The sequence below is a fragment of the Pseudomonas sp. FG6 genome, assembly GCF_057809015.1.
The window spans coordinates 1-46,136 of sequence record NZ_JBMDJD010000039.1 but is presented as its reverse complement, the minus strand read 5'-3'; the positions used below and the strand labels follow the sequence as shown (position 1 = coordinate 46,136).

50 protein-coding genes are annotated in these 46,136 nt (G+C 62.0%); 33 read left to right on the top strand and 17 right to left on the bottom strand.

Annotated features, from left to right (window positions below; genetic code table 11):
- Positions 1-157: 157 nt before the first annotated feature.
- From ACODSJ_RS21330 to ACODSJ_RS21300, 7 genes are all read right to left on the bottom strand, one after another.
- Positions 158-511: a DUF6124 family protein gene (locus tag ACODSJ_RS21330; RefSeq protein ID WP_489103622.1), complete on the bottom strand. Its 354-nt coding sequence runs from the start codon at positions 509-511 to the stop codon at positions 158-160.
- Between the two features lie 516 nt (positions 512-1,027).
- Positions 1,028-2,569, bottom strand: coding sequence for an ABC transporter substrate-binding protein (locus ACODSJ_RS21325; protein ID WP_489103621.1), 1,542 nt, complete (start codon positions 2,567-2,569; stop codon positions 1,028-1,030).
- A 35-nt stretch (positions 2,570-2,604) separates the two neighbouring features.
- Positions 2,605-3,579 (bottom strand): ABC transporter ATP-binding protein, encoded by a 975-nt coding sequence (locus tag ACODSJ_RS21320; RefSeq protein WP_489103620.1) that lies wholly within the window; start codon positions 3,577-3,579, stop codon positions 2,605-2,607.
- Positions 3,576-4,562 carry an ABC transporter ATP-binding protein gene (locus tag ACODSJ_RS21315; RefSeq protein ID WP_489103619.1) on the bottom strand — a complete coding sequence of 329 codons (987 nt, stop codon included), beginning with the start codon at positions 4,560-4,562 and terminating at the stop codon, positions 3,576-3,578. The genes ACODSJ_RS21320 and ACODSJ_RS21315 overlap by 4 nt, the downstream gene beginning before the upstream one ends.
- Positions 4,559-5,413, bottom strand: coding sequence for an ABC transporter permease (locus ACODSJ_RS21310; RefSeq protein WP_489103618.1), 855 nt, complete (start codon positions 5,411-5,413; stop codon positions 4,559-4,561). Before ACODSJ_RS21310 ends, ACODSJ_RS21315 begins: the two co-directional genes overlap by 4 nt.
- Positions 5,410-6,357 (bottom strand): ABC transporter permease, encoded by a 948-nt coding sequence (locus ACODSJ_RS21305; protein ID WP_489103617.1) that lies wholly within the window; start codon positions 6,355-6,357, stop codon positions 5,410-5,412. The genes ACODSJ_RS21310 and ACODSJ_RS21305 overlap by 4 nt, the downstream gene beginning before the upstream one ends.
- 3 nt (positions 6,358-6,360) lie before the next feature.
- Positions 6,361-7,251, bottom strand: a complete 891-nt coding sequence (locus tag ACODSJ_RS21300) for a proline iminopeptidase-family hydrolase (protein WP_489103616.1) — start codon at positions 7,249-7,251, stop codon at positions 6,361-6,363.
- Positions 7,252-7,436: 185 nt separating this feature from the next.
- Here ACODSJ_RS21300 and ACODSJ_RS21295 point away from each other — a divergent pair, with 185 nt between their 5' ends.
- From ACODSJ_RS21295 to recX, 27 genes are all read left to right on the top strand, one after another.
- Entirely contained in the window at positions 7,437-8,198 is a 762-nt protein-coding gene (locus tag ACODSJ_RS21295) for a LuxR family transcriptional regulator (protein ID WP_489103615.1), read from the top strand.
- A 95-nt stretch (positions 8,199-8,293) separates the two neighbouring features.
- Positions 8,294-9,193, top strand: coding sequence for a proline iminopeptidase-family hydrolase (locus ACODSJ_RS21290; RefSeq protein ID WP_489103614.1), 900 nt, complete (start codon positions 8,294-8,296; stop codon positions 9,191-9,193).
- Positions 9,194-9,372: 179 nt separating this feature from the next.
- Entirely contained in the window at positions 9,373-10,107 is a 735-nt protein-coding gene (locus ACODSJ_RS21285; protein ID WP_489103625.1) for a LexA family transcriptional regulator, read from the top strand.
- A gap of 1,033 nt (positions 10,108-11,140) precedes the next feature.
- Positions 11,141-11,299 carry a Com family DNA-binding transcriptional regulator gene (locus ACODSJ_RS21280; protein WP_489103613.1) on the top strand — a complete coding sequence of 53 codons (159 nt, stop codon included), beginning with the start codon at positions 11,141-11,143 and terminating at the stop codon, positions 11,297-11,299.
- A 38-nt stretch (positions 11,300-11,337) separates the two neighbouring features.
- The gene (locus tag ACODSJ_RS21275; RefSeq protein WP_489103612.1) at positions 11,338-11,919 is read left to right on the top strand and encodes a DUF642 domain-containing protein; all 582 of its coding nucleotides are present in this window, start codon (positions 11,338-11,340) and stop codon (positions 11,917-11,919) included.
- 69 nt (positions 11,920-11,988) lie between these two features.
- Positions 11,989-12,339 (top strand): phage holin family protein, encoded by a 351-nt coding sequence (locus ACODSJ_RS21270; protein ID WP_489103611.1) that lies wholly within the window; start codon positions 11,989-11,991, stop codon positions 12,337-12,339.
- Positions 12,340-12,500: 161 nt separating this feature from the next.
- Positions 12,501-13,085, top strand: coding sequence for a phage tail terminator protein (locus ACODSJ_RS21265; RefSeq protein WP_489103610.1), 585 nt, complete (start codon positions 12,501-12,503; stop codon positions 13,083-13,085).
- Positions 13,082-13,264, top strand: coding sequence for a DUF2635 domain-containing protein (locus tag ACODSJ_RS21260; protein ID WP_489103609.1), 183 nt, complete (start codon positions 13,082-13,084; stop codon positions 13,262-13,264). The genes ACODSJ_RS21265 and ACODSJ_RS21260 overlap by 4 nt, the downstream gene beginning before the upstream one ends.
- Positions 13,264-14,760, top strand: a complete 1,497-nt coding sequence (locus tag ACODSJ_RS21255) for a phage tail sheath subtilisin-like domain-containing protein (protein ID WP_489103608.1) — start codon at positions 13,264-13,266, stop codon at positions 14,758-14,760. The genes ACODSJ_RS21260 and ACODSJ_RS21255 overlap by 1 nt, the downstream gene beginning before the upstream one ends.
- Positions 14,761-14,947: 187 nt before the next feature.
- The gene (locus ACODSJ_RS21250) at positions 14,948-15,295 is read left to right on the top strand and encodes a phage tail tube protein (RefSeq protein WP_489103607.1); all 348 of its coding nucleotides are present in this window, start codon (positions 14,948-14,950) and stop codon (positions 15,293-15,295) included.
- Positions 15,292-15,588, top strand: coding sequence for a phage tail assembly protein (locus tag ACODSJ_RS21245; protein WP_489103606.1), 297 nt, complete (start codon positions 15,292-15,294; stop codon positions 15,586-15,588). Before ACODSJ_RS21250 ends, ACODSJ_RS21245 begins: the two co-directional genes overlap by 4 nt.
- A 130-nt stretch (positions 15,589-15,718) precedes the next feature.
- Positions 15,719-17,140 carry a phage tail protein gene (locus tag ACODSJ_RS21240; RefSeq protein WP_489103605.1) on the top strand — a complete coding sequence of 474 codons (1,422 nt, stop codon included), beginning with the start codon at positions 15,719-15,721 and terminating at the stop codon, positions 17,138-17,140.
- Complete coding sequence (locus ACODSJ_RS21235) at positions 17,127-18,365, top strand: DNA circularization protein (RefSeq protein ID WP_489103604.1); 1,239 nt, start codon at positions 17,127-17,129, stop codon at positions 18,363-18,365. The genes ACODSJ_RS21240 and ACODSJ_RS21235 overlap by 14 nt, the downstream gene beginning before the upstream one ends.
- A 3-nt stretch (positions 18,366-18,368) precedes the next feature.
- Positions 18,369-19,409: a phage baseplate assembly protein gene (locus tag ACODSJ_RS21230; protein WP_489103603.1), complete on the top strand. Its 1,041-nt coding sequence runs from the start codon at positions 18,369-18,371 to the stop codon at positions 19,407-19,409.
- Between the two features lie 191 nt (positions 19,410-19,600).
- A complete protein-coding gene (locus tag ACODSJ_RS21225) occupies positions 19,601-20,110 on the top strand; it encodes a phage baseplate assembly protein V (RefSeq protein WP_489103602.1) in 510 nt (169 codons plus the stop codon).
- Complete coding sequence (locus tag ACODSJ_RS21220) at positions 20,110-20,508, top strand: phage GP46 family protein (protein WP_489103624.1); 399 nt, start codon at positions 20,110-20,112, stop codon at positions 20,506-20,508. The genes ACODSJ_RS21225 and ACODSJ_RS21220 overlap by 1 nt, the downstream gene beginning before the upstream one ends.
- Positions 20,498-21,538, top strand: a complete 1,041-nt coding sequence (locus tag ACODSJ_RS21215) for a baseplate J/gp47 family protein (RefSeq protein WP_489103601.1) — start codon at positions 20,498-20,500, stop codon at positions 21,536-21,538. Before ACODSJ_RS21220 ends, ACODSJ_RS21215 begins: the two co-directional genes overlap by 11 nt.
- Positions 21,526-22,125, top strand: coding sequence for a YmfQ family protein (locus tag ACODSJ_RS21210; protein ID WP_489103600.1), 600 nt, complete (start codon positions 21,526-21,528; stop codon positions 22,123-22,125). The genes ACODSJ_RS21215 and ACODSJ_RS21210 overlap by 13 nt, the downstream gene beginning before the upstream one ends.
- A gap of 10 nt (positions 22,126-22,135) precedes the next feature.
- Positions 22,136-23,299, top strand: a complete 1,164-nt coding sequence (locus ACODSJ_RS21205; protein ID WP_489103599.1) for a phage tail protein — start codon at positions 22,136-22,138, stop codon at positions 23,297-23,299.
- On the top strand, positions 23,296-23,799 hold the full coding sequence (locus ACODSJ_RS21200) for a phage tail protein (RefSeq protein WP_489103598.1): 504 nt from the start codon (positions 23,296-23,298) through the stop codon (positions 23,797-23,799). The genes ACODSJ_RS21205 and ACODSJ_RS21200 overlap by 4 nt, the downstream gene beginning before the upstream one ends.
- 54 nt (positions 23,800-23,853) lie before the next feature.
- A complete protein-coding gene (locus ACODSJ_RS21195) occupies positions 23,854-24,954 on the top strand; it encodes a phage tail protein (RefSeq protein ID WP_489103597.1) in 1,101 nt (366 codons plus the stop codon).
- Positions 24,955-24,961: 7 nt separating this feature from the next.
- Positions 24,962-25,522 (top strand): tail fiber assembly protein, encoded by a 561-nt coding sequence (locus ACODSJ_RS21190; RefSeq protein WP_489103596.1) that lies wholly within the window; start codon positions 24,962-24,964, stop codon positions 25,520-25,522.
- A 215-nt stretch (positions 25,523-25,737) separates the two neighbouring features.
- Positions 25,738-26,301: a glycoside hydrolase family 19 protein gene (locus ACODSJ_RS21185; RefSeq protein ID WP_489103595.1), complete on the top strand. Its 564-nt coding sequence runs from the start codon at positions 25,738-25,740 to the stop codon at positions 26,299-26,301.
- Positions 26,283-26,819: a lysis system i-spanin subunit Rz gene (locus ACODSJ_RS21180; protein WP_489103594.1), complete on the top strand. Its 537-nt coding sequence runs from the start codon at positions 26,283-26,285 to the stop codon at positions 26,817-26,819. The genes ACODSJ_RS21185 and ACODSJ_RS21180 overlap by 19 nt, the downstream gene beginning before the upstream one ends.
- An 83-nt stretch (positions 26,820-26,902) precedes the next feature.
- Positions 26,903-27,403, top strand: a complete 501-nt coding sequence (locus tag ACODSJ_RS21175; protein WP_489103593.1) for a CinA family protein — start codon at positions 26,903-26,905, stop codon at positions 27,401-27,403.
- 83 nt (positions 27,404-27,486) lie between these two features.
- Entirely contained in the window at positions 27,487-28,542 is a 1,056-nt protein-coding gene (gene recA / locus ACODSJ_RS21170) for a recombinase RecA (RefSeq protein ID WP_489103592.1), read from the top strand.
- Positions 28,543-28,550: 8 nt separating this feature from the next.
- Positions 28,551-29,018 carry a recombination regulator RecX gene (gene recX, locus ACODSJ_RS21165; RefSeq protein ID WP_489103591.1) on the top strand — a complete coding sequence of 156 codons (468 nt, stop codon included), beginning with the start codon at positions 28,551-28,553 and terminating at the stop codon, positions 29,016-29,018.
- 44 nt (positions 29,019-29,062) lie between these two features.
- Here recX and ACODSJ_RS21160 read toward each other — a convergent pair whose 3' ends face one another.
- Positions 29,063-30,181 carry an LOG family protein gene (locus tag ACODSJ_RS21160; protein ID WP_489103590.1) on the bottom strand — a complete coding sequence of 373 codons (1,119 nt, stop codon included), beginning with the start codon at positions 30,179-30,181 and terminating at the stop codon, positions 29,063-29,065.
- 445 nt (positions 30,182-30,626) lie between these two features.
- Between ACODSJ_RS21160 and ACODSJ_RS21155 the strand changes: the two genes are divergently transcribed.
- Positions 30,627-30,821 carry a hypothetical protein gene (locus ACODSJ_RS21155; protein ID WP_489103589.1) on the top strand — a complete coding sequence of 65 codons (195 nt, stop codon included), beginning with the start codon at positions 30,627-30,629 and terminating at the stop codon, positions 30,819-30,821.
- Here the strand turns inward: ACODSJ_RS21155 and ACODSJ_RS21150 are convergent, their stop codons facing one another.
- Complete coding sequence (locus ACODSJ_RS21150; protein WP_489103588.1) at positions 30,822-31,244, bottom strand: quorum-sensing-regulated virulence factor family protein; 423 nt, start codon at positions 31,242-31,244, stop codon at positions 30,822-30,824. It abuts the gene before it with no gap.
- Positions 31,245-31,428: 184 nt separating this feature from the next.
- Between ACODSJ_RS21150 and ACODSJ_RS21145 the strand changes: the two genes are divergently transcribed.
- From ACODSJ_RS21145 to ACODSJ_RS21135, 3 genes are all read left to right on the top strand, one after another.
- Positions 31,429-32,175 carry a tRNA-uridine aminocarboxypropyltransferase gene (locus ACODSJ_RS21145; RefSeq protein WP_489103587.1) on the top strand — a complete coding sequence of 249 codons (747 nt, stop codon included), beginning with the start codon at positions 31,429-31,431 and terminating at the stop codon, positions 32,173-32,175.
- A 212-nt stretch (positions 32,176-32,387) separates the two neighbouring features.
- Positions 32,388-33,041 (top strand): response regulator transcription factor ErdR, encoded by a 654-nt coding sequence (gene erdR / locus ACODSJ_RS21140; protein ID WP_489103586.1) that lies wholly within the window; start codon positions 32,388-32,390, stop codon positions 33,039-33,041.
- Positions 33,042-33,112: 71 nt separating this feature from the next.
- Complete coding sequence (locus ACODSJ_RS21135) at positions 33,113-33,475, top strand: diacylglycerol kinase (protein ID WP_489103585.1); 363 nt, start codon at positions 33,113-33,115, stop codon at positions 33,473-33,475.
- A gap of 4 nt (positions 33,476-33,479) precedes the next feature.
- Here ACODSJ_RS21135 and ACODSJ_RS21130 read toward each other — a convergent pair whose 3' ends face one another.
- Positions 33,480-34,406, bottom strand: coding sequence for a LysR family transcriptional regulator (locus ACODSJ_RS21130; protein WP_489103584.1), 927 nt, complete (start codon positions 34,404-34,406; stop codon positions 33,480-33,482).
- Positions 34,407-34,528: 122 nt separating this feature from the next.
- Here ACODSJ_RS21130 and fpr point away from each other — a divergent pair, with 122 nt between their 5' ends.
- On the top strand, positions 34,529-35,308 hold the full coding sequence (gene fpr, locus ACODSJ_RS21125) for a ferredoxin-NADP reductase (RefSeq protein ID WP_489103583.1): 780 nt from the start codon (positions 34,529-34,531) through the stop codon (positions 35,306-35,308).
- 240 nt (positions 35,309-35,548) lie between these two features.
- On the opposite strand, the gene tsaA is transcribed toward fpr, so the two are convergent.
- The 5 genes from tsaA to rimO form a co-directional block, all read right to left on the bottom strand.
- Complete coding sequence (gene tsaA / locus ACODSJ_RS21120) at positions 35,549-36,244, bottom strand: tRNA (N6-threonylcarbamoyladenosine(37)-N6)-methyltransferase TrmO (protein ID WP_489103582.1); 696 nt, start codon at positions 36,242-36,244, stop codon at positions 35,549-35,551.
- A gap of 174 nt (positions 36,245-36,418) precedes the next feature.
- The gene (locus tag ACODSJ_RS21115; RefSeq protein WP_489103581.1) at positions 36,419-36,880 is read right to left on the bottom strand and encodes a YehS family protein; all 462 of its coding nucleotides are present in this window, start codon (positions 36,878-36,880) and stop codon (positions 36,419-36,421) included.
- A 57-nt stretch (positions 36,881-36,937) separates the two neighbouring features.
- Entirely contained in the window at positions 36,938-37,648 is a 711-nt protein-coding gene (locus tag ACODSJ_RS21110) for an rRNA pseudouridine synthase (protein ID WP_489103580.1), read from the bottom strand.
- A 65-nt stretch (positions 37,649-37,713) separates the two neighbouring features.
- On the bottom strand, positions 37,714-38,187 hold the full coding sequence (locus tag ACODSJ_RS21105; protein WP_489103579.1) for a GNAT family N-acetyltransferase: 474 nt from the start codon (positions 38,185-38,187) through the stop codon (positions 37,714-37,716).
- Between the two features lie 245 nt (positions 38,188-38,432).
- Complete coding sequence (gene rimO, locus ACODSJ_RS21100) at positions 38,433-39,773, bottom strand: 30S ribosomal protein S12 methylthiotransferase RimO (RefSeq protein ID WP_489103578.1); 1,341 nt, start codon at positions 39,771-39,773, stop codon at positions 38,433-38,435.
- Positions 39,774-40,102: 329 nt separating this feature from the next.
- Between rimO and ACODSJ_RS21095 the strand changes: the two genes are divergently transcribed.
- A complete protein-coding gene (locus ACODSJ_RS21095; RefSeq protein WP_489103623.1) occupies positions 40,103-41,944 on the top strand; it encodes a potassium transporter Kup in 1,842 nt (613 codons plus the stop codon).
- Positions 41,945-42,011: 67 nt separating this feature from the next.
- On the opposite strand, the gene ACODSJ_RS21090 is transcribed toward ACODSJ_RS21095, so the two are convergent.
- Both ACODSJ_RS21090 and mprF read right to left on the bottom strand, forming a co-directional pair.
- Positions 42,012-43,301, bottom strand: a complete 1,290-nt coding sequence (locus ACODSJ_RS21090) for a virulence factor family protein (RefSeq protein ID WP_489103577.1) — start codon at positions 43,299-43,301, stop codon at positions 42,012-42,014.
- Positions 43,301-45,937 carry a bifunctional lysylphosphatidylglycerol flippase/synthetase MprF gene (gene mprF / locus ACODSJ_RS21085; RefSeq protein WP_489103576.1) on the bottom strand — a complete coding sequence of 879 codons (2,637 nt, stop codon included), beginning with the start codon at positions 45,935-45,937 and terminating at the stop codon, positions 43,301-43,303. The genes ACODSJ_RS21090 and mprF overlap by 1 nt, the downstream gene beginning before the upstream one ends.
- Positions 45,938-46,136 lie beyond the last annotated feature (199 nt).

Sequence of the window (46,136 nt, the reverse complement as noted above, 5' to 3'; positions counted from 1 at the left end):
AGCTTGCTCCCGCTCGGCCGGTCCGACGCCTCGGGCGCAGCAGTCGCAAAACCAGACAATGCGGTTTTTCCTGAAGTCATGCAGGGGCCTGCTTTGCAGGCCAGCGGGAGCAAGCTCCCTCGCCACGGGGTTTGCGGTGTCCGGGGTGGGCTTTGGTTTATCTTGGTTCAACCACGTCCAATGCCCGGTTTGTCAGCAACTGACCCAGTTCGATCATTTGCTGGACGCCCAGCGCGATGTGCCGTCGCGAGCCTTCCAGGTCGAATGCCAGGTCGCTGACCATGGCGTTGGCCGAGGCCAGGGTTTCGCTGAGGTTGGCGAGCAGGCATTCGGCGTCGATGTTGGGGGCGATGAGGTAGAGGGTGTCGAGGGGCTTGGCGGTTTCTTTGTCGGCTTTCGGCTTGAGGTAATAGTCCAGGGCACGGGTGGCCGCGTCGTCGAGTTTCTTGGCGTTGGCCGATTGACTGCGGGAGACGTGATCGTCTGGGGGATTGGGTGTGTTCGTCGGCATTCTATGGATCCTTGAGGTTGAGCCACCACTTACTCGCGACTAAACGAGGGGGTGGCAGCTGTACGCAGGTTAGTCGACCGGGGATCCAAGGAACCGGCGCGCCCGAGGGCGCCCTGCGCACAGCCGCCGTCAAGTACAGGAATGGGAATGCCTGACTGATGGAGCTGTGAGCACCTTGGAATACCGAGCGACTAAACCCGATCACTGACGGGCAGTGACAGGATCAAAAGTACTGGTGAGGTCCAAGACGCACAAGCCGGCGGATTCTGGCGTAGGTGTAGGCATAGGCGCAAGGCGATGTAGCCTTGGGGGGCAAATTTGTGGGATGCGGCAAGGGCTTTTTCCCACGGGGTTGTAGGAGAAATTTCCCAGGGTCTGGAAAAGGGCGATGTGAGTCGATTTTGGACGAATCTGTGGGAGCGAGCCTGCTCGCGATGGCGGTGGCACAGTCACCTGAGTGACAACTGACAATCCACCATCGCAAGCAAGCTCGCCCCCACACGTTCAGCGTGGACTTCAGTTCTTCGCGGTTTTTTCACCCGCTTCCAGTTTCACCGTTTCTTCCAGGGTGAAGCGCCCCAGCGGGTTTTGCAGGAAGTTCTGGATATTGCTGCGCGAAACGTTGATGTAGGGGCTGTAGTACAGATCCACCCAGTTGACGTCTTGCTTGGCCTGTTTCTGCAGTTCTTCGTAAATCTGCTTGCGTTTGGTCGGGTCGATTTCGATCCGGGCCGCGGCCACCATGTCCTTGACCTTGTCGTTACGGTAGCGGGTCATGTAGTTCAGGTTGGTGTCGTGACCGAGCACGAAGGTGGTCTTCTGGTCCGGGTCCAGCACGTCGTTGGTCCAGTACATCACCGACAGGTCGTAGTCGCCATCGACCAGCATCTGCCAGCTCTGGGTCGGGTCGACTTTCTGCAGGTTGGCGGTGATGCCGACATCGGCCAGTTGCTTTTGCACCAGCACGGCGATCTGTTCGTCGGCCTCGTTGCCGGCGTTGACCACGTAGTTGACCTTCAATCCCTCTGCGCCAGCCTTCTTCAGCAGTTCGCGGGCCTTGGCCGGGTCGAAGGGGCGTTGCAGGTTGTTGGCGTTGTGGTAGAGCGCGCCCTTGGGAATGTAGGAGTAGGCGACTTCGCCATGGCCGAAGGTCACGGTATCCACCAGCGCTTTCTTGTCGATCGCCAGGTCGATGGCTTCGCGCACTTCGACTTTGCCCAGCAACCCTTTGGCGTGGTTGATGAGCAGGTGGTCTTCACGGGTCGAAGGGTCGATGTGGATGGCCAGGCTCGGGTCTTTGCGCAGGGTGTCGACGCGGGAGAAGGGCACGAAGATCGCCGAGTCCAGCTCGCCGGCCTGGACCTTGAGCATGCGGGTGTTGTCGTCGGGGATGGAGATCCATTCCACGCCATCCAGGCTGACCTTGTCGGCTTCCCAGAAGTAGGGGTTCTTTTCCAGGATCACCCGGTCACCGCGCAGCCATTGCTTGACCTTGAAGGCACCGGAGGTCACCGGTTCCTGGGCGTAGGCGTCCTCGCCGATCTTGTCCATGGCCTTTTTCGACAGGACCGAGACGTTGGCGGTGGCCAGTTGCGAGAGGAACGGCACCGATTTGTTCTTGAGGGTCACCACCAGGGTGCGGTCGTCCGGGGCTTGGGCGGTGTCGATGATCTTGTAGGAGTCGGCCCACAGCGAGCCGGGGTTGTCGCGGATGCGCAGCAGGGAGAACGCCGCATCGCTGGCGCTCAGTGGCGTGCCGTCGGAGAACTTGGCCGGGCGGATCTTGAAGGTGTAGGTCAGGCCGTCGTCGGAGACCTTCCAGCTCTCGGCCAGGCCCGGGACCAGCCGGGTGCCGCTGTTGTCGACCCGGATCAGCACGTCGTAGACGTTGGCAAAGACCCAGCTGTCTCGGTTCTGTGCGCTCTTGATCGGATCGAAGGTGGTGCTTTCTTCACGGCAGCCGATGGTCAGCACGCCGGCGGCCTGGGCTGCGCCGGTGGCCAAGGTGCTGGCAGCCAGGAGGGCGGCGGTGAGTAATTTCAATGTGGCGGGTTTCATGCTCAAGCTCCGTTTGATGGTCATGGGGGGGGGTGTCAGTAAGGCGGTTGCGGGTGGATGCAGGCATGGCGCCGGGCACCCTGTGTGTGGCTGGGCGGTGCGGTTTCGCTGCAGGTGGGCAGCGCCTGCGGGCAGCGTGGGTGAAAGGCGCAACCGGACGGCAGGTGCAGCGGGCTCGGCGGTTCGCCGGCCAGGGGGCGTTCCGGCAGGCGGCGGGCCGGGTCGACGTCGGGGATCGACTGGATCAGCGCGGCGGTGTAGGGGTGGCGGGGCGCGTCGAACACCTCGTCCACCGGGCCTTCCTCGACGATCTGGCCCAGGTACATCACTGCGACCCGGTCGCACAACCGGCGCACCACGCCCAGGTCGTGGGTGATGAACAGCAGCGCCAGGCCCATGCGCTCGCGCAGCGCCAACAGCAGGTTGATGATCTGGCCCTGGATCGACACGTCGAGGGCGGCGACGCATTCGTCGGCGACGATCAGCCGGGGTTCGACGGCCAGGGCCCGGGCGATGCCGACCCGCTGGCACTGCCCGCCGCTGAGGGAGCCGGGCTTGCGGTCGGCCAGTTCGGCGCGCAGGCCGACCAGTTCGAGCAGTTCGTCGACCCGCGCCGGGATCCGCTCGGCGGGCACCTTGCGCTGCACTTGCAGGACTTCGGCGAGGATCTGGCCGATGCGCTGGCTTGGATTGAGCGCGCTGTACGGGTCCTGGAAGATCATCGCGGTCTCGCGGCGCAGGCGGGCAATATCGATCTTGCGGCCCTGGGTCATGTCGATGCCGTCGAACACCACCTGCCCGGCGGTGACCGGGTTCAGTTGCAGGATGGCCCGGGCCAGGGTGCTCTTGCCGCAACCGGATTCGCCCACGAGGCCAAGGGTCTGGCCGGCGCCGAGGGTCAGCGAGGCCCCGTTGACCGCGTTGACCTTGCGCGGGCGCAGGCCGAACAAGCCATCGCCAGCGGCGCAAAACTGCACATGCAGGTCGTTGACCTGCAACAGCGGGGTCATGACAGGCCTCCGGCGAGCAACGGGGTGTGGCAGGCCAGGTGATGGCCGGGGCTGCTTTCACGCAGCTCTGGCAGTTGCTCCCGGCACAGCGGCAGGGCCTGGGGGCAGCGCGGCTCGAAGCGACAGCCCGTGGGCAGGGCGTCGAGCAGCGGCGGTTGTCCGACAATAGTGTTCATCAGCGGCGCCTGGCGTTGCGCCGCAGGGTGGCAGGCCAGCAGCCCGGCACTGTACGGATGGCGTGGATGGGCCAGCAATTCGCGCTTGTCGCCGTGTTCGCAGAGGCGTCCGGCGTACATCACGGCGATGCTGTCGCACGTCTGCGCCACCACTCCAAGGTCGTGGCTGATCAGGATCATCGACAAGCCGCGACGGTCACGCAGTTCCAGCAGCAGGCGCAGGATCTGCGCCTGCACGGTGACGTCCAGGGCCGTGGTCGGCTCGTCGGCGATCAGCACTTTCGGGTTGCAGCCCAACGCCACGGCGATCATCGCCCGCTGGCGCATGCCGCCGGAGAACTCGTGGGGGTAGTTGTCCACCCGGGATTTCGGATCGGGAATGCCGACCTGGCGCAGCACTTCGATGGCCTCGGCCCGGGCCTCGCGACGCGAAGCGCCTTGATGCAGGCGGATGCCCTCGGCGATCTGTTCGCCGATGCGCATCAGCGGGTCCAGGTGGCTGCTGGGGTTCTGGAAGATCATGCCCAGTTCGCGTCCGCGCAGGCGGCGCATGCCAGCCTCGTCCAGTTGCAGCAGGTCGTGGCCCGCCAAGTGCACGGCCTTGCCCTCGATCCGCAGGTTCGGCGCGGGCAGCAGGCGCATGAGGGCGCGGCAGGCCAGGGTCTTGCCCGAACCGCTTTCGCCCACCAGGCCGAGGATCTCGCCCTCGCCCAGGTCGAACGACAGCCGCTCGACCAGGGTGATGTCGCGCCGGTCATTGCGGGCGATCACGCTGAGCTCCCGGACCTGCAGCAGCGGAGTGCTCATGAACGGTCTCCGAGGCGTTCGGCTACGCCATCGGCCAGCAGGCTGAAGCCCATGGCCAGGGTCACCACGGCCAGGCCGGGGAAGGTGCAGATCCACCAGGCGCTGGTGATGAAGCTCTGGCCCTCGGCCGCCATCGAGCCCCACTCCGGGGTCGGGGGCTGTACGCCCAAGCCCAGGTAGCTGACGGCGGCGCCGTTGAGCAGCACCAGCACCGCGTCCGACATGCAGAACACGACCGAACTGAACAGGGCGTTGGGCAGCAGGTGGCCGAACAGTGTGCGCCGGTGGCTGAAACCCAGGCTCCTGGCGGCCAGGGCGAAGTCGCTTTCCTTGAGCACCAGGATCTGCGAGCGGATCAGCCGTGCATAGGACACCCAGCCGACCAGCGCCATGGCGATATAGAAACTGCCGAGGCCGGGCCCGAGGATGGCCATGATCGCCAGCATCAGCACCAGGAAGGGGAAGGCCAGGACGATGTCGATCAGGCGCATGCAGGTGTTGTCCAGCACCCCGCCGACGTAGCCGGCAATGGCGCCGATGCAGGTGCCCAGCAGGAACGGGAAGATCACCCCGATCAGGGCCATCTGCAAGTCGATGCGCGCGCCCCAGATCACCCGCGACAGCACGTCGCGACCGAAATTGTCGGTGCCGAAGGGGTGCGCGAGGCTGGGGGCCACCAGGCGCAGCTCGCCGTTCTGCAACAGCGGGTCGAACGGGGCGATCCACGGCGCAAACAGGGCCAGTGCGCACCAACCGAGGACGATGGCCACGCCGCAGTACAACGTCAGGCGACCGTTGCCCAGGTTCCAGCCCAGGCGCCAGCGCACGGCAAGAGCGGGGCTGTGGCTCATTGGATCGTCACCCGGGGATCGAGGGCGGTGGTGAGCACGTCGGCCAGGAAGTTCACCGCCACCGTGGCGCAGGCCAGCACCATGGCCACGCCCTGGACGACCATGTAGTCGCGGGTGAAGATGCCGCGCACCAGCAATTGGCCGATACCAGGCAAGGAGAACAGGCTCTCGATGACCACGGTGCCGCTGATCAGCCAACCGATGTTGACCGCCAGCAGGTTGATGGTCGGCACCATGGCGTTGGGCAGGATGTGTCGCCGCAGCAGCGCGCCTTCGCCCAGGCCTCGGGCGCGGGCGGCGGTGATATGGTCGGCCTGCATCTGCTGCAGGATGCTGGCGCGCAGGTTACGCACCAGCACTGCCGAGAGCGCCAGGGCGATGGTCAGGCAGGGCAGCACCAGGTGATGCAGTTTGTCGGGCCAGGTCTGGCCATAACCGGATACCGGGAACAACCCCCAGTAGACGCTGAACAGCAGGATCAGCATCAGGCCCAGCCAGAAGGCCGGCAGGCCCAGCCCGGCGGTGGTGAACAGACGGATCAGGTTGTCGGTCCAGCCGCCCTTGTGGCGCGCGGCCAGCACGGCCAGCGGCACGGCGATGAGCAGCGCCAGCAGCACGCTGCCCAGCACCAGCATCAGAGTAGGCTCGATGCGGCTGGCGATCAGGGGCAGGGCGTCGATCTTGTACAGCAGCGATTTGCCCAGGTCTCCGTTGAACAGGTTCTTCAAAAAGTACAGGTATTGCACCCAGATCGGTTCGTCCAGGCCGAACTGGGCGCGGATCTTCTGGATCGCATCCGGGGTGCTGCGCGCGCCCAGCAGCACCCGTGCCGGATCGCCCGGTATCGAACGGATCAGCACGAAGGTGATGAGGCTGATCCCCAGCAGAACCGGTAGCAGTTGCAACGGACGGATCAGGACGAACCGGTAGCGTGCCAGGTTCATCGATCAATCCCGGTTGCGGTGCAGGAAATCCAGCAACACCGGGAAGTAGGCTTGCGGCTCTTCGTAGAACGGCATGTGGCTGCTGTTGGGGAACACGTGCAGCTCGGCCTGGTCGTGCAGCGCCAGTTTCATGCGCAGGGCGCAGGCGGGGGTCAGTTCGTCGTGCTGGCCGGTGGTGATCAGGACCGGCATGTGGAAGTTGCCCATTTGCTCCAGGCGGTTCCAGTCCTTGAGGTTGCCGATATAGAGGAACTCGTTGGGGCCCTGCATGGTGGTGTAGGGGCCCATGTTCCAGTCGTCCAGCGAGCGTTTGACCGGCGCCGGCCACTCGTCGAGACGGCACACGTGGCGGTAGTTGAGCAGGGTGATGGCGGCCTGGTACTGGGGATGGTCGAGGGTTCCCAGGGCTTCGTGGCGGTGCATCATCGCCACGGTTTCACTGCCCAGGGCGCCGCGCAGGCGTTCCAGCTCGCCGATCAGGTGCGGGATGTCGCCGACGGTGTTTTCCAGGATGAGGCTCTTGAGCGACTGCGGATGGTGGACGGCGTATTCGATCGCCAGCCAGCCACCCCAGGAGTGCCCGAGCATGTGCACACGGCCCAGGTCCAGGGCCTGGCGGACCTGCTCGACCTCGGCCACGTAGCGGCTGATGTTCCACAGGCTGTCGTCGTCGGGACGGTCGGAGGCGCCGGTGCCCAGTTGGTCGAAGGCGACCACGCGGATGCCCTTGTCCTTGAGCCAGCCATGGGCGTCGCGAAGGTAGTCGCAAGGCAGGCCGGGCCCGCCATTGAGGCACAACAGCACCTCGTCTCCTTCGCCAAAGCTGTACACCACGACATTGTGGCCATCGACCGTTACGTTGAACTGCTGGTCAGGCTGTATCTCACGCCACATCGCTACTCTCCTGTTGGCCATGGCTTCGCGCTATACCGTGCACAGGAGAGTGAGCTGCCTACAAGCTAGTATTTCCTATAGGTTTTGTCTGGCAGTCCCGCGCCGAGCCGTGGCATTCTACGCGGCGGATTTTCAAGATGGAAATCCGATAGTGGCTACAAGGGATATATAAGGGAGTGCAAGGAATGCAAGCCAAGCTGGCTGAACTCCATGGTCGTCTGTCGTCGGGCAGAAGCCTGGACGAACAGATGGACAGCGTTGCCGACCTGGCGGCGCAACTGGGCTTCGATGCCCTGGTGTACGACTACAGCCCGGTGCCGTTGGATCACCTCGGCGAGCTGATCACTCCTTCCGTGGTCAGGTTGCGCCAGACCCCGGGGGATTGGCAGGACTTGTGGTGCTCCGATGGCTTCTACCAGATCGACCCGGTGCAGCAGCTGGCCGTTTCCTCTGTCGCGGCGTTTGCCTGGTCGTACGTGCCCAAGGGCGAAACCGTCCTGCAGCGCCTGATCGACCGTCGCCATGCGCCGGTGGTCGGTTACCTGCTCGATGCGCAGCTGGCCTGCGGTGTCACCGTGCCCATCCACTTGCCCCGCGGCGGGTTGGCAACCCTGACCGGCCTGCGTCCTCATGCCAGCCAACGAGACCTGGACGATGCCCGGGCCAACCTCGCCAGCTTCAGCCTGATCGCCCATGCCTTGCAGGAAGTGGCCTACCCCCTGCTGGGCCAGGAGGCTGCCAATCGCATCATTCACCTGACCCGCCGCGAGCTCGAATGCCTGCGCTGGGCTGCCGAAGGTCTGACCGCGGCGCAGATCGCCGAGCGGCTCAACCGCTCGTTGGCCACGGTCTCCCTGCACCTGACCTCGGCCATGCACAAGTTAGGGGCGAAGAACCGTGTCCAGGCGGTCGCCCGGGCCGTGCATTACCGTTTGCTCGACAATTGAGTGCAAATAGTCTGAAAACCTAGAGAACTCTCTAGTTATGCCCGGTCGCGCGTCGAGATATGGTGTGTCCTATGATTCGCACGGAGCCGGATGAAATGGAACTCATCAAATCGCATGAAGGTTTTGCCCCGTTCGGCGACTACCAGACCTGGTACCGCGTCACGGGCAACCTGGATTCGGGTCGCACCCCGCTGGTCATCCTGCATGGCGGGCCGGGCTGCACCTACGACTATGTCGACGCTTACAAGGATGTCGCGGCCGGAGGTTATCCGGTCATCCACTATGATCAGCTGGGCAACGGCCGTTCGACCCACCTGCCGCATATGCCGCCATCGTTCTGGACGGTGAAGCTGTTCCTCGCCGAACTCGACAACCTGCTTGAACACCTGGGTATCAGCGACCGTTACGCGCTGCTGGGCCAGTCCTGGGGTGGCATGCTGGCCAGTGAACACGCGGTGCTGCGCCCGGCGGGCCTACGGTGCCTGGTGATCGCCAACTCGCCGGCCGACATGCGCACCTGGGTCAAGGAGGCCAACCGCCTGCGCGAGGAGCTGCCCCAGGACGTGCAAGCCACGTTGCTGCACCATGAAGCCGCGGGGGACTACACCGCCGCCGACTACATCGCCGCCACCCGGGTGTTCTACGACCGTCACGTGTGCCGCCTGACCCCTTGGCCGGACGAGGTGGCCCGCACCTTCGCCCAGGTCGATGCCGACCCGACCGTGTACCACGCCATGACCGGGCCCAACGAGTTCCACATCATTGGCAGCACCAAGGACTGGACCATCGTCGACCGCCTGCCGCAGATCAACGTGCCGAGCCTGCTGATCTCCGGGCGTCATGACGAAGCTACGCCGCTGGTGGTCAAGCCGTACCTGGACCTGATCCCGGGCATCCGCTGGGCATTGTTCGAGAACTCCAGCCACATGCCCCATGTGGAGGAGCGAGTGGCCTGCATGGGAACGGTGGTCAAGTTCCTCGACGACAGCCTGTAGCGCACAATTCCCGTGGCGAGGGAGCTTGCTCCCGCTGGCCTGCAAAGCAGGCCCCTCTCGTCCTGGGGCCGCGATGGCGGCGGCGCAGCGTGCATCGATGTCGAGTGCACCACCGTCCATGCATATTTATGCAAAAACAGCATTTGTCTTCGGCGCAAAGAACAAGCACTATGCGCGTTATGCAAAAACGCAACGTTTCTACCGTATTAAGAGCATTGCTCGACCAGCACGGGATCTCCCCCACGGAGCTTCACCGGCGTACCGGCGTGCCTCAATCCACCCTCTCGCGGATTCTCAGCGGCAAGATCGTCGACCCTTCGGATAAACATATCTCGAAGCTCGCCGAATACTTTGCCGTGAGCACCGACCAGTTGCGCGGGCGCGCGGACATTGCCCCCGCCGGCAGTGCCCGCCGCGACGAGTCGCATTCCGAGCTCAAGGACATAAGCCTGTGGGACGACGATACGCCTGTCGAAGAAGACGAGGTGTCGGTCCCTTTTCTGCGTGAGGTTGAATTGGCTGCTGGATCAGGAAGATTCGTCATCGAGGAGAGCGAGCGCTCCAGCCTGCGCTTTGGCAAGCGCAGCCTGCGTCACAACGGCGTGCAGTTCGACCAGGCCAAGTGCGTGACGGTGCGCGGCAACAGCATGTTGCCGGTGCTGCGCGACGGCGCCACGGTCGGGGTGAATGCCGGTAAATGCGGGATCGGCGACATCGTCGACGGTGACCTCTATGCCATCAATCACAATGGTCAGCTGCGGGTGAAGCAGCTCTATCGCTTGCCCACGGGCATTCGCTTGCGCAGCTTCAATCGCGATGAGCATCCGGATGAGGACTACAGCTTTCAGGAGATGCAGGATGAGCAGATTGTCATTCTTGGGCATGTCTTCTGGTGGGGGATGTATGCTCGTTGATCCCTTCTTTGTCATCAGATAAAAGCCACCTTTGCGGGTGATGCTGTTTACTTGGAAAAGGCGCTTTTCAGGGATGAAAAGCGTTTTTTTTGGGGCTGGGATTGTGTGTATATCCGTTTCTTCGGTCGCGGCGGCTTATGGTTCCGCTCTGACAGCGGGTCACTTTTGGCAAACGCCCGGAATGCCGGCCCAGCCAAAAGTAACCAAAAGGTCTTGCCCCACCACTCGGTGCCTCGCCTAGGCTCGGCATGCCCTCACTCCGGCATTGCTCCGTGGGCCCGCCGCGAAGGGCCATCCATGGCCCAGCGCGGCTATCCCGGCCTCCATGCCGGGATGCCCACTGCGCAAGGCCTGCGTTCGGCCAGCGTGGTTGATGGGGCGATGAGGCCATCCCATACACCGCAAAAACCTGTGGCGAGGGAGCTTGCTCCCGCTCGGCCGGTCCGACGCCTCGGGCGCAGCAGTCGCAAAACCAGACAATGCGGTTTTTCCTGAAGTCATGCAGGGGCCTGCTTTGCAGGCCAGCGGGAGCAAGCTCCCTCGCCACAGGGAACGGAACCATAAGCCGCCGTTACCACAGCAACGGATATACACCCCCCTCAAAATATCTACCCACCCTCAAAAACCCCTCAATCCCCCGTATCCATTGAGCCTTGATGCATCAATGCATTCGTTGCGCACAAATAAATGCATTTACGCATTGACTGTATATGCATCCATGCATATTCTGTGTCCAAGCCGCTCGACAAAGCGGCTGGCAACACAGCTCTTTAGTTCCAACAGAACAGGCAGCGATGAACCGGCCTCAACGGTTCAGAGGGTTGGCAACTGACCCGGGTGTGCAGCGTAAAGCACCAGAAGCAGTTATCCGGCGGGCAGGGGCCGCGGTCGGAGGAACAATTTGAATGGATCCGTACCGCGCCAGTCGCGCCGAAAGATCAAGCGCATTACTGAAAAGCCTGGGCGACCGGGCTTTTTGGAATGCCTGTGTCGCGAGGCACTTCAAATACCGCCGCCAATGGGAGGGCTCTTAATGCTGAAGGATTTCAGATGCGGCCACTGCAAAAGACTTCTGGCCCGCATGGGCGAGAACACCGAACTCCAGATCAAATGCGCCCGATGCGGGACGTTGAATCATGTGAAGGCCGTTGAGCCTCGAGTGATCGCCACAGAGCGAGATGAGCGCGGTTGATCAACCGCGCGATCAATCCATAACTCACGAGGTGAATCATGAATCATTTCAAAAAATACGTTACCCCGCTGTTGCTGTCCTTTGCGTTGCTCGGTGCTGGGGGCAACGCTACCGCGGCCAACCTTCTGGTCAACGGCAGCTTCGAACAGCCAGGCTGCAGCGGCAGTTGCATCCTCGATACCCCGGCGAAAGTCAACTTCATCACCGGTTGGACGACGTTCCTGTCCGGTGCCGAGTACTTCAACATGCCCGCCTCGATCGGCGGTTCCGTGGCGGCGGATGGCGTGGTGATTGTCGACCTGGCCAACTATGTCTACGGCAACGGCGGCGGTATCCAGCAAAACTTCGCCACCACCGTCGGCGCCAAGTACCGATTGACCTTCAGCGCGGGAAATTCGCGCTACGCCAGCCGCTCCGGCGACGGCATCGTCCAGGTCAAGGTGGCGGGGCAGAGCGTTACCTTCAACACGCCGTCGGCGAAAGGTACCGCAGTGGAGTGGAGCACTTTCACGTATGACTTCACGGCCACTTCGGCCCAAACGACCTTGGCGTTCTCCAATGAGCAGAATCCTTACGCCAACTTCGCCTTCATCGACAACGTCATCGTTGAACCACTGTAAGACACCGTTTGTCCTGCGCAGAACCCCCGTCCCCCTAGCACTCATCCATCACCCCCCAGGAGGCGTGACATGACAAACGAGCAACAAGCGTTGCTGGACATGCCGATCTGGCTGGTCATCGTGCTCGCCCTGGTGGGCGGGGTGTCCGGCGAGATGTGGCGCGCCGACAAGGAAGGTGCCCGGGGCTGGTCGTTATTGCGGCGCCTGGCCTTGCGCTCCGGCGCCTGCATGGTCTGCGGTGTCTCGGCGATCATGCTGCTGTATGCCGCCGGTGTGTCGATCTGGGCCGCCGGTGCCTTTGGTTGTCTGACAGCCATGGCCGGGGCGGACGTGGCCATCGGGCTTTACGAACGCTGGGCCGCCCGGCGGATCGGCGTTTGTGAAGTGCCGCCGCGCGACTCCCACCCCGATCAACAATGAACAGGAGGCCGTCCTGGACCCAATGTGGGAGCAAAGCTTGCTCGCGATGAGTCCGGCACAGCCAACATCGATGGGGGCTGACCCACTGCATCGCGAGCAAGCTGTGCTCCCAGAGGTTCGTGGCGAACCCTGTTTCTGACTGTCCCAACTGGAATACACCCATGAAGATCACCCCGATCCTCACGCAATTGCGTGAGCAATGCCCCGCGCTCGCCTATCGGGTGGTCGCCGGTTTTGACCTTGCCACGCTGCAAGCCGATGCCCTGTTGCAACCCCCTTGCGCCTACGTCTTGCCAAGCGCCGACGTGGCGAACAGGAACACCGCGCAGAACGTCACGCTGCAAACGGTGCGTGACCGCTTCGATGTTGTGCTGGTGCTTGACGCCGCGGACGCGGCTAAAGCGCTGGATCTGTTGCACGACCTGCGCGGTGAGCTGTGGCGGGCGCTGGTGGGGTTCAGGCCCGGTGGCGACTACCGCGGCATCGAGTACGACGGCGGTGAGCCGGTTGCCAGCACCAGCAACCGCGCGTCGTACCGGCTGCGCTTTTTCGCCGAGTTTCAGCTGGGCCGCAACCTGGCGAGCCAGCCTGCCGAAAGCTGGCACGAGCGTGAACTGGACGGCTTGTCGTCCTTTACCGGGGTCACCGTGCGGGTCGATGCCATTGACCCGGCGGACCCCAACCTGAAACGTCCTGGCCCCGATGGGCGCCTGGAACTGACTTTCTCTGGAGACGTAACCCCATGAGCAAACGCATCACCGTACTGCCGGCCCCGGGCCGAGCCGTGCCGGATCCGGAAGCGGGCGACCTGCTGCCCGCCGAGGGCCGGGAAGTGCCGGACAACGCCTGGTGGCGTCGACGTCTGGCTGACGGCGATATCACCACCAAAGCCGTGAAAACGGTCAAACCACAGGGAGCCAAATAATGGCGATCGGATTCAGCAACATCCCCGCGGACATTCGTGTTCCGCTGTTCTACGCCGAAATGGACAACTCGGCCGCCAATAGCGCGTCGTCGGCCATGCGCCGCCTGATCGTGGCCCAGGTCAACGACAATGCTGCCCCGGTCGAGGTTGGCAAGTTGGTGCTGGTGTCCAGCATCGCGCTGGCCAAAAGCATTGGCGGGCAGGGCTCGATGCTCGCCGCCATGTACGAGACCTGGCGCAAGACCGACCCGCTCGGTGAGATCTGGTGCTTGCCGCTGCATAACGTCGAAGGGGCCATTGCCCAAGGTGTGCTGACCCTCACCGGCGCCGCCACGCAAAGCGGCGTGCTCAACCTCTACGTCGGCGGTGTGCGCGTTCAGGCGGCCGTCGCCAATGGTGCGACGGCGGCCCAGGCGGCCATGGCGCTGGCCTTGAAGATCAACGCAACCGCCGACCTGCCGGTGAGCGCCGTAGCCGCCGAAGGCGTGGTGACGCTCAGCGCCAAATGGACCGGTGCCAGCGGCAACGACATCAGCCTGCAATTCAATCGCCTGGGCAAGAGCAACGGTGAAGACACCCCGGCCGGCCTGGTCACGGCGATCACCTCCATGACGGGTGGCGCCGGTGTGCCGGACCAGACCGCCGCCGTGGCAGCATTGGGCGATGAACCGTTCGAGTTTATCGCCATGCCGTGGTCCGACGTGGCGAGCCTCAACACCTGGCAAGCGGTCATGGACGACAGCACCGGTCGCTGGTCCTGGGCCAAGCAGTTGTTCGGCCATGTCTACAGCGCCAAGCGCGGCACCCTCGGTACCCTGGTGGCGGCCGGTCAGGCGCGCAACGACCAGCACATGACCGTCCAGGCCATGGAGCCGGGCGTGCCGCAACCGCTCTGGGTCCAGGCCGCTGCCCTGGCTGCGCGCACGGCGGTGTTCATCTCCGCCGACGCCAGCCGCCCAACCCAGAGCGGCAGCCTGCCGGGCCTGGATCCGGCGCCGGCCAGCGAGCGTTTCACCTTGGCCGAGCGCCAGTCGCTGCTCAACTACGGCATCGCCACGGCGTACTACGAAGGCGGCTATGTCCGCATCCAGCGTTCGATCACCACGTACCAGAGGAACGCTTTCGGCCAGGCGGACAACTCCTACCTGGACAGCGAAACCATGCACCAGTCGGCGTTCATCGTGCGCCGTCTGCAAAGCGTGATCACGAGCAAGTACGGGCGCCACAAACTGGCCTCCGACGGCACCCGTTTCGGCGCCGGCCAGCCCATCGTCACCCCAAGCACTATTCGTGGTGAGTTGATCGCTCAGTACGCCAAGTTGGAGCTGGAGGGCCATGTGGAAAACGCCGAGTTGTTCGCCGAGCACCTGGTCGTCGAGCGCGACAGCCAGGACCCGAGCCGGGTCAACGTGCTGTTCCCGCCGGACTACATCAACGGCCTGCGGGTGTTCGCACTGCTCAACCAGTTCCGCCTGCAATACGACGCCGCTGCCTGACCGTGGCGAGGGAGCTTGCTCCCGCTGGGCTGCGAAGCGGCCCTCTGCTTTACCAGCCATCACACCGGAAAGGATGCTGGCGCATCCAGCGGGAGCAAGCTCCCTCGCCACAATGGTTCAAACACACTTTAAGTGAACAGCATTGGTCCACCCCGCGTGGGCTTTTTTATTGGAAGGGAGATACACCATGGGTCAACTGATTGCGGGCACCTGCTACGTCAAAGTGGACGGCGCCCAACTGACCATCAACGGCGGCTGTGAAGCGCCGCTGATGTTCACCAAACGCGAAACCGTCGTACCCGGTTTCTACAAGGAAACCGACATCGCGCCGTCCTTCAAGGTGACGGCGCTGCACACCGCGGACTTTCCGCTCAAGCAACTGGTTGCCGGCACCGACATGACCATCACCTGCGAGTTCAGCAACGGCAAGGTCTACGTGCTGGCCGGTGCCTACCTGGTGGAAGAGCCGGTGTCCAAGGGTGACGACGCCACCGTCGAGCTGAAGTTCGAAGGCATCAAGGGGACCTGGCAATGACCGACGTCGTGATGCTGCGCGTGGCTATCGAAGCCCACGGCGAGCCGCTGAGCGAACTGACCCTGCGCCGTCCGACGGTGCAGGAGGTCCGGGCGATCAAGGCGCTGCCGTACAAGATCGACAAGCGCGAGGAGGTGAGCCTGGACATGGACGTCGCGGCCAAATACATCGCGGTCTGCGCCGGTATCCCACCGTCGTCGGTCAATCAGTTGGACCTGGCTGACCTCAATGCCCTGAGCTGGGCCGTCGCGAGTTTTTTCATGAGTGCGGCGTCGCAGCCATCGGCGACCTGATCACCGCCGCCTATGACCTGGCCTGGTTCTGGAAGGTCGACCCCGAACAGATGATGGCCAGGCCACTGGATGTGCTCCGCGAATCCCTGGAGCACGCGCAACGGATCAATGCGATGCAGCAGGTGCAGTGATGGCAGACACACAAAAGGTAGAGAAAAAAGCAGTGCTGCTGACCGGTATCGATGAACTGTCGCCCAAGCTGGCCGGTCTTCGGGCCAAGGTGGCGAGTTTCAAGCAGAACCTCGACGCGATCGGTCTCGACAGCCTGGATATTTCCGGCCTGTTGCCGGAGGGCGGCCTCGCCAAGCCGTTCGTGGAAGGGCTCAAGTCAGCAGAGGCGCTCAAAGGGGAAGTCGGTGCGTTGAACGCGGCGACCAGCAGCCTGCAAGCACCTGAAGCGCCTCGTGTGGCGGCACAGAATCTGGATGGATTGAAGACTTCCATCGGCAACGTGTCGGCGCAGTTTGGCTCGGCGCTGGGGCCAGCAGTCAACGCGGTAGCGGCCGGTTTGCAGCCAATGGTCACGGGTGTGGCCCAGGTGCTGCTGGACAATCCGCAACTGGTGCAGGGGCTGGCCAACAGTGCCGTAGCGTTCAACGCGATTCAAACGGCGATCAGTGGCGCGAGCCAGGCGCTGGAGGTGGTCAACCTGGCCTTGAAGATGAATCCCATTGGCTTGATTGCCATGGGCATCGCCTTGGCGGCGGGCATGATCATCGCCCACTGGACGCCGATCAGCAGCTTCTTCGGTTCGCTCTGGAATGTGATCGTGGCTGCGGCGACGCCTATCGTCGGCTTCATGCAGACCTTGTTTGCCTGGTCGCCCTTGGGTTTGATCCTCAACAACTGGGCGCCGTTGAGCGGCTTGTTCGCGGCGATCTGGGATTTGCTCAAGGCCTTGACCGTGCCGGTGATGGACGTCTTGAAAGGCCTGTTCGACTGGACGCCGCTGGGGCTGATCATGGCCAACTGGGGCACGATCGGTGAAGTCTTCGCCGGGATCTGGGAAGGTATTCGCAATCAGGTGTCGGCCATGTTGGCGGTGTTCGGCAGCTTGTTCGATTGGTCGCCCATCGAGGGACTTACCCGACAATGGGGGCCTGTCGGCGAGTGGTTCACGCAGTGGTGGGATGAGCTGCAAGGCGTGATCGCACCGATCAAGGCGTTCTTCAACGGTGGCTTCGGCGAAGTCATCGCCACGTTCACCGGCAAGGTCGAAGGGTTGGCCGACGCGCAGCGAAAAACCAATGCCGAAAGCAAGGGCGAGCTGGCGCCGACGTTCTTTGGCGGGCCCACTGAACAACCTGCGGGCACATCGCCCGTGAAGGCAGCGTTGGCGCCCGGGGGGTTGCCACAAACCTCCAGCGCCCTGGTGCAACAAAGCGCCGCCAATAACCGCACGCAACTCGAAGGCGGTCTCACCGTGCGCTTCGAGAACGCGCCGGCCGGATTGCGCGCCGATCCACCACAAACCAATCAACCGGCCCTGGCGGTGAGTTCGCGCATCGGCTACCGCTCACTGTCCACAGGAGGTTCGAATGAGCTGGCGTGATCGTTTGTTGCCGGCGTCGTTTCGTGGCGTCGGGTTCTGGGTCGACCAGGCGAAAACCCCGGTCGGCCACAAAGGCCAATTGCATGAATACCCACAGCGCGACCAGCCCTTTTTCGAAGGGTTGGGCCGGCAGGCGAGCGTCCATGAGCTGACCGCGTTCATCGTCGGCCCTGATTGCCTGGAGCAACGTGACAAGCTGCTCAAGGCCCTGGAGCAGGGCAGCGGTGAGCTGGTGCACCCATGGCTGGGGCGCCTGCCGGTCAAGGTGGGGGAGTGCGACATGACCCAGACCCGCCAGGACGGCGGGCTGGTGACGTTTGCCCTGAAGTTCTACCCCGACCAGCCGTTGCCATTCCCGACGGCGGCGATCAACAGCCAGAAATTGCTGCTGGTGTCGGCCGACAGCTTCCTGGGTTCTGCGGTGCGGCGCTTCGAGGAGGCCATGAGCCTGATCAAGGCGGCGCGGATCGGCATCGCTGACCTGCGCAACAGCCTCAAGGACGTCTACGGTGTGATCGAACAGGAACTCAAGCCGCTGATCGAGACCTATCGGCAACTCAGCGATCTGGTCGAGGCGGTGAAAGAGCTGCCCAAGGAAGTGGCGGCGCAGTTCAAGGGTTTGCTGGGAGACATCCGGGAGCTGAAAGACTTTGCCCGTGACGGCTATCGCGGCGTGATTGCCAACGTGTCCCAGCAGGTGGAAGCCATTCGCGAGGCGGACGCGCCCAAACTCACCACCGGCAAGGACACTACGGCGGCGGCCCAGGCCGTGGCCGACCTGGTGCAGGACACGCTGCTGGTACAGGCCGCGCAATGGATCGCGGCGATGCCGGTGGCGGCGCCAGTGGTCCGCCTGGGCGCCACGCCGTCGCTGGCGCAGCAGGCGGTGCAACCGGTCCAGCGCCGGGATGTGCCGGTGGCCGACGATGTGCTGGCCCTGCGCGATGCCCTCAATGAAGCGATCTGGCAGGCCTCGCTCAAGGCCGATCCGGATCACTACCAGGCGATGAACAATTTGCGTCAGCACATGGCCGCTCACCTGACGGCAGTGGCCTCGTCGGGCGTCAGGCTGGTCAACCTGTCGTTCAAGCAAAGCCTGCCCGCGTTGGTGGTGGCTTACCAGCAATTCGCCGACGCCACCCGCGTGACCGAAGTGACCCAGCGCAACGGCGTGGCCCACCCTGGCTTCCTGCCGCCCAACGACCTGAAAGTCTCGGGGGAATAAGCCATGAACGAGCGCGATAACGCTGTTTCGCTGACTGTCGGCGGGCTGGATTACGCGGGTTGGAAAAGCGTGGAAATCAGTGCGGACCTGGAGCGTCAGTTCCGCACGTTCAAACTCGACATCACCTGGCAATGGCCGGGGCAAACGCGAGCGGTGCCGATCCGTCCGGGCGATGAATGCCAGGTGCGCATTGGCGCCGACCTGGTGCTCAGCGGCTACGTGTTCAAGGCTCCGGTCAGCTATGACGGTCGACAGATCAGCCTGAGCATCGAAGGCGGTTCCAAGACCCAGGACCTGGTGGACTGCGCGGCGATCAACCGCCCCAGCCAATGGCGCGGGCAAACGTTGCTGAGCATCGTCCAGGCCCTGGCGGCGGAATACGGGGTGGGCGTGGTCAGCGAAATCGCCGAGACCGCGCGTCTGAGCGAGCACAGCATCGTACCGGGGGAAACGGTGTTTCAATCCATCGACCGTTTGCTGACGTTGTTCCGGGTGTTTTCCACCGACGACGCCGAAGGCCGCGTGCTGCTGGCCAAACCCGGCAGCGGTGGGCGGGCCAGTGATGCGTTGGAACTGGGCAAGAACGTTCTTTCGGCCAATGCACCGATGGACTACAGCCAGGTGTTTTCCGAATACCGGGTAATCGGTCAGCACAAGGGCAACGACCAGCAGAGCGGGGCGGCGGTGAGTGAAGTCTCGGGCACCGCCACCGATCTGGGCTTCAAGCGCAAGCGGGTCACGGTGATCAACGAAAGTGCCCAATTGACCTTCGACCTGGCCCAGCAGCGGGCCGACTGGGAGAGCGCCATTCGCACCGGCAAGGCCCAGGCCACCACCTACCGCGTACAGGGCTGGCGCCAGGCCAATGGTGATTTGTGGCGACACAACATCCTGGTGCGGGTGATCGATCCGGTGCTGGGGTTCGACGGTGACATGCTGGTTTCCAAAGTGACCTACTCCCTGTCCGCCCAAGGCTCCATCACCACCCTGCAAGTCGCCCCGCCGCACACCTTCGACGCAAACCCGACGCCTCCCAAAACCTGAGCCTTACGGCGATGCCGGCCTCATCACAAATCCCCTGTGGGAGTGGGCTTGCTCGCGAAAGCGGTGGGTCAGCCTGCCTCGATATTGGCTGTGCCGGCGTCTTCGTCGGATCGCCGCCCGGAGCAAGCCCGCTCCCACAGTATTGGGGGCGCTGCCAATCACTGTTAAACCCGATTCCGAAGGAAACCTCAATGAGCCTACTGACCCGCCTCCTGGCGCGCGGCACTGTCGTGCTCGCCAACTCGGCCAGCAAGCTGCAATCGCTGCAAATGCGCCTGACGGCCGGCGAAGTGAACGACGATATGGAGCACTTCGAGCCTTATGGCTTTACCAGCAATCCGCTGGCCGGCGCCGAGGGCATCGCCACGTTCCTGGGGGGTGACCGCTCCCATGCCGTGGTGCTGGTGGTCGCCGACCGCCGTTTCCGCCTCAAGGCCCTGGCCCCCGGCGAAGTGGCGATCTACACCGACGAAGGCGACAAGCTTCACTTCAAGCGCGGACGTGTCATCGACATCGACACCGCGACCCTGAATATCCATGCCAGCCGCGCGGTGAACATCGACAGTCCGGTCATCAACCACACCGGCAAGATCGTTTCCCAAGGCGATCAGATTGCTGGTGGCATCAGCCAGGTCAAGCACGTGCATGTCGGCGTGCAGCCCGGCAGTGGCCAGACTGGCGCGCCGGTAGGAGGCCCATGATGCTTATCAGTCAGAACCTGCATGCCGCACTGACCCGTGCGGTGCTGATCAGCCTGTTCACCTGGCGCCGTGCCGTTGACGACGATGCCGTCGATGATGAGCAACGTTTCGGCTGGTGGGGCGACTCCTTTCCTACTGTCGCCGACGACCGCATCGGCTCGCGGCTGTGGTTGTTGCGCCGCGTCAAGCTGACCCGCCAGACCCAACTCGACGCCGAGTTCTACGCCCGCGAAGCCCTGCAATGGCTGATCGACGACGGCCATTGCCGCGCCATCGACATCATTAGCGAACGCCTCGATGCCCAGCGCCTGAACCTGCGCACGGTCCTGACCCTGACCGACGGCGAGCGCCTGGACATCAACCCCGATAACAGTTGGCAGGTGACCTATGCCGTTTGAAACCCCTTCGCTGCCGGTGCTGATCAAACGCGCCCAAAGCGACCTGGCCAGCGACTCGCTGCGCCAGTCCGATGCCCAAGTGTTGGCCCGTACCCTCGGCGGTGCCGCCTATGGCCTGTATGGCTACCTCGATTGGATCGCCGAGCAGATCCTGCCGGACAAGGCCGACGAATCCACCCTGGAGCGCATCGCTGCCCTACGCCTGAACCAAGCTCGCAAAGCGGCCCAGGCGGCCAGCGGCAGCGTCAGCTTTACCGCCACCGCAGGTGCCGTGCTGGATGTCGACACCTTGTTGCAATCCAGCGATGGCCGCACCTACAAAGTGACCGGCGCCCGCACCACCGGCAATGGTCTGAACAGCACCACCATCGCCGCGCTGGACGCCGGCAGCCTTGGCAATGCCGACGCCGGCCTGGTGCTCACGGCGGTGCAGCCGATCCTTGGCATCGGCAGCAGCTTCACCGTGTTGGCGCCGGGACTGATTGGCGGCGTCGCCCGCGAGAGCCTCGAATCATTGCGGGCGCGAGTCATCCGTTCTTACCGCATCATTCCCCACGGTGGCTCGGCCCAGGATTACGAGACCTGGGCCCTGGAGTGCCCGGGCATCACCCGCGCCTGGTGCCGGGGCAGCTACCTGGGCCCTGGCACCGTTGGCCTCTTCGTGATGCGCGACGACGATCCGCAACCCATCCCCAATGCCGAGCAACTGGAAGACGTCCGGGCCTATATCGAACCCTTGCGCCCAGTGACCGCCGAATTGCACGTGCTGGCGCCAACGCAAGTGCCGGTCACCTACCGGTTGCGCATCACCCCGGACACCAGCGCCGTGCGCGCCGCCATCGAAGCCCAACTGCGCGACCTGCATAACCGCGAGGCCGGCCTCGGCGAAATCTTGTTGCTGACCCACATCGCCGAAGCCATCAGCAGCGCCACCGGCGAAACCGACCACACCCTCACCGCACCGATCGCCGATGTGCTCGCCGCCAGCAACCAACTGCTGACTTTCGGAGGCTGCGTATGGCTGGAATGAGAACCGCCGAGCAGTACCAGGCCCAACTGCGCAGCCTGCTGCCCAGCGGCCCGGCGTGGGACCCCGAGCGCGTACCGGAGCTGGAGCAGGTGCTCGAAGGCATCGCCCAGGAACTGGCCCGCCTCGACGCTCGTGCCGCCGACCTGCTCCATGAAATGGACCCGGCCGGGGTAAGTGAGTTGGTGCCGGATTGGGAGCGGGTGATGAGTTTGCCGGATCCGTGCCTGGGCGCCACGCCGCTGTACGACGACCGCCGATTGGCGGTGCGGCGGCGGTTGTTGGCGTCGGGCAGCCAGGCCATCGCTTACTACGTGGAGATCGCCAAGAGCCAGGGTTACCCCAATGCCACTATCACCGAACTCAAGGCCCCACGCATGGGCCGTGTCCGGTTCGGCGAAGCCCACTTTGGCACTTGGCAGGCGCAATTCATGTGGACCCTCAACACCGGCGGCCGCCTGCTGCTCGGTAGACGTTTCGGCGCCAGCTATTGGGGCGAACGTTTTGGCGTCAATCCGGGGTCGGCCCTGGAGTGCCTGATCCACCGTAGCGCCCCGGCGCATACGAAGGTTCACATCAATTATGACTAGGGAGTAGAAAATGGATTATCCGAAAAGTGTGCCCAGCGCTGGGCTGGTGAATGGGAAGTTCGTGGATGAAAATCCGCTGACAGGGACGCCTGGGTCGTTGATTCCGGCAGCGTGGGGCAACGGGGTGACGCAAGAAATAGTCAATGTCATTAAGGCAGGGGAGTTGAGCCCCGATGAAACCCAGAATGATCAGTTGCTCCAGGCGATTCAGTTGGTGGCGGCAAAAGGTTGGAACCAGGATCTTGCTCTACCGCTTGACGCCCTGCCTCTGCCCACGATTGCTACAGCCGATGCTCGTCTCCCCTTAACGCCTGCGGCGGTATCGACCAGCGGCGGACGGCTTTCGATTCCGGCGGGGGTGTGTATCAGCATCGTCCAGGAAGTTTTAAGTGGACGGTTGGGCCGGTCGCGCACCTTCGTGACCGAAGCGTGGAGTAGCGAAGAGCTCTTGCCCGGTTCCAGTTACTTTCTAAGAGCGCAGGTGGTGGGTAGTGTACTGACTTTCTACATGCAGCGAGGAAGCCTTTATGACGGCGTGCCGGAGTCGCTGAAGGGGATTCCCAATGGCGCTTCCGGTGGCGGATTCCAGTCTACGCCACTGGACATGTGCCTAGCTTGGGTGGTGACCGGAGCGTCGGGATCCTCGCCGACGATTCGTACGATCTATAACCGTGCACGACTGACCTGGACTCAAACCGTCAATGGCACGGGAGTGGTGTACCTACCGCTGGATCCGCATGCCCGTTCGGCGCGCCTCGTAGCCGGAAATCCGACACCTCATGCGTCCGCCTTGAGTTCGCTGGTTTTTGCCCAGGCCGGATGGCTGGGCGGTAACTACAGCTATTTGTCACCCGCCTCAACGGCTATTGTCAGCAATGCAGTTGGCTGGAGCAATCCTGCAAGCCCGTCGATGTGTGTGCTGTTCTCCACCAACCTAGTCAATGATGTAACGGTCTCCACCGTCACGGCCAGCTTTGACCATTCTCAGTTGCGTTCGCTTTGGCAGTGCTTTCAAGCCGAACACACCTTGGGCGCCACCAATGCCGACAGCGATGAGTTGCTGTTAAGCATGGGGATCAAGGGACACCAAGCCCTGACTGATTACAGTGTCGGCATCGCCGTCAATTTTACCAACGCAGTCAACGTCCACCTGTCCTGGGAGTTGATTCGATGAGAGTTATTCAAGAGCTGCATCAGTACGAAAATGAGCTGCGCCCGGCTCCGCCATCCTCCGCTCACACTTGGGAGGACGGTCGGTGGGTGCTCAGCGAAGAAAATGCGGCTGAGCTGATGCGTATTGAAGGTGAGCGACTGTGCGCCAAAATCGATGCGGTTGCCGGTGATGCCCGTCGCGCCTTGGCCGGTGACCCGTTGCGGGCCTTGGAATACCGGCAAGCTGCCCTCCAAGCAAAAGCGTTTAAGGACGTGGGCTACCCCAAACAAGCCGTTCCGACAGGCGTTTCGGCATGGGTGGTCAAAGGGCGAACAGCGAAGCAGGCCGCAGACCAGATCCTTGCCAAGGCCGTTGAGTTTGAAGCGAACCTGCTGGCGCTTCGCGAGCTGCGTCTCAAGGGCAAGGCTCAAGTGCGTGCGCAAATGGGTAAAGGCGCGGTTGAACTGGCCAAAAAAACCAGTGATGACGTGATTGCCGCACTTAACCAACTGCATCGCTAATTTTGAATCCGCCTTTTCTGGCGTGGTTTTTCTTATTTCAACCAGAGAAATAGCATGGACTTTCCAAAAAGTGTTCCCAGCGTCGGGTTGGTGAACGGTCGATTTGTGGATGAAGATCCCTTGGCAGGCACACCGGGCTCACTGATTCCTGCAGTTTGGGGCAACGGTGTTACCCAGGAAATTCTCGGTGTGATCTCTGCCGCCGGCATGACACCGTCCGAAGCGGATAGCGGGCAGTTGATCAAGGCGCTGCAAACCATCCTTGGGCGCAGCAGTCCGATGCGTTCGGTCATTACACGGTTAACAGCTTCGAAAGTGCTGACAGCCGATGAGTTGGGACTTGTACTGGTCGATGCCAGTACTGGTGTGAACACATTGACCCTTCCGGCGGCTAACGCAGCGCTGGGTGTCCGCGATGTAATTGTGCGACGTGTAGATAACAGCGGTAATCGTTTGACGGTATGCGCTGCCGGAACTGACAGGATCCGATTCCACACTCACCTGTCCGCCAGTGGCTATCCATTTATCGTGCTAATGGGGAGCGGGGACTGGTGGCATTTGCGCAGCGATGAGACTGGTAGCTGGTGGCCGGTGAATCGCTTTGATTCGACGGCGCTGGGACGCATTTCCTTTGAAAGTACACGCCAGGTTATCCCCGGTGGGTATGCGGTGCTTAATGGTAATTTGCTGGTGCGCAGCGAATGGCCGTGGCTGTGGGACTATGCGCAATCGTCCGAAGCCCTCGTGACTGAAGCTGCCAGGGCAGGGAATGAAGGCGCATGGACCAGTGGTGACGGGGCTACGACCTTTCGACTTCCCGATATTCGTGGTGAGTTCTTGCGCGTGTTGGACGAGGCTCGAGGGGTGGATGTTGATCGTTTGGCGGGCAGCAGACAAATGTATGCCCTTGAAAGCCATAACCACTTTTTGCCCACTAGCTCGGGTAGTGCTAATCGTCCGGGGCCTGGTATTGCTGATACTTCTTGGATGGTGAATCAAGATGTCAATGCTGCCCCTGCAACGGGGGTAGTTGCAACGACATACCCCAACCCACTTTTCTTTTCCAATGGAGCGTCGGTAGGCAATATCGGTGTTTTCGGTACCGAAACTCGGCCTAGGAACATTGCCTATTCTGCTCGACTCAAGCTGATCTGAGGCCATTATGTTTATTTATCTGTTTGACGATTCCGGTGTTCTGTCTGGCCCGGTAGATCTTTTCGTAACCCCCGGCATGGGCATTCAAATCCCGAGTAACGGCATCCAACTCTCCTTCGAATTACCCGCCGCTCAAGAGCACCATTCTTGGGTCATGGTGAATGGCGTTCCGCGAGAAATGCTCGACTGGCGCGGTTCGGTATACCGCAAGGATAACGGCGCTCATCTGCAATGGACGGAGTTCGGCGAGTTGCCAGACGTGTACACCGCTGAGCCTTGGCCGGGTAATTACTCCGTATGGCGTGATAACGCCTGGGTTTTTGATGAAACGCTGAAACTGGCGGAGCTCAAGCGCGAAGCGTTATCCAAACGCGACAAACTGCTAAGGGACGCGGTGCAAATAATCGCTCCCTTCCAGTACGCCGAAGACATCGGTGACGCCAGCGACCAGGAACAACTGGCCTTGATGGAGTGGAAACTCTACAGCGTCGAGTTGAATCGCATCCAGCATCAAACCGGTTTTCCAACCGACATCACCTGGCCGGTCGTGCCTGAGACTGTCGCTTAAAGCGTCACGGACCAAACTGCCAGACCAGTACTACGTTGACGTTGGCCCACATCGGCGGTGTCGTCAGTTTCGCCTGTGCAACACCCATCGGCGCCACGCTGCCAACATATTGTTCAGTTCAAGTACGCATGAGTTTTCCCGATTGCTGAACATCGTCCGGTCGTGTCATCCAGGCTGGCCGGGCACCTTCAATAACCCGCTTCGATGACCTAAGCATGGACGTTACCCAACAGCAACTCATCAAAATCATGCCCAACGCCCGCTCCCAAGCAGGCGTTTTCATTTCCCCTCTCAACACGGCCATGGCCCGCTACCGTATCGACACGCCCAAACGCGTCGCCGCGTTCCTGGCGCAGGTCGGCCATGAGTCGGGGCAACTGCGTTATGTGCGCGAGCTTGGAGATGAGCAATATTTAAGCAAGTACGACACCGGGGCGTTGGCCGCTCGCCTGGGCAACACGTCCCAGGCCGACGGAGACGGTCAGAAATATCGTGGTCGCGGACTGATCCAGGTGACGGGCCATGACAACTATCTAAGCTGCAGCCTGGGGTTGTTCGGCGATGAGCGCCTGTTGGCGTTGCCGCAATTGTTGGAACAACCGCAATGGGCGTCTGAGTCGGCGGCCTGGTTCTGGGAGCGCAACGGCTTGAACGAACTGGCCGACCGCGATCAGTTCAACAGCATCACTCGGCGTATCAATGGTGGTTTGAACGGATTGGAGGACCGCCTGCAACTCTGGGCACGGGCGAGGGCGGTGCTATGTCAGCCTTCGACTTGATGCCTTTTCCCTTGCGCACCCTTGGTTTCGTCGTGTTGCTGGCGCTGTTGGCCGGTGGCCCGGCGGTGCTGGCGTGGCAGCTTCAGGATTGGCGCTATGGTCGGCAATTGGCGCAATTGGCCGAGTCCCAGGCCCAAGTCTTGAATCAAATCACCGAAGCGGCGGCGTTGCAGCAAAAGGCCGAGCAGGACAAACGCCAGGCCCTAGCCCAACAACTCTCCGCCAGCGAACAAACCCACTACCGAGCGCTGAGCGATGCCCAACGTGACCAGGATCGCCTGCGCGATCGCCTTGCTACTGCCGATCTGCGGCTGTCAGTCCTCCTCGACGCCAACGATGTTGCCGCCGGTTGTGCAGTGCCTGCCACCGTCGGCCCCGGCCGCGTGGATCATGGCGCCCCACGCGCCCGACTTGACCCGGCGCATGCTCAACGAATTATCGCCATCACCGACGAGGGCGATCGCGGATTGATCGCGTTGCAGGCTTGCCAGGCCTATGTCAGGGCACTGGCGCGGTAATCACTCTGTAACCGTGCCAGCCTTGCAAGCTGTCGATGCTCGTGTACGGTAGGCCTCTCATTGTATGAAACCAGGAGAACGCCGTGGACGACATTACCGAGCTGGCCGCGGAGCTGGGCAGGCACCTGCAGGTGCTCAACGCCCACGTCACCACCGCCGAGTCCTGTACCGGCGGGGGGATCGCCGAGGCGATTACCCGGATTCCCGGGAGCTCGGCCTGGTTCGAGGCCGGTTTCGTCACTTACTCCAATCGCCAGAAAACCCAACAGCTGAACGTGCCGGTCGAGCTGTTCGAGACCGTGGGCGCGGTCAGTCGCGAGGTGGTCGAGGCCATGGTGCAAGGGGCGCGGGACAAGAGCCTGGCGCGGTTTGCCGTGGCGGTCAGCGGCGTGGCCGGGCCGGACGGCGGTTCGCCGAGCAAACCGGTGGGCACTGTATGGCTCGCCTGGGGCGTTGGCGACAGGGTCATCAGCGAGCAGCGATTCTTTCCAGGCAACCGCGACGAGGTCCGCCGACAAACGGTGAAGGCCGCGCTAGAGGGGCTGCTGCAACATGCCGGCGCAGAAATCGCAAATCAGGGGTAGGCGATCCTCAAACGCTGTGGAATAATACTGGCTACTTATACAGGTGTTGGCCGTCAGGCCTTATTGATTACGTGAGGACTTTAATGGACGACAACAAGAAGAAAGCCTTGGCTGCGGCCTTGGGTCAGATCGAACGTCAATTCGGCAAGGGTGCCGTAATGCGTATGGGCGATCAGGACCGTCAGGCTATTCCTTCCATCTCCACTGGCTCCCTGGGCCTGGACATCGCGCTGGGCATCGGCGGCCTGCCAAAAGGCCGTATCGTTGAAATCTACGGTCCTGAATCTTCCGGTAAGACCACGCTGACGCTGTCGGTGATCGCCCAGGCTCAAAAGGCCGGCGCCACTTGCGCCTTCGTCGACGCCGAGCACGCCCTGGACCCCGAATACGCCGGCAAGCTGGGCGTCAACGTCGACGACCTGCTGGTATCCCAGCCGGACACCGGCGAACAGGCCCTCGAAATTACCGACATGCTGGTGCGTTCCAACGCGGTTGACGTGATCATCGTCGACTCCGTGGCCGCCCTGGTGCCAAAAGCTGAAATCGAAGGTGAAATGGGCGACGCACACGTGGGCCTCCAGGCTCGCCTGATGTCCCAGGCCCTGCGCAAGATCACCGGTAACATCAAGAACGCCAACTGCCTGGTGATCTTCATCAACCAGATCCGCATGAAGATCGGCGTGATGTTCGGTAGCCCGGAAACCACCACCGGCGGTAACGCCCTGAAGTTCTACGCCTCGGTTCGACTGGACATCCGTCGTACGGGCGCGGTGAAGGAAGGGGACGAGGTGGTCGGCAGCGAAACCCGCGTCAAGGTCGTGAAGAACAAGGTCGCTTCGCCGTTCCGTCAGGCCGAGTTCCAGATTCTTTACGGCAAGGGTATCTACCTCAATGGCGAAATGATCGACCTGGGTGTGTTGCACGGCTTCGTTGAGAAGTCCGGCGCCTGGTATGCCTACAACGGTACCAAGATCGGTCAGGGCAAGGCCAACTCGGCCAAGTTCCTGGCGGACAATCCGGAAGTCGCCGCCGCGCTCGAGAAGCAACTGCGTGGCAAGTTGCTGACCCCGACGGCTGATACCAAGGCAGCGGTCAGTCGTGATGAGACGGCCGATGATCTGGCTGACGCTGACATCTGATCGCTTCGATGACCGCCGTACTCGATACCCTCGTCGCGGTGCGGCGAACTGCGATGGACTTGCTCGCCAGACGCGAGCACGGTCGAGTCGAGCTGACGCGTAAACTGCGTCAGCGCGGCGCTCCCGATGAGTTGATCGAAACAGCCCTCGACCGCTTGATGGAAGAGGGACTGTTATCGGAGTCTCGTTACCTTGAGAGCTTTGTCTCTTCGCGTGCCCGCTCTGGCTACGGTCCGTTGCGAATTCGTGAGGAGCTGGGCCAACGTGGCCTGCCTCGTCCGGATATCGAACTGGCCCTGCGCGAGAGTGGCATCAATTGGCAGGAACAGTTGACGGACACCTGGCGACGCAAGTTCTCAGGGCATCTGCCCATCGATGCACGAGAACGGGCCAAGCAAGGGCGTTTTCTGGCGTATCGAGGGTATTCCATGGAAATGATCAACCGCTTGTTCAGCGGTCGCGGTATGGATGACTGAAAAAACGGCCCGCTATTTCGATAGCGGGCCGTTTTTTTATGGGCTCAGCTCACCTTGATCTGCTCCCACGCCAGGGGTTGTGTCTTCTGGGCGGGCTGGACCCAGTTTTCCGGCAAGTTGATGTAGTCCACCAAGGCTCTCAAACGACCGTGGTCGCGGGCGTTGAAGGTGAAGGCCAGTCGCGTCAGGTGGTTGAACTGAGCCTCGTCGGGCCCTTCTCCGCTGTGGTCATGTTGGTGAAAGCAGTCGTTCAGGCACAGGTCGGCGAACTCCACCTGCATCTGTTGCAGCGCTTGTTCGTTCAGCTTGTTGTGCATACGGATCACGAACTGATGCTTGAGCCAACGGCTGGAATGGAAGTTGCGATAGAACTGCTTGATCTCTTCCACGGCCTCTTCGACGCTGTGTACCAGGTGCATCAGGTTCAGGTCGGTTGGCAGGATGTAGCGGTTTTCTTCCAACTGCGTGTGGATGAACTCCAGGGCCCCTTGCCAGAACGTGCCCCCTGGAACGTCCAGCAGTACCACGGGCACCAGCGGGCTTTTGCCGGTTTGCACCAGTGTCAGGACTTCCAACGCTTCATCGAGGGTACCAAAACCGCCGGGGCAGAGGACCAGCGCATCAGCCTCCTTGACGAAGAACAGCTTGCGGGTAAAGAAAAAGTGGAATGACAACAGGTTTGGCGTGCCATTGACGATGGGGTTGGCATGCTGTTCGAAGGGGAGGGTGATGTTGAAGCCCAGGCTGTGGTCGCGACCCGCGCCTTCATGGGCGGCAGACATGATGCCTCCGCCGGCGCCGGTGATGACCATCATGTCCGAACGGGCCAGCGCGGCCCCCAACTCCCGGGCCATGCCGTACAAAGGGTGTTCGATGGGTGTACGGGCCGAGCCGAAAACCGTGACTTTGCGCCGTCCCTTGAATTGTTCGAGGGTGCGGAACGCTTGTTCCAGTTCCCGCAGTGCTTGCAACGTGATCTTGGCATTCCAGCGGTTGTGATCTTCCTGGGCCATGCGTAGCACCGTCAGGATCATGTCACGGTAGATGGGCAGATTCGGGCTGTTGGACGACACCAGGCTGAGCAGCTCTTCGACCTTTTGGTTGAGGTCGTGGTCATGGTTTTCAAAATGACGGTTGAGCAAGTCATTCGGTTTGTAAGGCATTCAGCTTCTCCTTCTGACCAGAACCCTGGCCCGAACGAGAGATTCGTCGGGGCCTCGACACTCCTTGTGTCGTTGTCAGCCCAGGCATGTGCCTGGTTAGACCTGGCTCGACGCGGTCTGTAGCAAAGCGATCAAGCCATCCAGCGGGTTCCGCTTTTCCCTAGGATGAAACAAATCATACGGCAAGACGTTGGCAGGCAGCCTCTTCTGCCCGTTATCCAGATTCGGACCCTGGATGGGATCTCGGTTGTCCTGATCATGGCGCTCAAAAGTGACCGTTTGCAACCGCTGCATGCTAGCCCTGGCAATACTCTGCCGCTCGTCTGATTGTCAACCGGTTGTGTGCCGCTCTGATTTACTGAAAACAGGTATGCCAATGCAATCGACGTTCGGGGTTGGGCGTCGACGATGGATTGATGTGGCTGGGGCATGGAGGCGGGAGAAAATGACCAGGGTAACTCTGGAGCTCGACACCCAGTTGTACCGGATGTTGCTGGAAGCGGCTCAGGCCAATCGGGTCAGTCTCGAAGAGGAATGCTGCCGTCGGTTGGAAGGCAGGACGTGGCGCTCGCGCTATCTCCAGGCGCTGGTGGCGGAACTGCGCGCCGACGATGAGCAGCGGCGCGCAAGCTCGGGGTGATTACTTCTTCGTCTTGGTCGGTTTCGGGCAATCCGATTCCTGGAAGCGCTCGCTCGCGACCGGGCGATTGCTTTTGACCTCCGTGAACTCATAACGCAGGGTCGCGCCCTTGGCCATCAGCTTGCGAAAGCCAGGGTTGGTGCACACGGTGGAGCCCAACTGGAAGTAAACCGCTTTCGGGTCGGCGCGCATTTTCTGGGCGTGGCTGCTTTGTACACTGAGGTGATTGATCAGCTCGGTGCCTTCGACGGTATAACCCTGGTCAAGAATGTCTTCGTTGATCGCCCGTGGCGTACCGACGCTACTTTCCCTGGCGACGTTCTGCAGCATCTTGTTCAGTTCGAGTTCTTTCAGCGAGGCAGCCTGAGCGCTGAAGGACGTCGCCAGCAGAACGGCAACGGTTGGGACGATAAGGCGCAGCATGAAACTCTCCTGGTTCGGTGACGAGGGGTTCGACCCGTCACCTGACTGTGCGTTCAGTGGCGTGGAATTATAGGGGAGCCTGCCTGGGCGGTACAGGCTTGCTCGCTCTGGTAGACTGCCGGCCTTTATTGCCCTGCCGAGTGTCGTTCGTGTCGAGTTTTTCCATCTTCCGGCGTCGTTTGCGATGAACCATGCCCCTAACGCCGTAGCCCGCCTGCGTGACCAGCGTATCGATGAAGGTATCAAGCCGCTCCAGGCCCGCGGCTGGCGCGCGCCCCGTTGCAGCGCCTGCCGGGTGATCGAAAGCCACTGCCTGTGCGCCTGGCGTCCGAGCGTCGACGCCCGTTCCGGGATCTGCCTGATCATGACCAACAAGGAAGTGTTCAAACCCAGCAACACCGGCTGGCTGATCGCCGACGTGGTGCGCGACAATCACGCGTTCATCTGGTCACGCACAGACGTCGACGAGCAACTGCTGGCCTTGCTCGATGACCCGCAGTGGCAACCGTACCTGGTCTTTCCTGGCGAATACGTCGAGCCCGCACGGGTGACGCACACGGTCGACCTGGACCGTTCCAAGCGTCCGCTGTTCATTCTGCTGGACGCAACCTGGACGGAGGCTCGGAAGATTTTCCGTAAAAGCCCGTACTTCGATCGTTTGCCGATCCTGAGCCTGTTGCCCGACAGACTGTCGCGCTACCGCCTGCGCCGCTCGACCCGTAGCGAGCACCTGTGCACCGCCGAAGTTGCGGCGCTGTGTCTGGAGCTGGCCGGCGACACCGATGCGGCGGCAGCCCTGGATGCCTATTTCGATGTGTTCAGCCAGCATTACCTGGGCGCCAAGCGTCAGTTGGAGGTGGATGTAACGACCCCGGCCCACACCGAGTTGCAGCCCTTTGTCCGTGCGGCGCCGCCCGTGTTGGCGCAATAGCGGCCCATACTGTACGCAGCGGTGGTCGTGCTGCTTGACCACCCCGTCTTCGCTGGGCATGCTTGGCGCCGACCGGGGTGCGGCGCACGTCGAGGTGTTGTGTCGGGCGCGCTGCGACCCTCTGGGATGCTGCTGCACAGTGGCCTCTTGAGTGTTTTTGGCGAGGCGCGAATGCATCGGGCCTGCCATTTGAAAACAGGATCATTTGAACAATGGCCACATACGAAATCCTGATTGCCGATGACCATCCGCTTTTTCGCAGCGCGTTGCGTCAGGCAGTGACCCTGGGCCTGGGCCCGGATGTCCGGCTGACGGAGGTGGCCAGTATCGCGGAACTGGAGGCTCGGTTGACCGAAAAGGCCGACTGGGACCTGGTCTTGCTGGACTTGAACATGCCAGGTGCCTACGGTTTTTCCGGGTTGGTGCTGCTGCGCGGCCAATACCCGCAGATTCCCGTGGTGATGGTCTCGGCCCAGGAAGAGGCTTCGGTCATGGTCAAGGCTCGGGAGTTCGGCGCCAGCGGCTTCATACCTAAATCCAGTTCGCTTGAAATGATCCAGCACGCCGTCAAGGCAGTGCTCGATGGTGATGTGTCCTGGCCGCCCCAGGCATTCGAAGCGGTCAGCGTTTCCGAGGAAGCCAAGGCCGCCAGCGAAGGCCTGGCCAGCCTTACACCGCAGCAGTTTCGGGTGTTGACCATGGTCTGCGAAGGCCTGTTGAACAAGCAGATTGCCTACGAGTTGAATGTCTCGGAGGCCACCATCAAGGCCCACGTGACCGCGATTTTCCGTAAGCTGAATGTGCGCACCCGGACCCAGGCCGCGTTGCTTCTGCAACAACTTGAGTCAATTTCGCCGCAGCCTTGATACCCGTGTTCACGCTTTTTTGACCGGGCGTGAATTAGCTTCTCCACTCCTTTTTGATCAGTGCCCAATCTATGTCACCTTTTAAAGGCCAAACCGGCCTGAAACGCATCCTCAATGCCTCTGGCTATTCCTTTGACGGGCTGCGTGCAGCGTTTGTCGGCGAAGCGGCGTTCCGGCAGTTGGTGCTGCTTAACGTCGTCCTGATTCCGTTGTCGTTTTTTCTGAATGTCAGCCGCGTCGAGCAGGCTTTGCTGATTGCGGTCTGCCTGTTGGCGTTGATCGTGGAATTGCTCAACTCGGCGGTTGAGGCGGCCATCGACCGCATTTCCCTGGAACGGCACCCGTTGTCGAAAAACGCCAAGGACATGGGCAGCGCTGCCCAACTCGTCGCCTTGACGATGATCGCGCTGGTGTGGGGTGTGGTTCTGCTCTGATCGCTCAGGCGATGGCCGGCAGCACGATTTCGTCGCTGCGCCGGACCCCGGCGGTGAAGGCCCGGCACAGTTCGAGGAACTCGCGCATGGCCGAGGTCTGGTATTTCTGTTTGTGCCAGATGAAATAAAACTGCCGGGCCAGGTCCATGCCTGGGGTTTCCACGGGAACCAGGCTGCCGCGGCGGAAGGCATCGCGCAGGGCCAGGCGCGAGATGCAGCCGATCCCCAGGCCAGACTCCACGGCACGCTTGATGGCTTCGGTGTGTTCCAGCTCCAGGCGAATGTTCAGCACGCTGCGATGATGGCGCATGGCTTGGTCGAAGGTCAGTCGCGTGCCGGAACCCTGTTCACGCAAGATCCACGCTTCGTGGGTCAACTCCTCGATGGTCGCCTGGCCGCGCTTGGCCAGCGGGTGCTGCGGAGCACAGAACACCACCAGTTCGTCCTCGACCCAGCTCTGGACCTCGATATCCGGATGATTGCAATCGCCCTCGATTAGACCCAGGTCAATTTCATAATGGGCAACTTGGTGCACGATATTGGCAGTATTTTGCACATGCAGCTTCACTTGGCTTTCCGGATGGCGCTGCATGAAGCCGCCGATCAACAGGGTGGCCAGGTAGTTGCCGATGGTCAGCGTGGCGCCGACCGCCAGTGAGCCGAAACCGGACTTGCCATTGAGCAGGTCCTCGATCTCCTTGGCCTGGTCCAGCAGCGCCACCGCTTGGGGCAGCAGTTGCTTGCCCAGGGCGTTGAGGCTCAGGCGCTTGCCAGCGCGGTCGAACAGCTGGCAGCTGGATTGGCGCTCCAGTTCAGTGATGGACGTGCTGGCGGCCGACTGCGACAGATTGAGCAGACCCGCAGCGCGGGACACGCTCTCCTGCTGAGCGACGGCGACGAAGACTTGAAGTTGACGTAGAGTGAATCGCATATCTATATAACCGATAACCCTTATCTTAATAATCCATTTAACAGATATTGTCGCCGCCATTAGAATGCGTTGCAATCGCGCACCCTACCGGCGCAGGCAATATTTCCAGGAGTCCCCCGTACATGAGCAACATGAACCACGAGCGTGTCCTCAGTGTTCATCACTGGAACGACACTCTGTTCAGCTTCAAGTGCACCCGCGATCCGGGCCTGCGCTTCGAGAACGGTCAGTTCGTGATGATCGGCCTGCAACAGCCCAATGGCCGCCCGCTTATGCGCGCTTACTCGATTGCCAGCCCGAACTGGGAAGAGCATCTGGAATTCTTCAGCATCAAGGTGCCGGATGGCCCGCTGACTTCCCAGTTGCAGCACCTGAAGGAAGGCGACGAGATCATCATCAGCAAGAAACCCACCGGCACCCTGGTGCTGGACGATCTCAAGCCCGGCAAGCATTTGTACCTGCTCAGCACCGGCACCGGCCTGGCGCCGTTCATGAGCGTGATCCAGGATCCGGAAACCTACGAGCGTTTCGAAAAAGTGATCCTGTGCCACGGTGTGCGCTACGTCAATGAAGTCGCCTATCGCGAGTTCATCACCGAGCACCTGCCGCAGAACGAGTTCTTCGGCGAAGCACTGCGTGACAAGCTGATCTACTACCCGACCGTGACGCGCGAGCCGTTCGAAAACGAAGGCCGCCTGACTGACTTGATGCGCAGCGGCAAGCTGTTCCGCGACATCGGCCTGCCGCCGATCAACCCGCAGGACGACCGCGCCATGCTGTGCGGCAGCCCGAGCATGCTGGACGAGACCAGCCAGGTACTCGACAGCTTCGGCCTGACCGTTTCGCCGCGCATGCGCGAGCCGGGTGATTACCTGATCGAGCGGGCGTTCGTCGAGAAATAAGCTGTTGCGATAAGTGTGGAGTGGGGCGTCAGCCGACATAGTCGTTGAATGTTGGACTGCTTTCGCGAGCAAGCCCGCTCCCATATTAGATCGCAGTGAGCGCGAATCTTGTGTTCACCAGAGATCCAGTGTGGGGCGGGCTTGCTCGCGAAGAAGGCGACTCGGTCCAACAGATGCCCCACAAAAAAGCCCGCGCAGCCTGATGAAGGCAGCGCGGGCTTTTTCGTTCCTGGGTATTTATCAGGCCACGGGAATCACTTCCAGCACCCGGATCAACCCCGGCTGCGGGTAATGCCAGCGAACGTCCAGGTCCCAGAACTGCGCGCCGTATTCGCGTTCGGCGGTAGGCGTCTGGTACGCCGGGCGTGGGTCCTGCGCCAGGCATTGCTCGATGAGCTCGACCAAGGGCTCTGCCAGGCGTGTGGCGTGGTCGCGGGCCTGAAGCAGGGCTGAGTCTGCCCATTGCACCGTAATCGGCTCGGGCGCTGCGCTGGCGATGTGGTTGGTCGCCGAGCCGACAATGTCGGCGTAAGGCACGTAGGGCTTGATGTCCAATACCGGCGTGCCATCGAGCAGGTCGATGCCCGAAATCCACAGACGACCGGCTTCGACCCGCTCCAGCTTTACCACTGACTGGCCGATGCCGTTGGGGCGATGGGTGGCGCGGGTGGCGAACACGCCCACGGACTTGTTGCCGCCCAGGCGTGGCGGCCGCACTTTCAACCGTGGCTTGTCTTCCAGGGCCTGGTGGAACAGGAACAGCAACCAGACATGGCTGACCTGTTCCAGGCCCTGCACCGCTTCACCCTGGTCGAATGGCGCCACCAGCTCCAGCACGCCGCGCGCGGCCGGGGCCAGTTGCGGTTGGCGGGGGATGGCGAACTTCTCCTTGAAGCAGGAGCGAACGAAGCCAATGGGGGAGACGCTGTAGGTCATGAGTTGGGATCGACGCGAGGTGGGAAGGGCATCATAGCGCGGGCGGGGCTGACCTTGCTCTTTGTGGCGAGGGAGCTTGCTCCCGCTCGATTGCGTAGCAATCGCAAAGCGGGGGCTACTTCGTAGCCCAGCGGGAGCAAGCTCCCTCGCCACAAAAGCGCTGTAAGGCCTTAATCAGCCGCGCACGCGCAGCGTCAGGCCCTTGAGGAAATTGCGCAGCAGTTGGTCGCCACACGGACGGTAGTTGGTGTGGCCGAACTTGCGGAACAACGCGCTCAATTCCGGCTTGGACACCGGGAACTCGGCCGCCTTGAGGATCGCGTGCATGTCGTCTTCCTTCAGTTCGAAGGCCACCCGCAGTTTCTTGAGGATGATGTTGTTGGTCACCGGCACTTCGATCGGTTGCGGCGGACGGCTTTCGTCCTTGCCGCGCTTGAAGATCACCAAACCGTCGAGCAAGTGCGCCATGACTTCGTCAGGGCAGAACACAAAGCCTTCTTCCTCGTCTTTCTTGAGGTAGCCCGTCAAGTCGGCCAAGGCCACTTCCAGGCCGCCGAGCTTGATGATCTCGATGACTTTCTTGTCGCTGATGTCGAGCATGTAGCGCACGCTGCGCAGTACGTCGTTGTGAATCATGTGTGCAATCCTGATCGATCGGCAGTGGGCGCCTCAGTTCGCTGCGGCGCCGGAAAATTAGAATTTCTCTTTGGCGGACAGGTAGCGCCACTGGCCCAGCGGCACCTTGCCGATGGACACGCCGCCAATGCGGATGCGGCGAATGGCGACGACCTTGAGGCCAACCGCCTGGCAAAGCAGCGCGATCACGCCGGGCTGCGGGTTTTTCATGGCAAAGCGCAGGCGGTTCTCGTTCTGCCAACTGGCCTTGACCGCCGGCAACTCCTTGCCCTTGTAGGTCAAGCCATGGTTCAGGCGATTGAGGCCATGGGCGACCATTTCGCCTTCGACTTCCACCACGTATTCCTGTTCGATCTTCGCCGCGTCCGCCGTGAGCTTGCGCAGGATCTTCCAGTCCTGGGTGAACACCAACAGGCCGCTGGCATTGGCCTGCAGGTCGGCGCTGGCGGTCAGGCGCAGGAAGTGCCCCTTGAGTGGTCGTTTGCCAAAGCGATGTTCCTCGCTCAGGGACTGGGCCCCGAGGGTGGCTATTGCCGAGTCCACGTCCATGCCCGCCGGGACATTCATCAACAGTGTCACCGGCTCCGGCGCGGTGGCCTTGGCCTCGGGATCGAGCTCGACTTTCTGGGTGGTGACCTTGAACTGCGGTTCGTCGATGACTTCGCCATCCACGGTGACCCACCCGCCCTCGATGAACAACTCCGCCTCCCGGCGAGAACAGCCGACCAGTTCGATGAGGCGTTTGGAGAGACGAATCGGGTCAGTCATGTCAGGGCCGTAACAAAAAGAGGGTACGCATTGTACCTGCCTGGCGCGGGTTAATCGCGGGACTTTTAGCCGCGCCCGGTCTTCAGGTCGGGCTGTTTGTAGCGCATGTGCAGCAACGGGTACGGTTGGTTCATGCCATCGTGTGCCGAGCGCCCGATCACTTCGAACCCTTGCTTGAGGTAAAAACCCAAGGCTTGCGGGTTCTGTTCGTTGACGTCCAGTTCGTCAGCGTTGAGGTTTTCCATGGCATAGCGCAGCAACTGCTTGCCCAGGCCTTGGCTGCGGTGCTGCGGATCGATGAACAGCATCTCGACCTTGCCGGCCGCGACGCCGGCGAAGCCGGTGATCCGCTGGCGGGCATCGCGGGTGCAGATGAGCATCACGGCGTCGAGGTAGCGGGTGAGCACCAGGTTCTTCAGCAACTCGATGTAGCTGTCTGGCAGGAAGTCATGGGTGGCGCGTACTGAAGCCTCCCAAACTTGCGTCAGTTCCTGGTAGTCGCTCGGTTTCGGTGTATGGATGACCGAATGCTGACGCATGCCCGCCTGTTCCTTTTGCTCGATGCCCTGGGTGTTTCCATACGATAGTCGTAAAAAAGCCCCGCATCTTGTGGCAAGAGCGGGGCTTCGGGATTTTTTCGGTGCCAGCAGGTGAGTGGCTTGCAACCAACCTGTGGCGAGGGAGCTTGCTCCCGCTCGATTGCGTAGCAATCGCAAAGAGGGGCTACTTCGTAGCCCAGCGGGAGCAAGCTCCCTCGCCACAAGAGCGGATCGGCATGCCCGGATTAATTGATCTGCTCAGCCCACAAATCGTACTCATCGGCGTCGGTCACCTTGCACCAGACCTTGTCGCCCGGCTTGAGGTTGCTGCCGTTGTCGATGAACACGTTGCCGTCGATTTCCGGGGCGTCGAAGAAGCTGCGGCCGACGGCGCCTTGCTCGTCCACTTCGTCCACCAGCACTTCGATTTCACGGCCGATGCGCATTTGCAGGCGCGCCGAGCTGATGGCCTGCTGGTGCGCCATGAAGCGCTCCCAACGGTCCTGCTTGACCTCGTCCGGGACAACGTCCAGGTCCAGGTCGTTGGCCGGTGCGCCATCGACAGGCGAATACTGGAAGCAGCCGACGCGGTCGAGCTGGGCTTCGGTCAGCCAGTCCAGCAGGTACTGGAAGTCTTCTTCGGTTTCGCCGGGGAAGCCGACGATGAACGTCGAGCGAATGATCAGGTCCGGGCAGATTTCGCGCCAGTTCTTGATGCGGGCCAGGGTCTTGTCTTCGAACGCCGGACGCTTCATGGCCTTGAGAACTTTCGGGCTGGCGTGCTGGAACGGGATGTCCAGGTACGGCAGGATCTTGCCGGCCGCCATCAACGGGATCAGTTCGTCGACGTGCGGATACGGGTAGACGTAATGCAGGCGGACCCAGACGCCGAGGGTGCTGAGGGCTTCGCACAGCTCGGTCATGCGGGTTTTCACCGGGGCACCGTTCCAGAAGCCAGTGCGGTACTTCACGTCGACGCCGTAGGCGCTGGTGTCCTGGGAGATCACCAGCAGTTCCTTGACGCCGGCCTTGACCAGGCGCTGGGCCTCGTCGAGCACGTCGCCCACCGGACGGCTCACCAGCTTGCCGCGCATCGACGGAATGATGCAGAAGCTGCAGCTGTGGTTGCAGCCTTCGGAAATCTTCAGGTAAGCGTAATGACGCGGGGTCAGCTTGATGCCTTGCGGCGGCACCAGGTCGATCAGCGGGTTGTGGTCCTGTTTGGGCGGCACCACTTCGTGCACGGCGTTGACCACTTGCTCGTATTGCTGCGGGCCGGTCACGGACAACACGCTTGGGTGGACCTCGCGGATGTTGCCTTCTTCCACGCCCATGCAGCCGGTGACGATGACCTTGCCGTTTTCCTTGATGGCTTCGCCGATCACCTCCAGGGACTCGGCCTTGGCCGAATCGATGAAGCCGCAGGTGTTGACCACGACCACATCGGCGTCCTGATACGTGGAGACCACGTCATAGCCTTCCATGCGCAGCTGAGTCAGGATGCGCTCGGAGTCGACCAGAGCCTTCGGGCAACCCAGGGAAACGAAGCCGACCTTCGGATTGGCTGGCGCATTATTGGTGGACATGTCTAACCTCGGTGTAGGGGGATCGTCTCTTGCCGAGACAGGGCGCCTGGCGCGCCTCTGATCAAAAAGTGCGCAATTCTAGCGGTGGTGGAGGCACTTGACCAGCTTTAAACGGGGAAAAACGACGAGTGCTGCGCTATGCTTCGCGCCTTTGCGCCTTACTGGGTTCTACAGTCAACAAAAGACCTGTAACGCAATGTGAAATGGCGCATGCTGCATGCGCAATGTGCTTTGTATAAGAAGACAGGTCTGGGAATCGGGAGTGTTGGATGGGTCATGCAAGTAGTCAGGCGGCAGGTGCCGAGCAGTCGGCGGCCAAACCGCTGAGCATGCTGGTGGCGGCGGTCGGGGTGGTTTACGGCGACATCGGCACGAGCCCGTTGTACACCCTCAAGGAAGTGTTTTCCGGAGGCTATGGTGTGCCAGTCACCCATGATGGCGTGTTGGGGATCCTGTCGCTGATTTTCTGGTCGTTGATCTGGGTCGTTTCGATCAAGTACATGATGTTCGTCCTGCGGGCCGACAACCAGGGCGAGGGCGGGATCATGGCACTCACCGCGTTGGCGCGACGGGCGGCGGGCACGCGCAAGCGGCTGCGTACGTTGCTGGTGGTCTGCGGCCTGATTGGCGCGGCGCTGTTCTACGGCGACAGCATGATCACCCCGGCGATTTCCGTGCTCTCGGCGATCGAAGGCCTTGGCCTGGCATTTGACGGCATCGACCACTGGGTAGTGCCGCTGTCGCTGGTGGTGCTGGTGGCGCTCTTCATTATCCAGCGCCATGGCACCGCACGCATCGGCATCCTGTTCGGCCCGATCATGGTGACCTGGTTCCTGGTGCTCGGCGCCCTGGGTGCCTATGGCATCAGCCAGCACCCGGAAGTGTTGCAGGCGATTAACCCGGTCTGGGCCGTGCGTTTTTTCATGGTTCATACCGGCATGGGCGTGGCGATCCTCGGCGCCGTGGTGTTGGCACTGACCGGGGCCGAAGCGCTGTATGCCGACATGGGGCACTTCGGTCGCAAGCCCATCGCCCGCGCCTGGTTCATCCTGGTATTGCCGGCACTGGTGCTCAATTATTTCGGCCAGGGCGCGTTGCTGCTGGGTGACCCGGAAGCGGCGCGCAACCCGTTCTACCTGCTGGCGCCAAGCTGGGCGTTGATCCCCTTGGTGGGCCTGTCGACCCTGGCCACGGTGATCGCGTCGCAAGCAGTGATTTCCGGTGCGTTCTCCCTGACGCGCCAGGCGATCCAGCTCGGCTATATTCCGCGCATGTACATCCAGCACACCTCCAGCGACGAACAGGGCCAGATCTACATCGGCGCAGTGAACTGGTCGCTGATGGTCGGCGTGGTGCTGCTGGTGCTCGGTTTCGAATCCTCCGGCGCGCTGGCTTCGGCCTACGGCGTGGCAGTGACTGGCACCATGCTGATGACCACGATCCTGGTCTCGGCGGTCATGCTGCTGTTGTGGAAATGGCCACCGGTGCTGGCGGTGCCGGTGCTGATCGGTTTCCTGTTGGTAGACGGCCTGTACTTCGCTGCCAACGTGCCGAAGATCGTCCAGGGCGGTGCGTTCCCGGTGATCGCCGGTATCGCCTTGTTCGTACTGATGACCACCTGGAAGCGCGGCAAGCAGTTGCTGGTGGAGCGCTTGGACGAAGGCGCGTTGCCGTTGCCGATCTTCATCAGCAGTATCCGCGTGCAGCCGCCGCATCGCGTGCAGGGCACTGCCGTGTTCCTGACCGCGCGTTCGGACGCTGTCCCCCATGCGTTGTTGCACAACCTGTTGCACAACCAGGTGCTGCATGAGCAGGTGGTGTTGTTGACGGTGGTGTACGAGGACATTCCGCGGGTGCCGCCACAACGGCGTTTCGAGGTCGATGCCTATGGCGAAGGCTTCTTCCGGGTGATCCTGCACTTTGGTTTCACCGACGAGCCGGATGTGCCGCAGGCCCTCAAGCTCTGCCATCTGGATGATCTGGATTTCAGTCCGATGCGCACCACGTACTTCCTCAGCCGCGAAACAGTCATCGCCTCGAAGCTTGAAGGCATGGCCCGCTGGCGCGAGGCGTTGTTCGCATTCATGTTGAAGAACGCCAATGGCAACCTGCGCTTTTTCAACCTGCCGTTGAACCGGGTGATCGAGCTGGGGACGCAGGTCGAGATGTAGCGACCAGAAAACAAAAAGCCCTCGTTGCCTTGCGGCGGCGGGGGCTTTTTTGTGGGGCGCTGTCAGATCACTGCTCGGCCACTTTGTTTTGCCGCTCGTTGATCTCATCGATCAGGCGCTTGGCCAGGGCTGGGTAGTTTTCGTCGAAGTGGTGGCCGCCCGGCAGCTTGACGGCTTCGCCTACCGCAGTCTTGTCGGTGCAGCCGCTTTCGTCGGCTTCTTCGCCACCGTAGATGCACACCACCTTTTCGGCTGGCAGCTTGGCCATTTCCGGGCCGGTGGCCGCTTCGGTGCCGGCGTTGCCGAGCCAGCCTTCGACTTCGATCTCGAAGCTGCCGGTGCGGGCGAAGGCCAGCAGGATGATCGCATCGACCCGCTGTTGCTCGGTGGCCGGCAGGCGATTGTAGATCGCCGGCAACACGTCGGCGCCGAAAGAGTAGCCGGTCAGGATGAAGCGCTTGGTGCCCCAGATCTGGCGGTAGTGCTGCATCAGTTCGGCGAGGTCCACCGCGCTCTGCTCGGGGCTCTTGTGCTGCCAGTAGTAGCGCAGGGTGTCGATGCCGACCACTGGGTAGCCGATCTTGGCCATTTCATCGGCCACGTCGCGGTCCAGGTCACGCCAGCCACCGTCCCCGGAGAGGAACAGGGTCACGGTGTCCCGTGCCTGGGCGGCCGGTACTTCCACCACAGGAATGGCCAGGCCACCCTTGCCCTTTTCGGTGCCAACGAGAATCTTGCGCAGTTCGTTGTTCAGCACTTGCGGCAGGTTGATGTCGTAGTCGCTGATGCTGGTCTCGGCATTTTTCTGGTCGCGGACGAAGCCGGCGCTGGTGTCGTCGGGGTTGTCGTTCCAGGCCACGAGCCAATGGCCGTGGGCGGCGCTTTTAGGCAGCAGGTGGGTGCAGCCGGGCTTTTCCAGGGCCAGGTCGACCGAGACGGCCTTGGCCTTGTCGTCCTTCTGCTCCGCCAGCCAGCGCCAGGCCAGCACGGCGCCAGGGCCGATGCCGCTGACAAGCGTGGCGGGTCCCTGGAGCTCCCTCAGGCCCGCCTGCAGGGCACGACCTTGCAGGATGCAGTCCTTGGGCAGAATGACCTGGACGATCTGTGCCGAGCCGGTGCGACTGAGGGTCGTCAGCTGCGTGTCGCTGAGCTTCTGGTCTTCATTGACCGCCACCAGCACTTGGGCACGGGCTTTGGTGCCGGGAATGACGCGAGTCATCGGCGCGCCGTCGGCGGGCGTCAGTTGTTCCAGGGTGGGTTGCGGGGCCGGGCGGTTCCAATACCAGTAACCGCCACCGAGAATCACCGCCAGCACTAGCAGGGCGGCCACTACGTATCGCCAGGAGCGTTGCATCATCAGCGTTTCACCAGTCCAGTCAGGCCGCCTGCAATCAAGGCGGCAGTATCGGCCAGCGCCACCAGCGGATCGAGTCCGGCGGGCACAGCCATGTAACGAGGTTCCCAGTCAGGCTGGAATTTGTCTTTGAAGCGGCGCAGCCCCTGGAAATTGTAGAGCTGCTCGCCGCGACGGAACACCATCGAACCCAGGCGCTGGGTCAAGGGCGCGCCGCGCCGCGGTTGAAGACCCGAAAGCGGGACCATGCCAAGGCTGAAGCGGGCGTAGCCATGGTTTTTGTAATGTTGGATCAGGCCGACCATCATGAATTCCATGGTCAGCTTGGGCGCATCGGGGTGGGCGCGCATCAGGTCGAGGCTGGCCAGTTCCGGGTTGTGGGTTTCCAGCAGGTTGGCAAACGCCACCGGGCGCCCCTCGAAACGAATCACTGCGATGCGAAAGTGCTTGAGGTAGTCGTCGCTGAAGCGGCCCAGGGAGAAGCCTTTCTCGCGCACGTTCTTGCCGGTGAGCCAGGCGTCGGAAATGACCTTGAGTTCATCCATCGGTGCCTCGCCTTGTTCATGGATCTCCAGTGAGAGGCCATCGCGGGTGCCGCGGTTCCAGGTGTAGCGCAAGTCCTTCATTTCCTTGCCCTTGGCCTCAAGGTCGAAACGCTTGAGATCGACTCGTGCCTCTTCACCCAGCTTGATCGCCGTCAGGCCGATGTCCATGTAGTACGGCAGGTTCTCGGCGCGCACCTGGTAGAACACCGGGCGAGCATGGTGGATGTCGCACAGGTCACGGAATTGCCAGATCATTTCGGCCCGTTGCTGGGTCGGCCCGATCGGATCATACAGCGCTACCAGGCTGCGTCCGCGGCGGGCATACATCAGGAACGCCTCGTCGTTGGGGTGGAACAGCAGCGCCTTGTCGCCGGTCAGGGACAGGCCGCCGTCGGGTTGCGAGGAGGCCATGAGAATCGTCTTGGCCCGCTCCAGCTCTTCGGCCGTCGGCAAATGGATCACCGGCCGCGCGGTGCGCAGCAGCCAGGTCAGCGACACCACCACCAGCAGCACCGCAGCCCCGAGCAACGAGCGCAGGCCACGCGGGGCATCGGCATCGAGGGTGAACTGCCACCACAGTTGATGGCTATAAGGCACGTCCTGGTAAGCAAACAGCAGCAGCCAGATCGATGCACCGAGTACGCACAGGCTGGCAATCAGGAACAGCGGGGAAAAGGGCAGCTCGGTCAGGCGACTCGGGCGATAGAAAGAACGCCGGAACACCGCCAGCAGGGCACCGGTCAGCGTCAGCAGCGTGGCCTCTTCCCAGTCGAAACCCTTGAGCAGTGAGAGCAGGGCGCCCACCAGCAGCAAGATGGTGGTCAGCATCCAGGCGGCCGACAGGCGACGGCGCAGGCCTTGGGCGAGCAATAGGCAGAGCACACCCACCAGGCTGGCGCCAAAGTGCGAGGCATCCACCAGGCGATGAGGGATCAGGAAACCGATGTGCTCCAGGCGCGTGTCGATTTCCGGCGTCACGCCGGAAAACAGCAGCACCACGCCGGACAGGAACACCAGCACCGCCAGGATCGGTGCGGCGAAGCCGGACGCGACGCGCAGGGTCTGGCGTGTCTGGAACAGGCGCTGCGCCTCATTGATCAGCAGCAGCACACAGGCCACCAGCATCGGCAGCAGCACGTAGATCAGGCGATACAGCAATAGGGCGGCGGCCAGCGGTGCGGCGCCCAGCTTGTCGGCGAAGGCGGCCAGCAGAATCGCCTCGAACACCCCGACACCGCCGGGTACGTGGCTGAGTACGCCAGCCGCCAGCGCCAACAGGTACACCAACAGGAACGCACCGAACGGAGGCGCTTCGGGCAGCAGCAAGTACAGCACCGTGGCGGCGGCCGCGACGTCCAGGGCGGTGATGACCAGTTGCAGGAAGGTCAGGCGGCGGCCCGGTAAGCGCAGGGTGCGGCGCCCGGCCTTGACCAGCAGGCTGTCGCGCCGGGGTTGTTCCGGCAGGCGTCGACGGTAGATGCCGATGGCCAATACGCTGGTGAGCAGCAGCACGGCCGCTGCGATTGCGGCCAGCACGCTGGCGGGCAGGTGCAGCGCAGCGGACGCGGCCGGCAGGTTGCTGAGGGTGGCTAATGCCGCCAGCGGGGGCAGGGCACAGCCCAGTGACAGGCTGGCGAACAACGTCATGTGGGCGACGTCCGAAGCCCCCAGGCCATGGCGCGCGTACAGGCGGTAGCGCACCGAACCGCCGGACAGCAGCGACAGGCCGATGGCATTGCCAATGGCGAAAGCGGTGAATCCACCGAGGATCATGGTTTGTGGCGGCAGCGTCACGCCGGCATAACGGCTGGCGGACCATTCATAGCCCAGCAGGATGACGAAACCGGCCACGGTGGCGGCAATCGCACCGAGCAGGGCTGGCCGGGGCACTTCGAGAATCGAATCGTGCAGCGCGTAGAGGTCGAGCTCGCTCAGCAAGTGGCGACAGGCAATCAGTGCAATCGCGAACAACAACAGCGTGACGGCAAGGCCGATGGGTTGGCGGTACTGATTGATACGGTCGAGCCAGCGCAGCCGCTCGGCGTTGACCGGTGGTGCAGTAACAGGGTCTTGCGGGTCAGAGTGGGCGCGCATCAATCACCTCTTGAGCTATGCGCGACAGGATGGGGCTATCCGGCCAAGTTACCAATCCCTTCGGCAGAAAAAAATTACAAAATATTTGTAATGAAAGCTTTTTTCGACAGATACAAAAAAGGCCACTCTTTCGAATGGCCTTTCTTGATGTTTGGTTGCGGGAGCCGGATTTGAACCGACGACCTTCGGGTTATGAGCC

Bases quoted from the DNA above. Each gene is read 5' to 3' on its own strand.
- ACODSJ_RS21275 (WP_489103612.1), top strand. From the start codon at position 11,338: ATGAATCATTTCAAAAAATACGTTACCCCGCTGTTGCTGTCCTTTGCG.
- ACODSJ_RS21250 (WP_489103607.1), top strand. From the start codon at position 14,948: ATGGGTCAACTGATTGCGGGCACCTGCTACGTCAAAGTGGACGGCGCC.
- ACODSJ_RS21255 (WP_489103608.1), top strand. From the start codon at position 13,264: ATGGCGATCGGATTCAGCAACATCCCCGCGGACATTCGTGTTCCGCTG.
- ACODSJ_RS21190 (WP_489103596.1), top strand. From the start codon at position 24,962: ATGTTTATTTATCTGTTTGACGATTCCGGTGTTCTGTCTGGCCCGGTA.
- ACODSJ_RS21105 (WP_489103579.1), bottom strand. From the start codon at position 38,187: ATGCGTCAGCATTCGGTCATCCATACACCGAAACCGAGCGACTACCAG.
- ACODSJ_RS21330 (WP_489103622.1), bottom strand. From the start codon at position 511: ATGCCGACGAACACACCCAATCCCCCAGACGATCACGTCTCCCGCAGT.
- ACODSJ_RS21245 (WP_489103606.1), top strand. From the start codon at position 15,292: ATGACCGACGTCGTGATGCTGCGCGTGGCTATCGAAGCCCACGGCGAG.
- ACODSJ_RS21185 (WP_489103595.1), top strand. From the start codon at position 25,738: ATGGACGTTACCCAACAGCAACTCATCAAAATCATGCCCAACGCCCGC.
- ACODSJ_RS21145 (WP_489103587.1), top strand. From the start codon at position 31,429: ATGAACCATGCCCCTAACGCCGTAGCCCGCCTGCGTGACCAGCGTATC.
- rimO (WP_489103578.1), bottom strand. From the start codon at position 39,773: ATGTCCACCAATAATGCGCCAGCCAATCCGAAGGTCGGCTTCGTTTCC.
- ACODSJ_RS21205 (WP_489103599.1), top strand. From the start codon at position 22,136: ATGGATTATCCGAAAAGTGTGCCCAGCGCTGGGCTGGTGAATGGGAAG.
- ACODSJ_RS21225 (WP_489103602.1), top strand. From the start codon at position 19,601: ATGAGCCTACTGACCCGCCTCCTGGCGCGCGGCACTGTCGTGCTCGCC.
- ACODSJ_RS21270 (WP_489103611.1), top strand. From the start codon at position 11,989: ATGACAAACGAGCAACAAGCGTTGCTGGACATGCCGATCTGGCTGGTC.
- ACODSJ_RS21090 (WP_489103577.1), bottom strand. From the start codon at position 43,301: ATGATGCAACGCTCCTGGCGATACGTAGTGGCCGCCCTGCTAGTGCTG.
- ACODSJ_RS21220 (WP_489103624.1), top strand. From the start codon at position 20,110: ATGCTTATCAGTCAGAACCTGCATGCCGCACTGACCCGTGCGGTGCTG.
- mprF (WP_489103576.1), bottom strand. From the start codon at position 45,937: ATGCGCGCCCACTCTGACCCGCAAGACCCTGTTACTGCACCACCGGTC.
- ACODSJ_RS21150 (WP_489103588.1), bottom strand. From the start codon at position 31,244: ATGCTGCGCCTTATCGTCCCAACCGTTGCCGTTCTGCTGGCGACGTCC.
- ACODSJ_RS21305 (WP_489103617.1), bottom strand. From the start codon at position 6,357: ATGAACCTGGCACGCTACCGGTTCGTCCTGATCCGTCCGTTGCAACTG.
- ACODSJ_RS21240 (WP_489103605.1), top strand. From the start codon at position 15,719: ATGGCAGACACACAAAAGGTAGAGAAAAAAGCAGTGCTGCTGACCGGT.
- fpr (WP_489103583.1), top strand. From the start codon at position 34,529: ATGAGCAACATGAACCACGAGCGTGTCCTCAGTGTTCATCACTGGAAC.
- ACODSJ_RS21280 (WP_489103613.1), top strand. From the start codon at position 11,141: ATGCTGAAGGATTTCAGATGCGGCCACTGCAAAAGACTTCTGGCCCGC.
- ACODSJ_RS21200 (WP_489103598.1), top strand. From the start codon at position 23,296: ATGAGAGTTATTCAAGAGCTGCATCAGTACGAAAATGAGCTGCGCCCG.
- ACODSJ_RS21325 (WP_489103621.1), bottom strand. From the start codon at position 2,569: ATGAAACCCGCCACATTGAAATTACTCACCGCCGCCCTCCTGGCTGCC.
- ACODSJ_RS21160 (WP_489103590.1), bottom strand. From the start codon at position 30,181: ATGCCTTACAAACCGAATGACTTGCTCAACCGTCATTTTGAAAACCAT.
- ACODSJ_RS21265 (WP_489103610.1), top strand. From the start codon at position 12,501: ATGAAGATCACCCCGATCCTCACGCAATTGCGTGAGCAATGCCCCGCG.
- ACODSJ_RS21290 (WP_489103614.1), top strand. From the start codon at position 8,294: ATGGAACTCATCAAATCGCATGAAGGTTTTGCCCCGTTCGGCGACTAC.
- ACODSJ_RS21195 (WP_489103597.1), top strand. From the start codon at position 23,854: ATGGACTTTCCAAAAAGTGTTCCCAGCGTCGGGTTGGTGAACGGTCGA.
- recX (WP_489103591.1), top strand. From the start codon at position 28,551: ATGACCGCCGTACTCGATACCCTCGTCGCGGTGCGGCGAACTGCGATG.
- ACODSJ_RS21110 (WP_489103580.1), bottom strand. From the start codon at position 37,648: ATGACTGACCCGATTCGTCTCTCCAAACGCCTCATCGAACTGGTCGGC.
- ACODSJ_RS21135 (WP_489103585.1), top strand. From the start codon at position 33,113: ATGTCACCTTTTAAAGGCCAAACCGGCCTGAAACGCATCCTCAATGCC.
- erdR (WP_489103586.1), top strand. From the start codon at position 32,388: ATGGCCACATACGAAATCCTGATTGCCGATGACCATCCGCTTTTTCGC.
- ACODSJ_RS21130 (WP_489103584.1), bottom strand. From the start codon at position 34,406: ATGCGATTCACTCTACGTCAACTTCAAGTCTTCGTCGCCGTCGCTCAG.
- ACODSJ_RS21285 (WP_489103625.1), top strand. From the start codon at position 9,373: ATGCAAAAACGCAACGTTTCTACCGTATTAAGAGCATTGCTCGACCAG.
- ACODSJ_RS21155 (WP_489103589.1), top strand. From the start codon at position 30,627: ATGACCAGGGTAACTCTGGAGCTCGACACCCAGTTGTACCGGATGTTG.
- ACODSJ_RS21095 (WP_489103623.1), top strand. From the start codon at position 40,103: ATGCTGGTGGCGGCGGTCGGGGTGGTTTACGGCGACATCGGCACGAGC.
- ACODSJ_RS21315 (WP_489103619.1), bottom strand. From the start codon at position 4,562: ATGAGCACTCCGCTGCTGCAGGTCCGGGAGCTCAGCGTGATCGCCCGC.
- ACODSJ_RS21215 (WP_489103601.1), top strand. From the start codon at position 20,498: ATGCCGTTTGAAACCCCTTCGCTGCCGGTGCTGATCAAACGCGCCCAA.
- ACODSJ_RS21180 (WP_489103594.1), top strand. From the start codon at position 26,283: ATGTCAGCCTTCGACTTGATGCCTTTTCCCTTGCGCACCCTTGGTTTC.
- ACODSJ_RS21210 (WP_489103600.1), top strand. From the start codon at position 21,526: ATGGCTGGAATGAGAACCGCCGAGCAGTACCAGGCCCAACTGCGCAGC.
- ACODSJ_RS21310 (WP_489103618.1), bottom strand. From the start codon at position 5,413: ATGAGCCACAGCCCCGCTCTTGCCGTGCGCTGGCGCCTGGGCTGGAAC.
- ACODSJ_RS21295 (WP_489103615.1), top strand. From the start codon at position 7,437: ATGCAAGCCAAGCTGGCTGAACTCCATGGTCGTCTGTCGTCGGGCAGA.
- ACODSJ_RS21115 (WP_489103581.1), bottom strand. From the start codon at position 36,880: ATGATTCACAACGACGTACTGCGCAGCGTGCGCTACATGCTCGACATC.
- recA (WP_489103592.1), top strand. From the start codon at position 27,487: ATGGACGACAACAAGAAGAAAGCCTTGGCTGCGGCCTTGGGTCAGATC.
- ACODSJ_RS21320 (WP_489103620.1), bottom strand. From the start codon at position 3,579: ATGACCCCGCTGTTGCAGGTCAACGACCTGCATGTGCAGTTTTGCGCC.
- ACODSJ_RS21230 (WP_489103603.1), top strand. From the start codon at position 18,369: ATGAACGAGCGCGATAACGCTGTTTCGCTGACTGTCGGCGGGCTGGAT.
- tsaA (WP_489103582.1), bottom strand. From the start codon at position 36,244: ATGACCTACAGCGTCTCCCCCATTGGCTTCGTTCGCTCCTGCTTCAAG.
- ACODSJ_RS21260 (WP_489103609.1), top strand. From the start codon at position 13,082: ATGAGCAAACGCATCACCGTACTGCCGGCCCCGGGCCGAGCCGTGCCG.
- ACODSJ_RS21235 (WP_489103604.1), top strand. From the start codon at position 17,127: ATGAGCTGGCGTGATCGTTTGTTGCCGGCGTCGTTTCGTGGCGTCGGG.
- ACODSJ_RS21300 (WP_489103616.1), bottom strand. From the start codon at position 7,251: ATGTGGCGTGAGATACAGCCTGACCAGCAGTTCAACGTAACGGTCGAT.